Annotated in this window: 56 protein-coding genes, 2 tRNA genes and 2 riboswitches (1 of these 60 only partly in view); of the genes, 27 read left to right on the plus strand and 31 right to left on the minus strand. The window is 65.8% G+C overall.

Annotated features, from left to right (window positions below; translation table 11 throughout):
* Window positions 1-122 precede the first annotated feature (122 nt).
* Both leuD and leuC read right to left on the minus strand, forming a co-directional pair.
* Window positions 123-728 (minus strand): 3-isopropylmalate dehydratase small subunit, encoded by a 606-nt coding sequence (gene leuD, locus LV82_RS01730; protein WP_104068969.1) that lies wholly within the window; start codon window positions 726-728, stop codon window positions 123-125.
* Between the two features lie 64 nt (window positions 729-792).
* Entirely contained in the window at window positions 793-2208 is a 1416-nt protein-coding gene (leuC, locus tag LV82_RS01735; protein ID WP_104068970.1) for a 3-isopropylmalate dehydratase large subunit, read from the minus strand.
* 409 nt (window positions 2209-2617) lie between these two features.
* On the opposite strand from leuC, the gene LV82_RS01745 reads away from it, so the two are divergent.
* The 9 genes from LV82_RS01745 (at window position 2618) to LV82_RS01785 (ending at window position 10442) form a co-directional block, all read left to right on the plus strand.
* Complete coding sequence (locus LV82_RS01745) at window positions 2618-3997, plus strand: mechanosensitive ion channel family protein (RefSeq protein ID WP_104068972.1); 1380 nt, start codon at window positions 2618-2620, stop codon at window positions 3995-3997.
* A 153-nt stretch (window positions 3998-4150) separates the two neighbouring features.
* On the plus strand, window positions 4151-4531 hold the full coding sequence (gene rsfS, locus LV82_RS01750; RefSeq protein ID WP_245873031.1) for a ribosome silencing factor: 381 nt from the start codon (window positions 4151-4153) through the stop codon (window positions 4529-4531).
* Complete coding sequence (gene rlmH / locus LV82_RS01755) at window positions 4531-5001, plus strand: 23S rRNA (pseudouridine(1915)-N(3))-methyltransferase RlmH (protein WP_104068974.1); 471 nt, start codon at window positions 4531-4533, stop codon at window positions 4999-5001. Before rsfS ends, rlmH begins: the two co-directional genes overlap by 1 nt.
* 64 nt (window positions 5002-5065) lie before the next feature.
* A complete protein-coding gene (gene gpmI, locus LV82_RS01760; RefSeq protein WP_104068975.1) occupies window positions 5066-6589 on the plus strand; it encodes a 2,3-bisphosphoglycerate-independent phosphoglycerate mutase in 1524 nt (507 codons plus the stop codon).
* On the plus strand, window positions 6586-7716 hold the full coding sequence (locus LV82_RS01765) for a murein hydrolase activator EnvC family protein (protein ID WP_104068976.1): 1131 nt from the start codon (window positions 6586-6588) through the stop codon (window positions 7714-7716). The genes gpmI and LV82_RS01765 overlap by 4 nt, the downstream gene beginning before the upstream one ends.
* Before the next feature lie 3 nt (window positions 7717-7719).
* Window positions 7720-9060, plus strand: a complete 1341-nt coding sequence (locus LV82_RS01770; RefSeq protein WP_104068977.1) for a S41 family peptidase — start codon at window positions 7720-7722, stop codon at window positions 9058-9060.
* Window positions 9057-9560, plus strand: a complete 504-nt coding sequence (locus LV82_RS01775; RefSeq protein WP_104068978.1) for an RNA pyrophosphohydrolase — start codon at window positions 9057-9059, stop codon at window positions 9558-9560. The genes LV82_RS01770 and LV82_RS01775 overlap by 4 nt, the downstream gene beginning before the upstream one ends.
* Before the next feature lie 89 nt (window positions 9561-9649).
* Window positions 9650-9784: an aa3-type cytochrome c oxidase subunit IV gene (locus LV82_RS01780; protein ID WP_104069285.1), complete on the plus strand. Its 135-nt coding sequence runs from the start codon at window positions 9650-9652 to the stop codon at window positions 9782-9784.
* A gap of 22 nt (window positions 9785-9806) precedes the next feature.
* Window positions 9807-10442, plus strand: a complete 636-nt coding sequence (locus tag LV82_RS01785) for a hypothetical protein (RefSeq protein WP_104069286.1) — start codon at window positions 9807-9809, stop codon at window positions 10440-10442.
* Here the strand turns inward: LV82_RS01785 and LV82_RS01790 are convergent.
* Both LV82_RS01790 and greA read right to left on the minus strand, forming a co-directional pair.
* Complete coding sequence (locus LV82_RS01790; RefSeq protein WP_146065114.1) at window positions 10439-11449, minus strand: hypothetical protein; 1011 nt, start codon at window positions 11447-11449, stop codon at window positions 10439-10441. The genes LV82_RS01785 and LV82_RS01790 overlap by 4 nt on opposite strands.
* 22 nt (window positions 11450-11471) lie before the next feature.
* Window positions 11472-11942 (minus strand): transcription elongation factor GreA, encoded by a 471-nt coding sequence (gene greA, locus LV82_RS01795; RefSeq protein WP_104068980.1) that lies wholly within the window; start codon window positions 11940-11942, stop codon window positions 11472-11474.
* Between the two features lie 247 nt (window positions 11943-12189).
* Between greA and LV82_RS01800 the strand changes: the two genes are divergently transcribed.
* The 4 genes from LV82_RS01800 (at window position 12190) to LV82_RS01815 (ending at window position 17629) form a co-directional block, all read left to right on the plus strand.
* The gene (locus tag LV82_RS01800) at window positions 12190-13089 is read left to right on the plus strand and encodes a phosphatase PAP2 family protein (protein ID WP_170063329.1); all 900 of its coding nucleotides are present in this window, start codon (window positions 12190-12192) and stop codon (window positions 13087-13089) included.
* A gap of 209 nt (window positions 13090-13298) precedes the next feature.
* On the plus strand, window positions 13299-14948 hold the full coding sequence (locus LV82_RS01805) for an electron transfer flavoprotein-ubiquinone oxidoreductase (RefSeq protein ID WP_104068982.1): 1650 nt from the start codon (window positions 13299-13301) through the stop codon (window positions 14946-14948).
* A gap of 124 nt (window positions 14949-15072) precedes the next feature.
* The gene (locus LV82_RS01810; protein ID WP_104068983.1) at window positions 15073-16764 is read left to right on the plus strand and encodes a tetratricopeptide repeat protein; all 1692 of its coding nucleotides are present in this window, start codon (window positions 15073-15075) and stop codon (window positions 16762-16764) included.
* Window positions 16754-17629, plus strand: coding sequence for a 4-(cytidine 5'-diphospho)-2-C-methyl-D-erythritol kinase (locus LV82_RS01815; RefSeq protein ID WP_104069287.1), 876 nt, complete (start codon window positions 16754-16756; stop codon window positions 17627-17629). Before LV82_RS01810 ends, LV82_RS01815 begins: the two co-directional genes overlap by 11 nt.
* On the opposite strand, the gene LV82_RS01820 is transcribed toward LV82_RS01815, so the two are convergent.
* The 6 genes from LV82_RS01820 to LV82_RS01845 form a co-directional block, all read right to left on the minus strand.
* Complete coding sequence (locus LV82_RS01820) at window positions 17616-17888, minus strand: NfeD family protein (RefSeq protein WP_104068984.1); 273 nt, start codon at window positions 17886-17888, stop codon at window positions 17616-17618. The two genes, LV82_RS01815 and LV82_RS01820, sit on opposite strands and share 14 nt — an antisense overlap.
* Complete coding sequence (locus LV82_RS01825) at window positions 17888-18778, minus strand: SPFH domain-containing protein (RefSeq protein WP_104068985.1); 891 nt, start codon at window positions 18776-18778, stop codon at window positions 17888-17890. The genes LV82_RS01820 and LV82_RS01825 overlap by 1 nt, the downstream gene beginning before the upstream one ends.
* A gap of 117 nt (window positions 18779-18895) precedes the next feature.
* Window positions 18896-18971 (minus strand) — tRNA-Thr (locus LV82_RS01830).
* Between the two features lie 130 nt (window positions 18972-19101).
* On the minus strand, window positions 19102-20574 hold the full coding sequence (locus LV82_RS01835; RefSeq protein WP_104068986.1) for a heme biosynthesis protein HemY: 1473 nt from the start codon (window positions 20572-20574) through the stop codon (window positions 19102-19104).
* Between the two features lie 11 nt (window positions 20575-20585).
* Window positions 20586-21944 carry a COG4223 family protein gene (locus LV82_RS01840; protein WP_146065115.1) on the minus strand — a complete coding sequence of 453 codons (1359 nt, stop codon included), beginning with the start codon at window positions 21942-21944 and terminating at the stop codon, window positions 20586-20588.
* Between the two features lie 102 nt (window positions 21945-22046).
* Entirely contained in the window at window positions 22047-22769 is a 723-nt protein-coding gene (locus LV82_RS01845) for a uroporphyrinogen-III synthase (RefSeq protein WP_245873033.1), read from the minus strand.
* Between the two features lie 92 nt (window positions 22770-22861).
* On the opposite strand from LV82_RS01845, the gene tsaD reads away from it, so the two are divergent.
* From tsaD to LV82_RS01870, 5 genes are read left to right on the plus strand one after another with little or no spacing between them, the layout of a single operon-like run.
* Window positions 22862-23986 carry a tRNA (adenosine(37)-N6)-threonylcarbamoyltransferase complex transferase subunit TsaD gene (gene tsaD / locus LV82_RS01850; RefSeq protein WP_245873034.1) on the plus strand — a complete coding sequence of 375 codons (1125 nt, stop codon included), beginning with the start codon at window positions 22862-22864 and terminating at the stop codon, window positions 23984-23986.
* On the plus strand, window positions 23983-24948 hold the full coding sequence (locus LV82_RS01855) for an NAD(P)H-dependent glycerol-3-phosphate dehydrogenase (RefSeq protein WP_104068990.1): 966 nt from the start codon (window positions 23983-23985) through the stop codon (window positions 24946-24948). Before tsaD ends, LV82_RS01855 begins: the two co-directional genes overlap by 4 nt.
* Window position 24949: 1 nt before the next feature.
* A complete protein-coding gene (locus LV82_RS01860; protein WP_104068991.1) occupies window positions 24950-25222 on the plus strand; it encodes a YciI family protein in 273 nt (90 codons plus the stop codon).
* Window positions 25222-25674 (plus strand): EVE domain-containing protein, encoded by a 453-nt coding sequence (locus LV82_RS01865; RefSeq protein WP_104069288.1) that lies wholly within the window; start codon window positions 25222-25224, stop codon window positions 25672-25674. The genes LV82_RS01860 and LV82_RS01865 overlap by 1 nt, the downstream gene beginning before the upstream one ends.
* 32 nt (window positions 25675-25706) lie before the next feature.
* Window positions 25707-26126: a DUF1761 domain-containing protein gene (locus tag LV82_RS01870; RefSeq protein WP_342750168.1), complete on the plus strand. Its 420-nt coding sequence runs from the start codon at window positions 25707-25709 to the stop codon at window positions 26124-26126.
* Window positions 26127-26353: 227 nt separating this feature from the next.
* On the opposite strand, the gene LV82_RS01875 is transcribed toward LV82_RS01870, so the two are convergent.
* Window positions 26354-26695 (minus strand): DUF2853 family protein, encoded by a 342-nt coding sequence (locus LV82_RS01875; protein WP_104068992.1) that lies wholly within the window; start codon window positions 26693-26695, stop codon window positions 26354-26356.
* Between the two features lie 191 nt (window positions 26696-26886).
* Complete coding sequence (gene ahcY, locus LV82_RS01880) at window positions 26887-28281, minus strand: adenosylhomocysteinase (protein WP_104069290.1); 1395 nt, start codon at window positions 28279-28281, stop codon at window positions 26887-26889.
* Between the two features lie 131 nt (window positions 28282-28412).
* Here ahcY and LV82_RS01885 point away from each other — a divergent pair, with 131 nt between their 5' ends.
* Window positions 28413-29015, plus strand: coding sequence for an HD domain-containing protein (locus LV82_RS01885; protein ID WP_104068993.1), 603 nt, complete (start codon window positions 28413-28415; stop codon window positions 29013-29015).
* Here LV82_RS01885 and LV82_RS01890 read toward each other — a convergent pair.
* From LV82_RS01890 to LV82_RS01900, 3 genes are all read right to left on the minus strand, one after another.
* On the minus strand, window positions 29012-31060 hold the full coding sequence (locus tag LV82_RS01890) for a glycosyltransferase family 2 protein (RefSeq protein ID WP_245873035.1): 2049 nt from the start codon (window positions 31058-31060) through the stop codon (window positions 29012-29014). The genes LV82_RS01885 and LV82_RS01890 overlap by 4 nt on opposite strands.
* A gap of 354 nt (window positions 31061-31414) precedes the next feature.
* Window positions 31415-31726: an H-NS histone family protein gene (locus LV82_RS01895; protein WP_104068995.1), complete on the minus strand. Its 312-nt coding sequence runs from the start codon at window positions 31724-31726 to the stop codon at window positions 31415-31417.
* A gap of 151 nt (window positions 31727-31877) precedes the next feature.
* Window positions 31878-32429, minus strand: a complete 552-nt coding sequence (locus LV82_RS01900) for an ActR/PrrA/RegA family redox response regulator transcription factor (RefSeq protein WP_104068996.1) — start codon at window positions 32427-32429, stop codon at window positions 31878-31880.
* Window positions 32430-32581: 152 nt separating this feature from the next.
* Between LV82_RS01900 and LV82_RS01905 the strand changes: the two genes are divergently transcribed.
* The gene (locus tag LV82_RS01905; RefSeq protein ID WP_281259909.1) at window positions 32582-33616 is read left to right on the plus strand and encodes a LacI family DNA-binding transcriptional regulator; all 1035 of its coding nucleotides are present in this window, start codon (window positions 32582-32584) and stop codon (window positions 33614-33616) included.
* Window positions 33617-33625: 9 nt separating this feature from the next.
* Here LV82_RS01905 and cobF read toward each other — a convergent pair whose 3' ends face one another.
* The 8 genes from cobF to cbiE form a co-directional block, all read right to left on the minus strand.
* Window positions 33626-34378 carry a precorrin-6A synthase (deacetylating) gene (gene cobF / locus LV82_RS01910; RefSeq protein ID WP_104068997.1) on the minus strand — a complete coding sequence of 251 codons (753 nt, stop codon included), beginning with the start codon at window positions 34376-34378 and terminating at the stop codon, window positions 33626-33628.
* Between the two features lie 58 nt (window positions 34379-34436).
* Window positions 34437-35177 carry a CbtA family protein gene (locus LV82_RS01915; RefSeq protein ID WP_104068998.1) on the minus strand — a complete coding sequence of 247 codons (741 nt, stop codon included), beginning with the start codon at window positions 35175-35177 and terminating at the stop codon, window positions 34437-34439.
* Window positions 35178-35194: 17 nt separating this feature from the next.
* Window positions 35195-35365, minus strand: a complete 171-nt coding sequence (locus LV82_RS01920) for a CbtB domain-containing protein (protein ID WP_104068999.1) — start codon at window positions 35363-35365, stop codon at window positions 35195-35197.
* A gap of 34 nt (window positions 35366-35399) precedes the next feature.
* A riboswitch (cobalamin riboswitch) is annotated at window positions 35400-35627 on the minus strand.
* 78 nt (window positions 35628-35705) lie between these two features.
* Window positions 35706-36428: a uroporphyrinogen-III C-methyltransferase gene (cobA, locus tag LV82_RS01925; RefSeq protein ID WP_104069000.1), complete on the minus strand. Its 723-nt coding sequence runs from the start codon at window positions 36426-36428 to the stop codon at window positions 35706-35708.
* On the minus strand, window positions 36425-37735 hold the full coding sequence (locus tag LV82_RS01930) for a cobyrinic acid a,c-diamide synthase CobB (RefSeq protein ID WP_104069001.1): 1311 nt from the start codon (window positions 37733-37735) through the stop codon (window positions 36425-36427). Before LV82_RS01930 ends, cobA begins: the two co-directional genes overlap by 4 nt.
* Entirely contained in the window at window positions 37732-38535 is an 804-nt protein-coding gene (gene cobM / locus LV82_RS01935; protein WP_104069002.1) for a precorrin-4 C(11)-methyltransferase, read from the minus strand. Before cobM ends, LV82_RS01930 begins: the two co-directional genes overlap by 4 nt.
* Complete coding sequence (locus tag LV82_RS01940) at window positions 38532-38888, minus strand: cobalamin biosynthesis protein (RefSeq protein WP_342750169.1); 357 nt, start codon at window positions 38886-38888, stop codon at window positions 38532-38534. Before LV82_RS01940 ends, cobM begins: the two co-directional genes overlap by 4 nt.
* A 2-nt stretch (window positions 38889-38890) precedes the next feature.
* Window positions 38891-40090, minus strand: a complete 1200-nt coding sequence (gene cbiE, locus LV82_RS01945; RefSeq protein WP_104069004.1) for a precorrin-6y C5,15-methyltransferase (decarboxylating) subunit CbiE — start codon at window positions 40088-40090, stop codon at window positions 38891-38893.
* Here cbiE and LV82_RS01950 point away from each other — a divergent pair.
* A complete protein-coding gene (locus tag LV82_RS01950) occupies window positions 40089-40838 on the plus strand; it encodes a cobalt-precorrin-6A reductase (RefSeq protein ID WP_104069005.1) in 750 nt (249 codons plus the stop codon). The two genes, cbiE and LV82_RS01950, sit on opposite strands and share 2 nt — an antisense overlap.
* Here the strand turns inward: LV82_RS01950 and cobJ are convergent.
* Genes cobJ through LV82_RS01985 form a run of 7 tightly spaced genes read right to left on the minus strand, consistent with a single transcriptional unit; the run spans window position 40814 to window position 48745 of the window.
* The gene (cobJ, locus tag LV82_RS01955; RefSeq protein ID WP_104069006.1) at window positions 40814-41548 is read right to left on the minus strand and encodes a precorrin-3B C(17)-methyltransferase; all 735 of its coding nucleotides are present in this window, start codon (window positions 41546-41548) and stop codon (window positions 40814-40816) included. The two genes, LV82_RS01950 and cobJ, sit on opposite strands and share 25 nt — an antisense overlap.
* A complete protein-coding gene (locus LV82_RS01960; protein WP_104069007.1) occupies window positions 41545-42273 on the minus strand; it encodes a precorrin-2 C(20)-methyltransferase in 729 nt (242 codons plus the stop codon). The genes cobJ and LV82_RS01960 overlap by 4 nt, the downstream gene beginning before the upstream one ends.
* Window positions 42270-42899, minus strand: a complete 630-nt coding sequence (locus tag LV82_RS01965; protein ID WP_104069292.1) for a precorrin-8X methylmutase — start codon at window positions 42897-42899, stop codon at window positions 42270-42272. The genes LV82_RS01960 and LV82_RS01965 overlap by 4 nt, the downstream gene beginning before the upstream one ends.
* Window positions 42900-42901: 2 nt before the next feature.
* On the minus strand, window positions 42902-44086 hold the full coding sequence (cobG, locus tag LV82_RS01970; protein WP_104069008.1) for a precorrin-3B synthase: 1185 nt from the start codon (window positions 44084-44086) through the stop codon (window positions 42902-42904).
* A complete protein-coding gene (cobN, locus tag LV82_RS01975; protein WP_104069009.1) occupies window positions 44083-47325 on the minus strand; it encodes a cobaltochelatase subunit CobN in 3243 nt (1080 codons plus the stop codon). Before cobN ends, cobG begins: the two co-directional genes overlap by 4 nt.
* A gap of 6 nt (window positions 47326-47331) precedes the next feature.
* A complete protein-coding gene (gene cobW / locus LV82_RS01980; protein ID WP_104069010.1) occupies window positions 47332-48384 on the minus strand; it encodes a cobalamin biosynthesis protein CobW in 1053 nt (350 codons plus the stop codon).
* A 1-nt stretch (window position 48385) separates the two neighbouring features.
* A complete protein-coding gene (locus tag LV82_RS01985; protein ID WP_104069011.1) occupies window positions 48386-48745 on the minus strand; it encodes a DUF1636 family protein in 360 nt (119 codons plus the stop codon).
* 82 nt (window positions 48746-48827) lie between these two features.
* Window positions 48828-49042: riboswitch (cobalamin riboswitch) on the minus strand.
* 236 nt (window positions 49043-49278) lie between these two features.
* Here LV82_RS01985 and cobO point away from each other — a divergent pair.
* Together cobO and LV82_RS01995 are read left to right on the plus strand one after the other, a co-directional pair.
* Window positions 49279-49893: a cob(I)yrinic acid a,c-diamide adenosyltransferase gene (gene cobO / locus LV82_RS01990; RefSeq protein WP_104069012.1), complete on the plus strand. Its 615-nt coding sequence runs from the start codon at window positions 49279-49281 to the stop codon at window positions 49891-49893.
* A 17-nt stretch (window positions 49894-49910) separates the two neighbouring features.
* Window positions 49911-51353, plus strand: coding sequence for a cobyric acid synthase (locus LV82_RS01995; RefSeq protein WP_104069013.1), 1443 nt, complete (start codon window positions 49911-49913; stop codon window positions 51351-51353).
* A 107-nt stretch (window positions 51354-51460) separates the two neighbouring features.
* Here LV82_RS01995 and LV82_RS02000 read toward each other — a convergent pair.
* Window positions 51461-51545 (minus strand) — tRNA-Leu (locus LV82_RS02000).
* A gap of 147 nt (window positions 51546-51692) precedes the next feature.
* On the opposite strand from LV82_RS02000, the gene LV82_RS02005 reads away from it, so the two are divergent.
* The 4 genes from LV82_RS02005 to LV82_RS02020 form a co-directional block, all read left to right on the plus strand.
* Window positions 51693-52685 carry a complex I NDUFA9 subunit family protein gene (locus LV82_RS02005; RefSeq protein WP_104069014.1) on the plus strand — a complete coding sequence of 331 codons (993 nt, stop codon included), beginning with the start codon at window positions 51693-51695 and terminating at the stop codon, window positions 52683-52685.
* A gap of 81 nt (window positions 52686-52766) precedes the next feature.
* Window positions 52767-53738 (plus strand): hypothetical protein, encoded by a 972-nt coding sequence (locus tag LV82_RS02010; protein ID WP_104069015.1) that lies wholly within the window; start codon window positions 52767-52769, stop codon window positions 53736-53738.
* Window positions 53739-53813: 75 nt separating this feature from the next.
* Window positions 53814-54617: an undecaprenyl-diphosphate phosphatase gene (locus LV82_RS02015; protein ID WP_104069016.1), complete on the plus strand. Its 804-nt coding sequence runs from the start codon at window positions 53814-53816 to the stop codon at window positions 54615-54617.
* Window positions 54618-54777: 160 nt separating this feature from the next.
* A protein-coding gene (locus LV82_RS02020; RefSeq protein WP_104069017.1) for an NAD(P)-dependent oxidoreductase crosses the window boundary here: on the plus strand, window positions 54778-55520 show its 5' portion. It continues 694 nt past the right edge of the window; only the first 743 of its 1437 coding nucleotides appear in the window; the start codon lies at window positions 54778-54780; its stop codon lies beyond the right edge, outside the window.

Consider the following 55520-nt stretch of genomic DNA (forward strand, 5'->3'; position numbering starts at 1 on the left):
TGGTGCGTCTTTGCATCAATTCGACGCGCATCGCGCCGAAAAATGGGCGATTCGAACGTATCGGGGCCCGCAAATCCGCGGGCCCCGGTCATTTCATGGCAAAATTGTGGCGTGATCGTCAATCACACCCAGGGACGCGATCGCGCGATTTCCTGCTCATAGGCGTCAATACGCGCGACCTTGTTCAGCGTCAGCCCGATATCGTCCAGACCGTTCAGAAGACAGTGCTTGCGGAACGGATCGATCTCGAACTCGAAGACCTGTCCGTCCGAAGTGGTCACCGTCTGTGCCTCCAGATCGACGGTCATGCGCGCGTTTTCGCCCTTTTCGGCATCGGCCATCAGCGCGTCCACGACCTCTTGCGGCATCACGATTGGCAGGATGCCGTTCTTGAAGCAGTTGTTGTAGAAGATGTCGGCAAAGCTGGTCGAGACGATGCAGCGGATCCCGAAATCCAGCAGCGCCCAGGGCGCATGTTCACGCGAGGAGCCACAGCCGAAATTGTCGCCCGCGATCAGGATCTGGGCATTCCGGTAGGCCGGCTTGTTCAGAACGAAATCGGGGTTTTCGCTGCCATCGGGGTTATAGCGCATCTCGTCGAAGAGATGGACGCCCAGGCCCGTGCGCTTGATCGTCTTCAGGTACTGCTTGGGGATGATCATGTCGGTGTCGATATTGACCAGCGGCATCGGCGCCGCGATCCCCGTCAGCTTGGTGAACTTTTCCATTCGGTCATTCCCTTTCAAAGCCCGTTGGGCCAGAGGCCCGCCCTGCAAGGCGGGCCGCCATGCGTCAGACGGTTTGCGACATCAGCTCGCGCACATCGGTCAGACGGCCGGTCACGGCGGCGGCGGCGGCCATTGCCGGGCTCATCAGATGCGTGCGTCCACCACGGCCCATGCGGCCCTCGAAATTGCGGTTCGACGTGGCCGCACAGCGCTCGCCCGGGGCAAGCTGGTCGGGATTCATGCCCAGACACATCGAACATCCGGCCAGGCGCCATTCGAAACCGGCATCGATGAAGATCTGCGCGATCCCCTCTTCCTCGGCCTGCTTGCGCACCAGTCCCGAGCCGGGCACGACCATCGCGCGCACGCCCGGCGCCACCTTGCGCCCCTTCAGGATCTCGGCCGCGGCGCGCAGATCCTCGATACGGCCATTCGTGCATGAGCCGATGAACACGGCATCGATCTTGATGTCGGTCAGCTTGGTTCCGGGCTTCAGCCCCATGTATTCCAGCGAGCGCCGCGCCGCCGCGACCTTGCCGCCCGAGAAGCTTTCGGGGTCGGGCACCTCGCCGGTGATGGGCAGTACGTCTTCGGGACTGGTGCCCCAGGTCACGACGGGGGCGATATCCTCGGCGCGCAGCGTCACGATCTTGTCCCAATGGGCATCGGGATCGGATTTCAGCGTCCGCCACCATTCCAGCGCAGCTTCCCACTGCTCGCCCTTGGGCGCATGGGGACGACCCTTGATGTATTCAAAGGTCTTTTCGTCCGGCGCGATCAGACCGGCGCGCGCGCCGCCCTCGATGGCCATGTTGCACACCGTCATGCGGCCTTCCATCGACAGGCTCTCGATCGCCTCGCCGCAATATTCGATGACATGGCCGGTGCCGCCCGCCGTTCCGGTATGGCCGATGATGGACAGCGTGATGTCCTTGGCCGTGACGCCGGGCGCCAGCTTGCCCGTGATCTCGACCTTCATGTTCTTCGACTTTTTCTGGATCAGCGTCTGAGTGGCCAGGACATGCTCGACCTCGGACGTGCCGATGCCGTGCGCCAGCGCGCCAAAGGCCCCATGGGTCGCCGTGTGGCTGTCGCCGCAGACCACCGTCATGCCCGGCAGGGTCCAGCCCTGTTCGGGGCCGACGATGTGAACGATGCCCTGACGGATGTCGTTGACCGGATAGTAGTTGATGCCGAATTCGCGCGCGTTGCGATCCAGTTCCTCGACCTGGATCCGGCTTTCGGGATTCTCGATCCCGTTCACGCGGTCGGCCGTGGTCGGCACGTTGTGATCGGGAACCGCGATCGTTCTTTCCGGGCAGCGCACCTTGCGGCCCGCCATGCGCAGACCCTCGAATGCCTGAGGGCTGGTAACCTCGTGCACCAGATGGCGGTCGATATACAGCAGACAGGTGCCGTCTTCGGCCTCGTCCACGACATGGGCGTCCCAGATCTTGTCATACAGCGTCTTGGGGGACATCGGTCCTCTCCTGAATTCTTGGATTTCATGTTGGGCGTGCCGCCAATGGCCGCCTGAAGCGCAGCCTGGCGGACAGGCGGGCGACACGGGGTCGCCGGGCCGATGATCAAAGTCGGGCCAGCACCGTCAGCGTCGCGCCAAAGAACCGCCAAGGCAGGCGCGCGCGGTCATCCATGTCGAAGATCGGTTTCATGCGGGATCAGATACACCCTGCCCCCGAGTCGGGCAAGCCGCAATGCCGGGCACAAAGCCGATTGCCCTTCGCGCAAGATTGCCCTTCGCGCAAGATGCTTGCGCGCGCAAGGCGCGCAGGGCATCAAGATCAAAGGCACCGCGTTCGCCCGGGCAAGGCGGACCACATACGCAGTCCGGCCGGCATCTGCGCCACAGGCCGCATGTGGAGGATGGAATGAACGGTGATCTCGGCACGCTGGCCCGGTCGCTCGAAGGCCTGATCGCGTGGATCAGGATCAACGCGCGCGTCCTGGTCCAGCCGGCCCAGACGCTGCAGCTGGGCGTGATCGTTCTGTGCATCGTGCTGTCCTGGCTGTTTGCGGCATGGGCCCGGCCGCGCGTCGATGCCTGGATCCGCGGGCTTGAGAACCGCCCCAAGTGGCAGCTGCGCTGGCTGGTTGTCCTGCGGAACCGGATGGGGCTGGCGATATTTGCGATTCTGGCGTGGATTGCGGCGGGAACCTTTGCGCAGCTCTATACCTTTCCGTCACGGCGCTACCTGATCGTGCTGGCCGCAACGATCGCGACGGCATGGTTCTTCATCCGGATCGCCGCACAGGTCGTGCGCAACCGTTTCCTGCGCCAGATCGTGATCTGGGGCCTGACCGCCTATGCCACGCTGTATTACCTTGGGCTGCTGGATGAAACGGCCAAGGCGCTGGACGGCATCGCGATCGAGTTCGGCGATTTCCGCCTGACGCTTCTGGCCATCATCAAGGCGGTGATCGTCACGGGCCTGTTGTTCTACGGCGCGCGCCTGATCGCCCAGACGGCCAGCCAGAGAATATCGACGAACCAGGACATCAGCCCGTCGATGCGGGTGCTGACGGTCAAGTTCCTGCAGGTGTCGCTGTATTCCGCGGCGTTCTTCATCGGGTTGAAGGCGGTCGGCTTTGACCTGACCGGTCTTGCGGTTCTCTCGGGCGCCATCGGCGTGGGCCTTGGCTTTGGTCTGCAGAAGGTCGTGTCGAACCTCGTCTCGGGCATCATCATCCTGATGGACAAGTCGGTGAAGCCCGGCGATGTGATCTCGCTGGGCGACACGTTCGGCTGGATCGCCAGCCTTGGCGCGCGCTATGTCTCGGTCGTCACGCGCGACGGCAAGGAATACCTGATCCCGAACGAGGATCTGATCACCGGGCAGGTCGTCAACTGGTCGCATTCGAACGAATTCGTGCGCATCGACCTGCATTTCGGCACGTCCTATCACGACGACCCGCACGTGGTGCGCAAGCTGGCGGTCGAGGCCGCCCATAGCGTCGATCGCGTGCTGAAGTCGCGCCCGGCGGTTTGCCATATCACCGGCTTCGGCGATTCATCGGTCGATTACATCCTGCGCTTCTGGATCCGCGATCCGGTCGAGGGCCTGACCAACGTCAAGGGCAACGTCTATCTGGCGCTGTGGGACACGTTCAAGGAAAACGGCATTTCGATCCCGTTCCCGCAGCGCGAGGTCAAGATCCTCGGCGGGACCATGCCCAGCCCTGCTCGCGAACAGACAGGCCAGCCCGATCCTTCCAGCCGGGGCGGGGACAGTTCCGCCGGCGGCGCATGAAATCGGCCCGCCCGACATTGAGATTTGCGCACCGCGATGCTAGATTTGTCACAGGTCCAGCGCCGGGGCCCTTTGGCGGCGCATCATTCGGAGGGTCATGTCCTGTTGCATGGTGAGAATTTGGCCGGCTCGGCGGCCGGCGGGTCGGCTCGGATGAAATCCGACACCGACATCATCCCCAGCGATCAATTGCTCGCCCTGGTTCTTTCCTCTCTTGACGACGACAAGGCCGAAGACGTGGTGACGATCGATCTCCGCGGGCGTTCCTCGATTGCGGATTACATGGTCATCTGCTCGGGACGGTCGTCGCGCCAGGTCGCATCCATTTCGGAAAAGCTGATCGAACGGCTGAAGGCCGAGTTCCGGCTGTCCAGCCGGGTCGAGGGCAAGGAACAGGGCGACTGGGTTCTGATCGATGCGGGCGAAGTCGTCGTTCATGTCTTCCGGCCGGAAGTGCGCGACTTCTATCAGCTGGAAAAGATGTGGATGCCCGCGGGCGCCAGATCGGGCGAGCCGACTCCGCGCCGGAACTGATGCGCATCCATCTGTGCGTCGTCGGCCGCCTGAAGGGCGGGCCTGAAAAGGCTCTGATCGACGATTACATCAAGCGCTTCGAACGCACGGGGCGGGCCTTGGGGCTTGGCCCCGTTTCCATTCACGAAGTCGAGGATCGCAAGGGCGGCGGCATGCAGGCCGAGGTCGAGCTGCTGCGCCGCGCAATCCCGACGGGCGCCGTCGTCGCGGTGATGGACGAACGTGGGCAGATGCTGTCCTCCCCCGATCTGGCGGGCCAGCTGGCGCGTTGGCGCGATGGCGGGCGTCAGGATCTGGCGCTGCTGATCGGCGGCGCGGACGGCCTGTCTCCCGAATTGCGCGCACAGGCCGATATGGCGATCTCGTTCGGACCGATGGTCTGGCCGCACATGCTGGCGCGGGTCATGCTGTGCGAACAGCTTTACCGCGCGGCGACGATTCTTGCCGGCACGCCCTATCACCGCGCCTGAGGGCGGTTGTGCCATCGCCATGCCGGGCGTAGAACCACGACAGGCAAACACGAAGGCACTCACGATGACCAGCCGAAAACCCGTTGTCCTTTGCATCCTGGATGGTTGGGGGCTGAACCCCGACACGAATGGCAATGCCGTGGCCCTGGCCCGCACGCCGAATTTCGACCGGCTCATGCAGACCTGCCCGAACGCGCGCCTTGTCACGCATGGCCGCGATGTGGGCCTGCCGGCCGGGCAGATGGGCAATTCCGAGGTCGGCCACACCAATATCGGCGCGGGCCGCATCGTCGCGATGGATCTGGGGCAGATCGACCTGGCGATCGAGGATGGCAGCTTTTTTTCCAACGAACAGATTCTTGCCTTCATACAGACACTCAAGGCCGATGGCGGCACCGCGCACCTGATGGGCGTGATCTCGGATGGCGGGGTGCACGGACATATTGACCACGTCATCGCCGCGGCGCGGATGGTGGCCGAGGCCGGCGTACCGGTCGTCATCCATGCCGTGACCGATGGCCGCGACGTGCCACCCAAATCCGCCGATCGGTTCATCGAGGATCTCGTCAACCGCCTGCCCGAAGGCGCCCGCGTCGGCACCGTCTGCGGCCGTTACTATGCCATGGACCGCGACAACCGCTGGGATCGGATCGAAAAGGCCTATCGCGCCATGGTGCAGGCCGAGGGGCTGAAGGCCGAAACCGCTCAGAAGGCTGTCCAACAGGCCTATGAGCGTGGCGAGACCGACGAATTCATCCTGCCCACCGTGATCGGCGACTATGCCGGGGCAAGGGATGGCGACGGCTTTTTCTGCCTGAATTTCCGGGCCGATCGTGCGCGCGAGATCCTGCTTGCCGTGGGCGAGGACGATTTCGACGCCTTCGACCGCGGCAGGCGCCCGCACTGGGCCGTGCTTCTTGGCATGGTGGACTATTCGAAGACGCATGACGCCTTCATGGCGGCGGCCTACCCGAAAAAGCCGGTGGTGAACACGCTGGGCGCCTGGGTGGCACGCCACGGCCTGCGCCAGTTCCGACTGGCCGAGACCGAGAAATACCCCCATGTCACCTTCTTCCTGAATGGCGGCAAGGAAGTGCCCGAAGAGGGTGAGGATCGCCACATGGTACCCTCGCCCAAGGTTGCGACCTATGATCTGCAGCCCGAAATGTCGGCGCCCGAAGTCACCGAAAGGCTGGTCGAGGCGATCGGCAAGGAATATGACCTGATCGTGGTGAACTATGCCAATCCCGACATGGTGGGCCATTCCGGCGTGCTGGAGGCCGCGATCAAGGCGGTCGAGACGGTGGATGCCGGGCTTGGCCTGGCGTTGGAGGCGCTCGAGAAGGCTGGCGGAGCGATGATCGTCACGGCCGATCACGGCAATTGCGAGGTGATGATCGACCCCGAGACGGGCGGCCCGCACACGGCGCACACGACCAATCCGGTGCCGGTCATCCTGGTCGGGGGGCCTTCGGGCGCGCGCCTGCGAAACGGGCGCCTGGCCGATCTGGCGCCCACCGTTCTGGAGCTGATGGGGCTGGATCTGCCGCCCGAAATGACAGGTCGGTCGCTGATCGAACGGCAATGACGCGAATTGCGCGACTTGTCGCCCTGATCCTGGCGGCCGTCATGGCCGCCCCGGTGGCCGCCGCCCAGGACCCAGCTGCCCTGACAGCCGAACAGGCGGCCGAAGACCTGCGCGCGGCGATCGCTGCTCTGGACCAGGCTCAGGGCGCGCAGGACCGGATCCAGGCGTTGACGCGCACGATCCGCGCCTACGAGGCCGGCCTGTCCGGCCTGCGCGACGCGTTGCGCCGCACCCATGCGCGCGAACGGCAGATTCTGGCGGAATTCGATGGCAGCCGCGGGCGACTGGGACGCGTGGTTGCGGCCATGGCGTTGATGGAGCGCGACGACGAGCCCGTGATGCTGCTTCATCCCGATGGCGCACTTGCGACGGTACGCGCGGGTCTGATGATGGAGTCGGTCGCGCCAGTGCTTGCCGATCAGGCCCGCACGATCGCCGCGCGGCTGCACGAGCTGAAACGGCTGCGCATCTTGCAACAGGACACGGCCGACATCCTGCAGCGAGGATTGGAGGCGGTTCAAGCCGCCCGTGCGTCGCTGTCCCAGGCCGTGCAGGACCGGACCGATCTGCCCGAGCGTTTTCTGGAAGATCCCGAAGAACTGACCGCGTTGGTGAACAGCGCCGACAGCCTCGAGATGCTGGCCGATGGCATTGCCGAACTGGAAACGGATATCGGCGCGCCGATGGGGGATTTCGAAAGCGCCAGGGGAACCCTGCCGATGCCCGTGCGCGGCCGCATCCTGCGCCACGCGGGCGAGGCCGATGCCGCGGGCGTCGTCCGCCCCGGTATCGTCGTCGAAACCGATCCCGGCGCGCTGGTCACGCTGCCCTGGGATGCGGTGGTGCGCTATGCCGGCCCGCTGCTGGACTACGAAAACGTGATGATCGTCGAGCCCGCGCCGGGCTATCTTCTGATCCTGGCGGGTCTGGGGCAGGTCTTTGGCCGCGTGGGGGATGTTCTGGAGGCAGGGATGCCCGTCGGTTTCATGCCGGGACAGGACGCCGCGTCGCCTGCGGGTGCAAAAGCGGCTAGCGTCTGGACAACGGAAACGCTTTACATTGAGCTGCGGCAGGGCGACACCCCGATCGACCCCGCCGCGTGGTTCGCCGAGACAAGGGAAGAGTGAACGATGAGGAAATTCCTGATGGCCGCCTTTGGCGGCGCAATCGCCGGGCTGGTCCTGTCGACGCAGGTCGCCGGGCCGCTTGTGGCGCAGGAGGCCGAAAAGCCCTCGGTCTATGAGCAGCTCGACCTGTTCGGCGACATCTTCGAACGCATTCGCAAGAACTATGTCGAGGAAGTCGACGAAGGCAAGCTGATCGAATCCGCGATCAACGGCATGTTGACCTCGCTGGATCCCCATTCCAGCTATCTGCCGCCCGATGCGTTCGACGACATGCAGGTGCAGACGCGCGGGGAGTTCGGCGGCCTGGGGATCGAGGTCACGCAGGAGGATGGCTGGGTCAAGGTCGTCTCGCCGATCGACGGCACCCCGGCTGCCGAGGCCGGCATCCAGTCGGGCGATTACATCACCCATGTCGACGGCGAAAGCCTTCTGGGCCTGACGCTGGACGAGGCCGTGGACCGCATGCGCGGCCCGGTCGGTTCCGAAATCGTGATCACCATCGTCCGGGAAGGCATTGCCGAACCCTTTGACGTCAAGATCGTGCGCGACATCATCAAGCTGACCGCCGCGCGCGGCCGGCTGGTGGGCGGTGACACGGTCGTCCTGCGCGTGACCACCTTCAACGACAATACCTATGACAACATGGTCGATGCCCTGAACAAGGCGGTCGAGGAAGCCGGCGGCATGGACAAGGTCAAGGGCATCGTCCTTGACCTGCGCAACAATCCCGGCGGCCTGCTGACCCAGGCGATCAAGGTATCGGATGCCTTCCTCGAGAAGGGCGAGATCGTCTCGACCCGTGGCCGCAACCCGCAGGACAGCGAGCGTTTCAACGCCACGCCGGGCGACATCGCCGAAGGCAAGCCCATGGTCGTGCTGATCAACGGCGGCTCGGCCTCGGCCTCCGAGATCGTCACGGGCGCGCTGCAGGATCATCGCCGCGCGCTGGTCGTGGGTACCCGGTCCTTTGGCAAGGGTTCGGTCCAGACGGTGATCCCGCTGCGCGGAGCGGGCGCGATGCGCCTGACCACAGCGCGCTATTACACGCCTTCGGGCCGGTCGATCCAGGCCCTTGGCATCGCGCCCGACATCATCGTCGAACAGCCCCCGCGGGCGCCCGAGACCGAGGAGGACGATGCCACGAGCAATGCCCGCCGGGGTCGTTCGGAGGCTGATCTGCGCGGCGCGATCTCGAACGACACGCTGACCGAGGACGAACAGCGCATGCGCGAAGAAGAGCTGAAGAAGGCCGAGGAAGCCGCCCAGCTGCGCAAGGAGGATTACCAGCTGGCCTATGCGGTCGATGTCCTGCGCGGTCTGGCAGCAATCGCGGGTGCACAATGAGCGTAACGAAGACCGCGCCGGTCGATCCGGCGCGGCTGCCCTATCGCCCCTGCGTTGGCGTCGTGCTGATCAACGGGGATGGCCGGATCTTTGCCGGTCAACGGATCGACAGCGACACTCCCGCCTGGCAGATGCCTCAGGGCGGTATCGACGCAGATGAAAAGCCCCGCCGCGCCGCGCTGCGCGAGTTGCGCGAGGAAACCGGCATCACCGAAGATCTGGTGAAATATGTCGACCGGACGCGCGGCTGGCTGACATATGACCTGCCGCCGGATCTGGTTGGAAAGGTCTGGGGCGGGCGCTATCGCGGGCAGAAGCAACGCTGGTTCCTGTTCCGCTATCTGGGCCGGGACGACCAGATCAACATTGCGACAGAGCATCCGGAGTTTTCGCAATGGCGCTGGCTGACGGCGGGCGAGCTTCTGGATTCGATCGTCCCCTTCAAGCGTCACGTCTATGAACAGGTGATCGACGCCTTTCGTCCCCATCTTGCGCCTTGACCACGGTTCCGCCTGGGGGCTGTCCGGGGCGTGACAGAAGGGGCGGAATGCGATATGCGATCACGAAACTCTTTGAAGGAGCAGATCAGATGGCCGAGCACAGCCACGGAAACATGGACATCCGCGAACACGAAAAGACCTTCCACGGATTCATCCGCTTTCTGACCTGGGGGGCGGTGGCGGTGATCGTCGTGCTGGTTTTCCTTGCCCTGACCAACGCCTGATCGGCCGCCGGACGTGTCTGTTCTGAAGCGACTCTGGGTCGCCCTTGTCTTGCCTCTTGCGCTGGCGGCGTGCGGGGCCGAGCCGGTCTGGGCACCGGATGAAGCCGTCCAGCGCGCGCGCTATGTCTCGGGCGAGCCCCCTTCGATCACGCTTTACACCGTCGTGCGCAAGCGCGGCGGCGAAGGCGCGCATTCGGGCCTGATGATCGATGCCAGCCAACGGGTTCTGTTCGACCCGGCGGGCACCTGGCACCACCCATGGGTGCCTGAACGCAATGACCTGCATTATGGCATCACCGAACAGATGCGCAAATTCTATATCGATTACCACGCGCGCGAGACCTACGACGTGGTCGAACAGAAGGTCTATGTCAGCCCCGAAGTCGCCGAGGCTGCCCTGCGTCGCGCGGAAAGCTATGGCGCGGCGCCCAAGGCCTTCTGCGGCCGTTCGGTCAGCGACGTCCTGAGCGGGCTGCCGGGATTCGAATCGATCCCGCGAACGTTCTTCCCCAACACCTTGCGCAAGGCGTTCTCGGAACTGCCGGGCGTGCAGACCCGCACTTACGAGGATGGCGACCCGGACAACAACCACGGGGTACTGCTGGTCCAGAAGTCACAGGCAGCCGAACTGGCCGCGGCGGGCGCGGGCGGAAGCTAGTCGAAGGTTCCGATCGCGCGCGCGATCAGCATGAAGGCCCGGGCCGTGCGCGTTTGCGACAGGGTGATCAGGTCCCGGTCGCTGGCTCTGGGCTCAAGCTCGCCTAGCGCCTGATCGAACTGGCGCAGGAAATGATGCGCCACGTCGCGAAAGATCGCGTCCTTGCGCAGGCGCGCCGAAACCTTTTCCAGAAGCTCCTTGTCGCGAATCCCGCCAAGATCGGCGACCGACCGGCCCCGTTCTCCATTGGCGAAGCGGCGCCACAATTCCGGCCGCGCGGGATCAGCCCGCATGTCGTCCATATAGAGGCCATCCTGACTGAGAAGCGTCAGGACGTCGTGCGCGGCACGAATCAGGCGCGCCGCGCGCGGATCGTCCAAGGCCCGGCGCAGCGCGCGAAAGCCTTCGGCATCGTCCCCGCTTTCGGGAAAATTGAGCGCCACAATGAAGTCGTCCAGGGCAATCGGCGCGGCCGGGGCGTCTGGCCCCCTCAGCGCCAGGCTTTTCTGGTGACCCTCGGGGGCCGCCTGGCTGGCCGCCGGCGAAGCGGCGGATTTCGGGGGCATCGGTGCCTGCCCAGAGACTCTGGGCTTGGCGGGCGCTGACGGCGAACTGGGTGAACCCTGCATGCTTCGCCCCGGGACCGGGCGCAGCGAGTGCGTCTGCATCTGCTCCAGCCAGGCATGACGCATGGCATCCAGCGCCGCCTGAAGCCGCGCGGCTTCGTCGCGCATCTCACGCGCGGTCCGCAAGGTCAGCGCCGCGGTCCAGATCAGGACAATCGGCACGACGATCGTCACGATGACCATGACCAGCGTGCCGCTGGTGGGCCATTGCCCACCCGACACCCACAGGAAACCGCCCGACATCACAAGCCACAGCAGGCTGAGCGCCGCGGCGATGAGTTCCGCCGCGCCCCGCCTGCGCGCCGATGGCGGGCGCGCGTTCAGAGCCAAATCAACCCGATGGGCCGGGCCTGGTTGCGATGCCCTTGGTTTCTCGGCCATTTCGGCCTCCCGTGGCACGGGGTCAGAGATACTCGACCTTCACGATCTCGTAGCTTTTCTCGCCTCCCGGCGTACGGACTTCGACGCTGTCGCCTTCGTCCTTGCCGATCAGGGCCCGCGCAAGCGGAGAGCGGATGTTCAGAAGGCCGCGTTCGATATCGGCTTCGGCCTCGCCCACGATCTGGTAGGTGCGCTCTTCCTCGGTGTCTTCGTCGATCAGCGTCACGGTGGCGCCGAACTTGATCGACCCCGAAAGCTTGGCCGGATCAATCACATCGGCGCGCGAAAGGATCGATTCAAGCTCCTTGATTCGGCCCTCGATGAAACTCTGACGTTCGCGCGCGGCGTGGTATTCCGCATTCTCCGACAGATCGCCATGTTCGCGCGCCTCGGCAATTGCCTTGATGACGGCGGGGCGATCGACCGTCTTGAGGGTCCTGAGCTCTTCGTCAAGCGCGGCATAGCCCGCGCGGGTCATCGGTATCTTTTCCATCTTGTCCTGCCAGATTGGCCCCAAAATTGCCGTCTTTTTACGTTCAGTTCGTGTAAATCCGGGTTGGGCGCAGAGGTCAATAGCCGGTCGGGCAGTCCGAGCCGGAGGGTCAGTCATGTGAGGGATCGGTCTGCCGGTCAGATGGGAACAGAGCTCTAAAAAAATGTCATTCAGAAAGTTCTTCGTCTTTGTTGTTGCGTATTGTGTCGTTGCTTCCGCATTGATCATGTGGCTCCGCAGCCCTAGCATGGAAACGCTTGCACTTGCTGCGGCCAAAACCGAGCAGTACGGGTCCATCATGTTGGCAAGTAGTATCCGACTTGCGCCCCTCGGCCTCATGTTCCTGATTTTTTTGCGTCGTGGCGACCTATCCTATCGGCTAACGAATGCTGCCTTTGCAATTGCCGGCGCCATTCTGTTCCAGACAGCCTTCTCGATGACGAAAACGCTTATCCCGTCAATTGTTCCCTTCTACGCGGATCCAATCTTGGCAAGCGTGGATGAATGGCTGCATGGTGGCGAGTCGGCTTGGCAGTTGGCGCATCGGTGGGCTGCCGGGATCGACATGACCAGGTTCGTACCGGTGTACCTGCACGTTTGGACCATTCCGGCCGTAGCTCTTCCCCTGACAATTGCACTGACTGACACGGACGAGCGACGCATTGGTCGGTTCTTGTCATTGTATGTGCTGTGCTGGATCGGCCTTGGCAATTTGCTTGCGTTGGCGGGATCCTCCGTTGGTCCGGTCTTTTATGATTCCGCCTATGGAACCGATCGTTTCGGCCATCTTGCCGCGGCACTAGAGGACACCGGCATGACATCCTCGCTCATCGGCATGACGCAATACTATCTGTGGGACAGCTATGTGACGGGGAATCTGGCGTTCGGGTCGGGCATTTCGGCATTTCCCAGTGTCCATGTGGGCGTAGCCACCGTGACGGCGCTGTATCTGTTCGAGCGCAACAAGGTTCTGGTTCTGCCGGGAATTCTTTTCCTGGCGGCTATCATGTTCCTGTCGGTATATTCAGGTTACCACTATGCGATCGACGGATATGTCTCGATAATCATGATCGTCGGCGCTTGGGCATATCTGGTGCGGGCGAGAGAGAACCGCCCCGAACAGGTTCGCCTTGTTGTCTCTGCCTGAAGACTGATCAGCCCGCTCTTTGCACGGAACTGGCTTACGCAGCGCGTTGGATCGGAATGACGAGACACATTTCCGCCATTCCGTTTCTCTCGGCGCGCGGCGTCATTGTTGCGCCGGTGGCGGGGCTCGGCTAACGATCTTGCGCAGGAACAAAGCGTGCGCCCCCGGCATCGCCGGGGCGGGCCGCAACCAACCGGGAAGGAAACCGAATGGCCGAGATCGAACGCGAATCGATGGAATACGACGTCGTGATCGTCGGCGCCGGGCCCGCTGGGCTGTCGGCCGCGATCCGTCTGAAGCAGCTGGACCCCGACCTGAGCGTTGTCGTTCTGGAAAAGGGCTCCGAGGTCGGGGCGCATATCCTGTCGGGCGCGGTTCTGGACACGGCCGGACTGGATGCGTTGATCCCCGACTGGAAGGAAAAGGGGGCCCCGATCACGGTCGAGGTCAAGGAAGACAATTTCTATATCCTTGGCGAGGCCGGCGCATTGCGTATCCCGAACTGGCCAATGCCGCCCCTGATGTCGAATCACGGCAAGTACATCGTCTCGATGGCGAATGTCTGCCGCTGGATGGCGGCGCAGGCCGAGGAGCTGGGCGTCGAGGTCTTCCCGGGCATGGCCTGTTCGCAGATCGTCTGGGGCGAGAACGGCGAAGTTCGCGGTGTCGTCGCGGGCGAAATGGGCCTGCAATCCGATGGCACGCCGGGGCCGCATTATGAACCGGGGATGGAGCTTCTGGGCAAGTATGTCTTCCTCGCCGAAGGCGTACGCGGCTCGTTGACCAAGGAAGTCATGGCGCGCTTCGATCTGTCGAAGGGCCATTGCCCCCAGAAGTTCGGCCTTGGAATGAAGGAAATCTGGGAGATCGACCCCGAGAAGCACCGCCCCGGCACGGTCACGCACACGATGGGCTGGCCGCTGGGCAAGAATGCGGGCGGGGGGTCGTTCATCTATCACCTGGACAACAACCAGGTCTATGTGGGCTTCGTGGTGCACCTGAACTACGAGAACCCGCACCTTTATCCCTACATGGAATTCCAGCGCTTCAAGCACCACCCGATGGTGGCCGAGCTTCTGAAGGGCGGCAAACGCGTGGCCTATGGCGCGCGCGCGATCAGCGAAGGCGGCTGGCAGTCGATCCCGAAGGTCGTGGCGCCCGGCGTGGCGATCCTGGGCTGTTCGGCGGGACTGGTGAACGTGCCGCGCATCAAGGGCAACCACAATGCGATGTGGTCGGGCATCCACGCCGCCGAGGCCGCCCATGCCGCGATCAAGGCGGGCCGCGCCAGCGACGAACTCAGCGATTACGAAACCGCGCTGCGGACCGGTCCGGTGGGACGCGATCTGAAAAAGGTGCGGAACGTCAAGCCGATGTGGTCGCGTTGGGGCATGGTCCCCTCGCTGGTCCTTGGGGGCCTGGACATGTGGACGAACCAGCTGTTCGGCCTGTCGCTCTTTGGCACATTGCGCCACGGCAAGTCGGATGCCGAATCCACTGGCAAGGCCAGGGACTTCCCCAAGATCACCTATCCCAAGCCCGACGGCGTCATCAGCTTCGACCGGCTGACCAACGTGGCCTTCAGCTTCACCAACCACGAGGAAAGCCAGCCCTGCCACCTGAAGCTGAAGGACCCCGAAATCCCGATCAAGGTCAACCTGCCCGAATACGACGAACCGGCGCAGCGCTATTGCCCCGCGGGTGTCTATGAAGTGGTCGAGAAGGACGGAAAGCCCACCTTCGTGATCAATTTCCAGAACTGCGTGCATTGCAAGACCTGCGACATCAAGGACCCCAGCCAGAACATCAACTGGACGACGCCTCAGGGCGGCGACGGTCCGAATTACCCCAACATGTAAAATGGGCTTCCTTGGGGGGCGGCCGATCGCCGCCCCTCATTGCGTCCGGAACGGGCAGGCACTAGGTTCGCACCGGGCAGCCACGAAGGAGCCATCCGTGACCAATCTGCGATCCTTGACGCTCATGGCCGCACTTGGCCTTGGCGGGGCCTTGACCGGAATCGGCCTTGCCGGTCAGGGTGCAGCACAGGGTCTGGCCGGCCCCTATCTGGCCGGGCAGATCGCCAGCCACGATTACGATTACACCGCGGCAGCCAGCTATTTCTCACGCGCGCTGATCGCGGACCCGACGAATCCGCAACTTCTGGAAAGCGCCGTGATCGCCATGATCGGCGCGGGTGATGTCGAACGCGCGCTTGTGCCCGCGCGGACCCTTGCCGATCTGGGCGTTCGCAGCCAGTTCGCCGATCTGGTCATCCTGGCCGATCTGGCACGCAAGGGTGATTTCGATGCGGCGCTGAAGGCGTTGGATGCGGGACGCAGCGCGGGTCCTGTCGTGGATGGACTTTACCGCGCCTGGTCCCTGGTGGGCGCAGGCCGCATGTCCGAGGCATCCGAGGCCTTCGACGCGGTCATCAACAGCGACGGCACGCGGGATTTCGGTCTGTATCACAAGGCGCTGGCGCTGGCGCTGGTCGGCGATTTCGAAGGCGCCGACGCGATCATGTCTGGCGACGCCGCCGGGCCACTTCGCGCAACGCGCCGCGGCGTGATCGCCCATGCTCAGATCCTGAGCCAGCTCGAACGCAACGCGGATGCGATCGACTTGCTTGACGCCGTCTTCGGGGCCGAGCCGGATGCCGAAATCGCCGCCCTGCGCGGCGATCTGGAAAGCGGTCAGACGCTGGCCTTCACGGTGATCGAAAGCGCCTCGGACGGCATTGCCGAGGTCTTTCTGACATTCGCGGGCGCGCTGGCCGGGGAATCGACGAACCATGTGACGCTGTCTTATGCACGCATGGCCGAATTCATCGCGCCGGACTATGCGGATGCCACGCTGCTATGCGCCGAAATTCTCGAGCGTCAGGGCCGCCATGACCTGGCGATTGCAAGCTACAAGCGCATCCCGCCCGATTCGCCCGCCTATATTGCCGCGCAGCTGGGTCTTGCACAGGCGCTGATCGACAGCGGCCAGACGGATGAGGCGATCTCGCTTCTGGCCGATCTTGCCCAAGCCAATCCGGATCGGGCCGATATCTGGGTGTCCCTTGGCGACATTTACCGCCGCGAAGAACGCTATGGCGAAGCCGCCGAGGCCTATGACCGGGCCATTGCGACATTCAAGGCCGACGCACCGGGCCAGTGGGCCGTCTATTACGCACGCGGGATCGCGCATGAACGCCTGAAGCAATGGGAAAAGGCCGAGGCGGACTTTCGCAAGGCGCTCGAGCTGAACCCGGATCAACCCTCGGTTTTGAACTATCTGGGCTATTCGTATCTCGAACGGAAAGAGAATTACGAGGAAGCGCTGCAGATGATCCAGAAGGCCGTCGAGCAGCGGCCCGACAATGGCGCGATCGTCGATTCACTTGGCTGGGCCCTGTTCCGTCTTGGGCGCTATGACGAAGCCGTCGAGCAGATGGAACGCGCGGTCGAGCTGATGCCCGTCGATCCTGTCGTCAATGACCACCTTGGCGATGTGTACTGGGCGGTCGGGCGCAAGCGCGAGGCCGAGTTCCAGTGGAAGCGCGCCCTGTCCTTTGGCCCCGAGACCGAGGAAGAGGCCGCGCGCATCCGGCGGAAGCTGGAAGTGGGGCTGGACGCGGTCCTGGCCGAAGAGGGCAGCGAGCCCCTGCATTCGAATGATGCCGATTGAAACACTTGCCCCGGCCAAGGTGAATCTTGCGCTGCACGTGACGGGGCGACGCGCGGATGGCTACCACCTGCTGGACAGCGTCGTGGTGTTCGCGGGAATCGGGGATCGCGTGCGGGCAAGACCGGCGGATGGTCTGAGGCTGAGAATCGACGGCCCCGAAGGCGCCGCGCTTCAACCCGACGCATCCAACCTTGTGCTTCGCGCGGCGCGGCTCATGGATCCGGCAGGGCGCGCCGATCTGGAATTGCACAAGCGGCTTCCCGTTGCTTCGGGGATCGGCGGCGGTTCGGCGGATGCCGCCGCGACATTGCGCGTGCTCGGCGCGTTGTGGAATCGTCCGCTGCCGCCCGTCGATGTGATCCTGAAACTTGGCGCCGATATTCCCGTCTGCCTTGCGGGTCAGCCCGCCCGGATGCGCGGCATCGGCGAGGACATCCTGCCCCTGCCCCCGCTGCCCGAAAACGCCGCGCTGGTGCTGGTCAATCCGCGTGTACCGGTCGCGACCCCCGCCGTGTTCGGGGGCCTCGCGCGGCGGGACAACGCGCCGCTTGACCCCTTGCCAGGCAGGTTTCCCGATGTCCGAAGCCTGGCCATATGGCTGGGCGCACAGCGCAATGACCTGCAGGACGCCGCCTGCGCCCTGTGTCCGGCCATCACGCAGGTATTGGCCGCATTGCAAAGCACTGACTGCCTGCTGGCCAGAATGTCGGGTTCGGGCGCGACCTGCTTTGGCCTTTACGAAACGCAGGCGCATGCACAGGCCGCTGCCGTTTCGTTGCGGCGCTCTGCCCCCGAATGGTGGATCCAGGCCGCGCCCGTTCTACGCGAACAGCCACCGGTCGAGCGCGACCTCAACCATCGTTGATGTCGCGCTCCCAGATCTTGACCTGCCCGGGCCGCACGCCGACATAGCGGCGCAGCAGCCACCACGCGGCCAGAGAGGCAAGCGCAAATACCACAAGCAGGACCGACAGCGATCCGCCCAGGATATCCAGCCACAACAGCACACCCGTCAGTGCGGCGCCGATCGCGAATCCCAGCAGGATGAAGCCCGGGATCAGCACCTCGAGGATTGCCAGCACGACACCCGCGATCATCCAGATCCACCATTCCTGCCACAGCATCAGCCGCGCCCCTTGAACATGCGGAAGGCGTCGCCAAAGGCCTCGAGCGCATTGGCGGGCACAACGATGGTCTGCTTGCCCTCGCCCTGTCCGACGGCGGTCAAGGCCTCGACCTGCTTCAAGGCCACCTGGTACTGCGCGGCCTCGACACCGTGTTCACGAATCGCCTTGGCCACGATCTCGGTGGCATAGGCTTCCGCCTCGGCCTGGATGCGGCGTGCCTTGGCCTCCTGCTCGGCGGCATAAAGTTCGGCATCGGCCGCGAGCTCGACCGCGCGGCGCTTGCCCTCGGCCTCGGTCACAAGCGCGCGACGCGCCCGCTCGGCATTCAGCTGCTGCAACATGGCCGCGCGGGTGGCCTCATCCAGGTTGACGTCAAGAATCTCGGCCCGCGTCACCTCGATGCCCCAGTCATCGACCATGGCCGCGACCTGTTCACGCACCTTGGCGATCAGCTCGGCGCGATTCGATTGGACCTGATCCAGCTCCATCTTGCCGATCTCGCTGCGAACGATGCCCGCGACCGTGGTCGCGATGGCCCCATCGACATCGCGGATACGGTAGACCGTCTTTTCCGGTTCGATGATGCGGTAGAAAACGCTGGTTTCGACCTTGACCAGAACGTTGTCGGCCGTGATCGCATCCTGCATCGCATTGGGCAATTGCCGCTCGAGGATCGAGATCTTGTGCGCGACTCGATCAAGGAAGGGCACGATGAAATTGATGCCCGGCCCCAGGACGGCGCGCAGCCGGCCGAATCGTTCGACCACATGCTTTTCGGACTGGGGCACGATCCTGACGCCCAGAACGATACAGATGATGATGAAGACGGCGAGTCCGATCAGAACGCCGTTACCGCCGATGATTTCGCTGATGAGGTTGCCCTGCATATGCCCTGATCCCGATGTTTCCAAGGCGACTATGCAGACAAATCGGCCGATCGAAAAGCCATCAGGCGCATGTCAGCGCCGCGGCCACAACTTCCGTTTCGTCGATGTTCGAAGAAATGGTGCCGGTGAAGGGACTCGAACCCCCGACCCACGCATTACGAATGCGTTGCTCTACCAGCTGAGCTACACCGGCACTGTCCAGACCCGAGGTTTTCACCCCGCCCCGCGGCCCGAGATCGGACCTGGGGAAACCGCCCGCCACCGAAGTGGCCTTCGCAGCCTGGTGGCGGGCTATTAGCATCATCCGTCGGCGGTGTGTAGTCCTAATTTTCGGGTTTCTGGCCAAGATCTTCGCCAAGGACCAGAACATCCTCGGCCGGGTCGGTCCGGGTGCCGTCCTGCTTGTCCGATTCGCCGCCCGGATTGCCCACGATCAATGGCAGCATCGCCGTTTCGTTCGGGATGGTGACAGGCTCGCCCGGCGGTTCGCGCCGGCTCAGCGTATCGAACCCGCCGCAATTGCTGCAAACCGGTGCCCATTCCGCATGGACGGTATTGCACTTGTCGCAGACCCATTGCGGCCCGCGGCTGGCGGTCAGGGCGCGCGTCAGCCAGCCGCGCACCAATGCCTCGTCCTCGCCCAGTCCGCGCGCGATGGCGGCCATCAGGGTCAGGCTGCGCGCGGTGGGGTGGGTTTCGGCCAGATCGCCCAGCGCGCGACGGGCGGCGGGAAAGTCCTCGGCCGCGATCAGAAGCTCGGCACGCAAGAGGCGGGACTCCTCGTGATCGGGCGCGGCAGAGAGCAGCTTCTCGAACCGCTTCAGACGCGCGTCAGGCGTTTCGTCAGGGACGATTCGGGCATAGGCCGCGGCCAGGTCGGGATGCGGCTGGGCAGCCCATGCCTTGCGCAGGATGCGTTCGGCATATTTCGGCTTGCCCTGCTGCAGATAGGCCTCGGCGGCCATGACGGCTGCCGGCACCAGGTCGGGCGAGCGGCGATTCGCCTCGATCGCCGCTTCGCGCGCCTCGATCGGCGCATCTTCCGAAAAGACCTCTTTCGCCTCTTGCAGGGCAAGGACCGCGTCGCGCCGGTTATAGACATCACGCGGCAACTGGCCATGGCGCAGCTTTTCGCCCAGGACCTTTCGCGCCCCCTTCCAGTCGCCCTTCTGGGTCTGAAGGCGCAGCAGCGTGTCCTGCACCTCTTCCTGGCGCGGGTTCATCGAGAACGCCTTTTCCGCCAGCTTCAGCGCGGCATCGGTATCGCCCTCGGCCAGTTTCTGGCGCAAGAGCCCCCGCACGCCGACAAAGCGCGTGCGGTCATTGGACAACAGCCTCTTGTAGGCCTCGGCCGCCTGCCGGGGATCGTGGGCCACCTCGGCGGCCTGCGCGACGACCAGATCGGTCAGTTCCGGCTTTTGCAGATACTTTTCGGCCTTGCGGGCATGGGACAATGCCGCCCGCCCATCGCCCGAGGCAATGGCAACCAGCGCATCCGACAGGGCGCGGAACCCCTTGCGCTCGCGATTGCGGTCGAAATAGCGCGAGATCGCCGTTTCGTCGCCGTTCAGAAACCGGATGACCGCGCTGACCAGACCGGCCAGCTTGAGCAGCAGCCACATGGCCAGCAAGAGCACCAGAACCAGGATCACCGCCTGAACCGGACCAAGCACGAACTCGACCGTGCCAACCGAGATGCGCAGCCCCGCACCCGTATCGGCCAGCCACGTCGCACCCAACGTCACCCCGCTGACAAGGGCAATGAAGATCAGGATCTTGATAAAGGACCAGATCATGATGCCCTCCTTCAGTACTGGGCCGCGATTGCGGCAATGGCGGATTGGGCCTCAAGACGGCGCTGCGCAAGACCCACCCATTCGGACATGGCCTCTTGCCCAGCCTTCGGCAGGGTGGCGATCTCGTCCAGCGCGGTTTGCAGGTCGCCGGCGCGAAGCGCGGCTTCGGCGCGCGACAGGATTGCATCGGGGTCGTCCCCCTCGCGTGGGGCAAGCGAGCGTGCCCCGGTCTGGGCCCGCGCGAAAGCCTTCAGCCGCGCCCAGATGTCCCCATCGGCCGTTTCACGCAACGATGCGGCAAGCGCGGCCCGGGCCGCGGGGGCAAAGGATTCGCGCAGGGCTGTCAGCGTGGGCACGCCCTGGGCCTGATCGCTCAGCGCGGGCGGGATCTCGACACCCGCGCGCGCAAGGTCATCCAGCGCCGGCTGCAAGGGATGCCCGGCTTCAAGCGCGGCCTGCAGACGCGCCAGCCCGGCGCGGATCGTCGCGCGCCGCGCCTGTTCTTCGGCCTCGGCCCGCTGCCGCGCGGCCTCTTCCTCGACCGCGCGCATCCGTGCCTCGGCATCGGCGGCAATCGCCGAAAGACGCTCCTCGGCGGCGCGGATCTCGGCCTCTCTCGATTGCATCTCGGCGCGCAGCGCTTCGATCTCGCGCCCGAACGCCTCCAGCGCGGATTGCGATGCCGCTCCGCCAGAGGTCGGGCGTTTCTCGACCGCGCTCAGTCGCGTGTCGATCTCACCCAGTGTCTTCGCAAGCTCTTCGACCCGCGTCTCAAGACCGCCGACGCGGTCGGATATAGCCGCTACCTGCGCCGTCAGGTCCCGCGAAAGGGTATCGACCCGATCTGCCACCTGTTGGGCCGACGGGGCGGCGCGCAGGACTTCGACGGTGCCCCCAAGTTCCTCGATCCGGGCCGTGGCCTGGTCAAGCCGCGACTGAAGGGCCGTCACCGTGTCGCTGCTGCTCCATTCGGGCATCCAGCGGGGCAGGGCATAGACGGCCAGGCCGAAGCCCAGCCCGGCCGCAACCACACCGCCGAAGACCGGACCCCAGAACCCGCTGCGCCTTGGCGCGGGCTGTTCTTCGGGTGCGGGTGCGGGCGCGGCGGCCGGGGCGGTCTCGTCTTCGGAGGCCTGGTCCTGCGCATGCATGGGCCGCTCGCCGGTTTCGGGGCCAGTTCCGGGGAATGCCTCGGCGGCCGTTTCCGCGTCTGCATCCTGCTGCGGCCGGTCGTACGTGGCGTCCGGCTGGCCGGTATTCGGGTCCTGGGCCTCACCCAGCACCAAAGGGGTCTTGGGAGTCGCCTCGTCGGGCTTCCGGGTTGCCTCGTTACCGTCGGCGCCGGTCGTGGTGTCTTTCCTGTCCGCCACGCGGTCGGTCCTTTCACAATCCTTGCAATATCGAAGCGCGCCCAAGGGCACGCGCCCGGCTTGCACCGGTCGGCATGACTGTAGTCGTCTGGTCGGCCCGGCTCAAGCGGCGTTACCCGCGCCGATCAGTCGCGCCATTGCCCGCATCATTCCATCCGCGTCAGGCGAATCGGCCAGTGCCCATTGGCAGACGGGCAGATCCGCACCCGCCTGGCGGGCGGCCTCGCTGATGGCGACAGCATGGATCGGCGCGCGGGCCTGAGCGAATTCCCGCACCGCCAACCGGGCCGAGCGCGGCGAAAAGAGCGGCAGAAGAACCGGATCGGGTCCGCCGACAAGGTCCAGCGCTTCTTGCGTCGCGGGCAGCGGCCGCTGGTTATAGACGATTGCCGGAAGGACCGGGATCCCCAAGGGGGCAAGGGCCTGTTCCAGATCGCGCGCCACATGGCGCCCGCGCGGATAGAGCAGCGGCCCCCTCACCCCGACGTCCTGCAGAATACGCACAAGGCCCGCGGCATCCCCCGGCGCCCCGGCCTGAACGTCGAAGCCGCTGGCCCGCGCGGCCGCGGCGGTGCGCGGGCCAACGCACCATGCGGGCAATCCCGCCGGAAGCCTCGATCCGCTCAGGGCCGCGACGGCATGCTGGGACGTGAACAGGACCCCGCCGACATCGCCCGGAACGGTCGCCGGCAGATGGACGATCTCGATCAGCGGAGAGATGACCACCGGCCAGTCCCGCCCGAACGTCTCGCGGAAGTCGCGCGCGAAACGCACGGACTGGGGCCGCGGCCGGGTCAGAAGCAGCGTCGGTCGGAACGTGCCCACATGCCCCCCCGGGATTGTGCCATACGTCTTGCGGTGTTACCTGCCAAGGCAGAACCAGGCAACAGCACAGGCCACTTTCGTTCGGCCAACACATGACAAACCCGCGAACCATGCCCGATCCCGCCGCCGATACGATCACGGTCCTTGGCCTTGAAAGCAGCTGTGACGACACGGCGGCCGCTGTCGTGCGGCTCGGCCCCGACGGGCCACGAATCCTGTCCTCGGTCGTCCAGGGCCAGACCGCGCTGCATGCCGAATTCGGCGGGGTCGTGCCCGAGATCGCCGCACGCGCCCATGTCGAACGGATCGACCTGTGCGTCGAGCAGGCGCTCGCCAGCGCGGGAACGGATCTGTCCGGCATCGATGCGATTGCCGTGACCGCGGGTCCGGGACTGATCGGGGGCGTTCTGGCCGGCGTGATGTGCGCAAAGGGAATCGCCGCAGGAGCCGGCCTGCCATTGATCGGCGTCAATCACCTTGCGGGTCATGCCCTGACCCCGCGGCTGACCGACGGGCTGGAATTCCCCTATCTGATGCTGCTCGTCTCGGGCGGGCATTGCCAGTTCCTGATCGTCCATTCGCCCACCCGGTTCGAACGTCTGGGCGGGACGATCGACGACGCGCCCGGCGAGGCTTTCGACAAGACCGCCAAGCTTCTTGGCCTGCCCCAGCCCGGCGGCCCCTCGGTCGAAGCCGAAGCCCGAGGCGGCGATCCGGCGCGCTTTGCCTTTCCCCGGCCGCTTCTGGACCGGCCCGGCTGTGACATGTCCTTTTCGGGGCTGAAGACCGCCCTTCTGCGCGCGCGCGACCAGGCGGTCGCCGAACAGGGCGGCCTGACCCGGCATGACAGGGCCGATCTGTGCGCCAGCTTCCAGGCCGCCGTGGCGGACGTGCTGGTCGAAAAATCCCGCCGCGCGACCGAAACCTACCTGCAGGCCCGCCCCGACGATCCGGTTCTGGCCGTGGCGGGTGGCGTTGCCGCCAACGCGACCATCCGGAATGCGCTTGAGGACTTGTGCAAGGCGCGCGGGCTGCGTTTCGTCGCGCCCCCACTGAACCTGTGTACGGACAATGCCGCGATGATCGCCTGGGCAGGGATCGAACGCTACCGGCTTGGGCTGGTCGATGGGCTGGACCTGTCGGCCCGGCCGCGCTGGCCTCTGGATGAGCATGCGCCGGCGCTTCTGGGTTCGGGAAAGAAGGGGGCCAAGGCATGAAGCTGTCGGTTCTGGGCGCGGGCGCCTTCGGCACGGCCCTCGCCATCGCGTTGGCGGGCGACGGCCGCGGGGTCGTCCTGTGGACACGCGATGCCGCCCATGCCCGGGAAATGCGCTCCCTGCGCAGAAACGACCGGCGCCTGCCGGGGGCCGAGATACCCGTTAGCGTGGAAATCACCGCCGATATGGCGGTTGCCGCCATGTGCGAGGCCGTCCTGATCGCCGTCCCGATGCAGCAGATGGCGGGCCTTCTGGCCGCGCATGCCGCCCTTCTGGACGGTCGCGCCCTGATCGGCTGCGCCAAGGGGATCGACCTGCGAACGGGGCGCGGATCGACCGCGATCATTTCGGCGGCCTGCCCGGCGGCGACCGCCGCGGTCCTCACGGGCCCGAGCTTTGCCGCCGATATCGCGCGCGGACTTCCGACCGCGCTGACGCTGGCCTGTGCCGATGATGCGGGTGCCAGAACCCTGCAGGCCGCCCTGTCGACCCAAAGCCTGCGAATCTACCGGACGACCGACACGATCGGGGCCGAACTGGGCGGCGCGCTTAAGAACGTCGTCGCGATCGCGGCCGGGGTCGTGATCGGCGCGGGACTGGGGGAAAGCGCCCGCGCCGCGCTGATGACACGCGGCTTTGCCGAGATGAACCGTCTGGCACGGGCACTTGGCGCGCGTGCCGAAACGCTTGCCGGCCTGTCCGGTCTGGGTGATCTGGTCCTGACCTGCACATCGACCCAGTCGCGGAACTTCCGGTACGGAATCGCCCTGGGCTCGGGGACGGATTTCGACCGTTCCACGACGGTCGAGGGTTCCGCCACGGCGCGCGCGGTTCTGCCGCTTGCCCGATCCCATCGCATCGAGATGCCGGTCGCCGAGATGGTGGCCGCACTGGTCGAACGGCGCATCACCGTCCAACAGGCAGCCGATATGCTGCTCTCGCGCCCCCTGAAGGAGGAATGAAATGCCGCTTTTTGCCGTCATCTGCCGTGACAAGCCGGGCCACCTGCAGACCCGGCTGGATACCCGCGCCGACCACCTGGCCCATATCGAACGTTCCGGGATCGTCCGCATGGCCGGACCGCTGATCGAAGACGGCCAGATGTGCGGATCGCTGGTGATCCTCGATACCGACAGCCTCGCCTCGGCCCGCGCATGGGCCGAGGCCGATCCCTATGCCCATGCGGGATTGTTCGAAAGCGTTCAGGTCACGGAATGGAAGAAGGTGATGGGCTGATGGCATACTGGTTGTTCAAGTCCGAACCCGATGTCTGGAGCTGGGAACAGCAGGTCGCCCGCGGCGATGCGGGCGAGGAATGGAACGGCGTGCGCAACTACCAGGCGCGCAACAACATGCGCGCAATGAAGGTGGGCGATCTGGGCTTCTTCTATCATTCGAACAAGGGCAAGGAGATCGTCGGAATCGTCGAGGTCTGCGCGCCGGCCCATCCCGACAGCACGACCGACGATCCGCGCTGGGAATGCGTGGACATCCGCGCCGTCCGGCCCCTGCCCCGGCCGGTCAGCCTTGACGAGATCAAGGCCGACCCGCGTCTGTCCGAGATGGTTCTGGTCAAGAACTCGCGCCTTTCCGTGCAACCCGTGACCGCGGAGGAATGGAAGATCATCTGCGAACTGGGCGGGCTGACGTCGGCGCCCGAAGGCCGTGACGGGGCGATGGACGGCTGACGCCTGACACGTCATCATGACCGCAGGCCGTCATGACCGAAGGGGAGGATGCCATGGCCTTGCTGACCGTCATCATCGCCGCTGCGGCTTGCTGGTTTCTGGGGGCGATCTACTACATGGCACTGGCCAGACAATGGGTCAGGGCCTCGGGCATTCCGGTTGGTCCGGATGGGCGTCCGAAGGGCAGCATACGCCCCGCGCCCTTCATCCTGTCTGCATTGTGCCTGATCGTGGTCGCCGGAATGATGCGGCATGTCCTGGCCATGTCCGGCATCACGACCCTTGGTTCGGGATTTGTATCCGGCGCAGGCATCGGACTGTTCTTCATTGCGCCCTGGATCGCGATCAACAACGCCTATGCCTTGCGCCCGACGCTGTTGACGTTGATCGACGGCGGATATGCGGTCGCGGGCTGCGCGCTCATGGGTGCTGTGATCGGAGCGATGCTATGAACCGATCGTCCGACATTGGACCACGGCGTCCGAGCAACGAAAAGGGCTCCGGCCAGGCCGGCCGGAACCCCGTCATTCCCATGCGCACTCACCCGGCGCAGGCTGTTCGAACCCGTTTGGCAACAGCAGCCCCGTCAAGATCGTGATATCCGCCGCGCCAAGGGCGCCACGTCATATACACACGGGATCCTGTTCGGGTTCGAGACATACGGCACCTGCCGCCGATGTCACTTGTAAACGGATTCGCGCCCGAAATGCTTGGTCAGCATGTAATAAATCACGGCGCGGTACTTGTTGCGTTCGGACCGTCCGTATTTCTCGATCACGGCGTTGATCGCATCCATCAATTGCGGTCCGTCACTCAGGCCCAGCTTCTTGATCAGGAAGTTCTTCTTGACGCGCTCCAGCTCCTCGGGGTCAGACGACGCGACCGTTTCGGCATCGGCATTGTAGATCGACGGGCCACAGCCAATCGTCACCTTGGTCAGCAGATCCATATCCGGCTCGACGCCGCATTTGTTGCGCAGATCTTCGGCATATTTCTGGATCTTTTCCTGACGCTTGCTCATGGGCGATTCCTCCTCTGTCCCGTCAATCATTCACGACGCACCGCCTTAACCGCGGGCACGGCTGCAGCTTAGGCCAAGCCGGCGCATGGTCAAAAGGGAAATCTGAACCCGATTTCCCCTTTTGTGCAGACGAGCAAACAAAAGCCCCCGCCCGCACGGGCGGGGCCTGTCAAGCCACCCGGTTGATCCGGTCAGTAGCGATAATGTTCGGGCTTGAAGGGGCCTTCGGGGGAAACCCCGATATACTCGGCCTGGTCGGGGCGCAGCCTGGTCAGCTTGGCGCCGACCTTGGCCAGGTGCAGGCGCGCGACCTTTTCATCCAGATGCTTGGGCAGGATATAGACGCCCGGCGCGTATTGATCGCCCTTGGTCCACAGCTCGATCTGGGCCAGAACCTGGTTGGTGAAGCTGGCAGACATCACGAAGCTGGGATGCCCCGTCGCATTCCCGAGGTTCAGCAGGCGTCCTTCGGACAAGAGGATGATCCGGTTGCCCGAGGGCATCTCGATCATGTCCACCTGGTCCTTGATGCGCGTCCACTTGTGATTGCGCAGCGCCGAGACCTGAATTTCATTGTCGAAATGGCCGATATTGCCGACGATGGCCATGTCCTTCATCTCGCGCATGTGCTCGATCCGGATCACGTCCTTGTTGCCGGTCGCCGTGATGAAGATATCGGCATCGCGCACGACGTCCTCGAGCGTGACCACCTCGAACCCGTCCATCGCCGCCTGCAGCGCGCAGATCGGATCGACCTCGGTCACCTTGACGCGCGCGCCTGCGCCGGCCAGCGATGCGGCCGAGCCCTTGCCCACATCCCCATAGCCGCACACGACCGCGACCTTGCCCGCGATCATCGTGTCGGTCGCGCGGCGGATGCCGTCCACCAGGCTTTCCTTGCAGCCATAGCGGTTGTCGAATTTCGACTTGGTCACACTGTCGTTGACGTTGATCGCGGGGAACGGCAGCAATCCCTGCTTGTGCAGATCATACAGACGGTGCACGCCGGTCGTCGTTTCCTCGGACACACCGCGGATCGCGTCGCGCTGGGCGGTGAACCAGCCCGGGCTTTCGGCCAGACGCTTGCGGATCTGGTTGAACAGGGCGACCTCTTCCTCGCTGGTCGGCGTGGCGATCAGGTCGGTCTCGCCATTTTCGACCCGCGCGCCCAGCAGGATGTAGAGCGTCGCGTCCCCGCCATCGTCGAGGATCATGTTCGCGGTTCCCTCGGGGAACTGGAAGATCCGGTCGGTATAGGACCAGTATTCTTCCAGCGTTTCGCCCTTGATGGCGAAGACCGGGACCCCGGTCGCCGCGATCGCCGCCGCCGCATGGTCCTGGGTCGAGAAGATGTTGCACGACGCCCAGCGCACCTCGGCGCCCAGCGCCGTCAGGGTCTCGATCAGGACGGCAGTCTGAACCGTCATGTGCAGGCTGCCCGCGATCCGCGCCCCCTTCAGCGGCTTGGATTGGCCGAATTCCTCGCGCAGGGCCATCAGCCCCGGCATTTCGGTTTCCGCGATGGTCAATTCCTTGCGGCCGAAATCGGCCAGAGAGATGTCCTTGACGATGTAATCCTGCGGCATGTGGCCGGTCTCCTGCATATATCCCGTGTTGAAGGCGGGATAACACCTGTGCCCGTTCTGGGCAATCGGGCCGGGTTTCGCTGAAGCGGGGATCGGGGTAAAGGCTGATCCGGGCACAGAGAGGAAATGCAATGCCAGCAAAACCACCACGCGCTTGGCAAAGGATGCTGTCGGGACGCAGGCTGGACCTGCTGGACCCGACGCCGGTCGATATCGAGATCGAGGACATCGCCCATGGCCTTGCCTTTGTGGCGCGCTGGAACGGGCAGACGGTGGGCGACTGGCCGTATTCGGTGGCGGAACATTCCCTTCTGGTCGAGGACCTGTTCGGACGGATCATGCCGCGGGCCGATGCGCGCTGGCGCTTGGCGGCGCTGCTGCACGACGCGCCCGAATACGTGATCGGCGACATGATCAGCCCGGTGAAGGCTGCCGTCGGCCCCGATTACGGCGGGCTGGAGCGGCGGCTGGCCGCGGCCATCCACATTCGCTTTGGTCTGCCGACAGAACTGCCGGTCACGGTGAAACGCAAGATCAAGGCGGCGGACCGTATCTCGGCCTGGGCCGAGGCGACCCAGATCGCCGGATTTTCGCGGGCCGAGGCCGACCGCTTCTTTGGCGCGCCGGACCCCGCCATCGTTCAGGACCTGACGATCCGTCCACGCGCCCCCGCCGAAGTCCGCGAGGCGTTCCTTGCCCGTCATGCCGAGCTTCTGGCCGCCTGCGCGGGCTAGTGCTGTGCCTCGCCCGAATGCTTGACGGTAAAGAAGAAGTCGGGCGGCAGGTCCGGCGCCAGCGCGATCTCGTCGGGGATGACATGCGGCCCGGCATTGAACACGGCCGAACCGAAATGTCTTTGCCGACGGCACAGGTTCCGCATCCGTTGGCTGCATAGCTGGTCGTAGAAGGCGCGATAGTTTTCCTGTGCCAGCAGCTCGCTTATCTTTGCGCGATGGCAGGCGACGGAATATTCGTGCGCGGCGCGGATTTCGGGATCGGCCATCAGCCGGTCGTATTCGGCGCGCAGCCGGGGCAGCATCCGCAGGATCGAGCGATCCTCCTCGGCATTGTGGTTCATGCGGAACCAGTAATTCAGACCCTGGTCGCGATCGACATGGTTGACCCGCCCCCGGTCACGCTTGACCAGGAAGCTTTCGACCGAACGCACGGCATAGTGATTCAGCTGCACCCAGTCATAGCCGAACGTATCGATCGTCGATCGCCAGCCGTTCCGGAACATCTCGCGCGGCATCGGGCGGCCGGACCCGTTCAGCCAGCGCACCTGATCCCACAGGTCCGGGCGCAGTCCCTTGGGCCGGTGAACCCCCATCTTCTTGTAAATGTCGATGTTGCGAAACAGCGTCTTGAACCCCCACGCCTGGTGCGGTTTGCGCACGATTTCCGGCGCGCAGCGGGTGAATTGCTCGATCACGAAACGATCCTGATAGGCGACGATGTCGGCATTTCCGAACAGCCGCCATGTCATGCTGATCATGTTGGCATCGCCCATGGCCCGGTACAGCGCCGACAAGGTTCCATCGCCGAGCCGCACGTTGATGAACTCGTCCACGTCCATGCAGATGGCCCAGTCGCAATCGCGGATGACCGGTTCCGATTCGGCTGCCTGCAGCGCGGCGTGCTGAGGTTTCAGCGCGCCTCCGGGGCGCCACGGATTGATCCGATGCTGAACGATCCCCTTGCGCTGCAGCAGATCCAGCATCAGGTCCGTGCCGTCGCTGCAATCGTTGGTGTAGATCAGGAAATCGTCCACGCCGATGGCGCGATGGTAGGCGATCCATTCCAGGATGAAGGGGCCTTCGTTCTTCATGGTGGTGACGATCGCGGTGCGCTGCGCGGCCTGCGCCGCGCGCGGCGCGGGACGGGGGGCGTTCACCGGCGCGCGGACCGGCTTGTGGTCGAATATCTCGGTCGCCATGCGCACCAGGCCTTCGTCCTCGATCAGCGAGGTCTTCGGCACCAGCCGCGCCGTGGGCCAGCCGGGTACGCGCAATGCCATCGCGCGAAAGAATGGCAGGAAATCCCCCGGGGTCGGGCTGGCATGCGCGACCCGGACCAATCGCCAGATCCGCTCCAACCCGGCCTTCTGTGGCGCAACGCCCCAACGCGCAAATCCCCTTCGCTGGTCGAACTGGCGGCAGATATGATCGGCCATTCGCGCGTCCTGCCCTGCCCGCACACGCCAGGGATAGACACGCCGTCCAACCAGGCCGATCACGCCCTGGGGCGCATCAAGCGCCCTTTGAAAAGCCCCTGACGCGTCGGGCGCCAGATAATCGCTGACATCCAGGGCCAGGACGGCGCGCGCCTGCGAGAGGAACCGCCACTTCGCGATCTCGTAAACAAGAGGTTCGCCCAGCGGCGCGCGCCAGGGGTCGGGTTCGGGTGGCGTCATGCGGTCCTTGCCGGGCGCGTCGGGCGCCAGGAATGGATGCGACTCCGGCCCCATGCCCGGCTTGCCCAGTGGCAGGGGCGACTCCAGCACGATCACGCGCAGCGGCATATCCCCCAGCGCCCGGGACAGCGCCGCGGCAAGACCGTCATCCGGGGCGCGATTCAATATGACCGCGCCCTGGGCCCCGTGATGGTAATGATGATAGGACAGCCATTCCGCGATCTGAGCCGGAGTTTCGGCAATACGCTGGCCCAGCAGGCAATTCAGACCGGCAAGAAACGCGGGTTCGGCACGGCCCGGCTCCAGCGGGATTTCCTCGCCGGATGACAGGGGAAGCGCAAAGCCTGCCTCCAACACAGCCACCATTGCGCCCGCCACCGGATGAATCCCGACAATGCCGGGCCCGGCCGGATCAATCGCATCTGCAGCTGTACCCGCCCCCAGGAACACGCGGGTTCGACCATCAAGCGACGTCACACAGTCCAGAAGACGCGCGACGTCAAGGCGGCCAAGATCGCGGCCCGCCATTCGGCGTGCGATGACGCTTGAAGCCGGCTGGTCGTTTTCGGTTCGGGTCGTCAAGCGCTGCGCCCTGCCACATCGGTTCCCTGACATCAGGCGCTAGCACGGAAGCGTCACAGCGTCAAAGAAGCGCAGCCGGAACGGCATGAGCCATATTCCGAGCCCCGCACCCGAAACGGCACAGGGGCCGGGATGGCGTCAGATCTCCAGATCGTCCAACGTCTTGCCCTGCGCCAGAGCCTCTTCGACCCAGCGCGGCCGACGGCCACGCCCTGTCCAGGTGCGGCTGGGATCGTTCGGGTCGCGGTATTTCGGCTTCACCTTGCGCCGCTTTTTCCCGATGAGGTCCGCCACCTCTTCCAGCTTCATGCCCAGCTCACGCGCCTTTTCTTCAAGAATGGCCAAAGCCTCGCGCTTCTTGCGCTCCTCGAAAGTGCTGATGTGGTGTTCGACGTTCTTTTTCAGCTTGCGCAGCTCATCCAGCGAAAACTTGCTCAGATCGATTTCCATGGACCCATGACCTTTCGTATATTCATGGACGAAAAATAACACGTTTCAAAAGAATTGAAACAGGAATTGCAGCAACGTATTCGACAGGAAATATTTCACGCGACAATTGAATATATCGCGATCAATCAACCAGGTTATTCAGCCGCGGCAATCATCTGGGGCTGCGCTTTGCCAGAATGCGCTGCAATGTTCGCCGGTGCATGTTCAATCGGCGCGCGGTTTCCGAGATATTCCGATTGCACTGTTCGTATACCCTCTGGATATGCTCCCAGCGAACCCGGTCGGCGGACATGGGATTTTCCGGGGGCGGCGGCAGGATTTCGCCGCGCGACAGCAATGCCTTGGCAATCTCGTCCGCATCGGCGGGCTTGGCCAAGTAATCTACGGCGCCCAGCTTTACCGCCGCGACAGCCGTCGCAATTGCCCCATACCCCGTCAGAACGACGATCCGGCAATCGGCGCGCCTTTCGCGCAGGGCCTCGACCACGTCCAGACCGCTGCCATCGCCCAGACGCAAATCGACCACGGCAAATGCGGGGGGGGCCATTTCCGCCTTTGCCTTGCCCTCGGCGACACTCATCGCGGTCTGCGGCTCGAAGCCGCGCTTTTCCATCGCACGCGCAAGGCGGTTTACGAATGGCGCGTCGTCGTCAACCAGAAGCAGTGTCCGGTCCCTTTCGGCGCCCAGTTCGTCGTCTGTCATCTGGAATCCCCAATTTTTAACCGTTCTAAATTCTAGGGTCGCGAAGGTCAATTTCAAGCCTTGCAGCCTTGGGCGACACCATCCGCAGATGCTTGGACAAGCCCCTTCAAAGCGGATATTCAGAAGCCTGAAAGGGATTGCGGGGATTTGACGTGACCAGCGACAAGCCAAGAGAGACACGCCGGGCGCTGACCTTGCGCGACGTTTCCGAAGCCTCGGGCGTGTCCGAGATGACTGTCAGCCGCGTTCTGCGCAACAGTGGCGATGTCTCGGCCTCGACGCGCGAACGGGTTCTGGAGGCCGCACGTCGCCTGGGCTATGTGCCCAACAAGATCGCGGGCGCCCTTGCCTCGCAGCGCGTGAACCTGGTCGCGGTGATCGTGCCGTCCCTGTCCAACCTGGTCTTCCCGGACGTCCTGTCGGGCATCTCGGCCGAGCTCGAGGAAACCGGCCTGCAACCGGTCTTTGGCGTTTCGAATTACTCCGCCGAACGCGAGGAGGCGGTCCTTTACGAAATGCTGTCCTGGCGCCCAACGGGTGTGATCCTGGCCGGGCTGGAACATACCGACGCGGCACGGGCCATGCTGCGCAATGCGGGCATCCCGATCGTCGAGATCATGGATGTCGATGGCGAACCGGTCGACTCGGTGGTCGGGATTTCGCACAGGCGCGCGGGTCTGGCCATGGCACGGACGATCGTGAAGGCCGGATACCGGCGCATTGCCTTCCTGGGCACCAAGATGCCGCATGACCATCGCGCCCGAAAGCGCATGGAAGGCTTCGAGGCCGGCCTTGCCGAAGCAGGGCTGGAGCTGGTCGATCGCGAATTCTATTCGGGCGGGTCGGCGCTCAAGAAGGGGCGCGAAATGACCGAAGCCGTGCTCTCGCGCAACCCGGATCTGGATTTCCTGTATTACTCGAACGACATGATCGGTGCCGGCGGGCTGTTGTGGTGCCTCGAACAGGGTATCGACGTCCCGGGCCGCCTCGGCCTTGCAGGGTTCAACGGCGTCGATCTGCTGGAAGGTCTGCCCAAGCGCCTGGCGACCATGGATGCCTGCCGACACAAGATCGGGCGGATCGCTGCGCGCATCGTCTCGGGCCGCTCCGAAAGCGGGCAGATCGGCGGCGAACGGATCGAACTGACACCTCAGATCCAGCTGGGTGACACGATCCGGCAGGCCTGATGCGCCGTTTCAGGCGCGGCGCAGGATATAGATGTCCATGATCCAGCCATGCTGCGCGCGCGCCTCTTGGCGCGTGCGGACGATCTGGTCCGCGATCTCGGCCAACGGGCCAGAGAGGATGATCTCGTCCTCCATTCCCAGATATGCACCCCACCAGATGGTGACCCCGGTCGGATCGATCGTGCGAAAGGAACATTCGCCATCCAGCATGATCGCCAGGGTATCGACCCCGTCGGGCCAGCCTTCGTCGCGCAGGCGCCGCCCCGTCGTCACCAGGAAAGGCGCGCCGATCTGGTTGATGGGGATGGCATGGGCGGCGGTCAGCGCCTGAAGCGAGGTGATGCCCGGAATCACCCGCACCCGCAGCGCGCGCCCTCGCCCCACCCGCTCGGCGATGCGCAGCGTGCTGTCATAGAGCGACGGGTCCCCCCAGACCAGCAGGGCGACGCGCCCCGACCTGCCCAGCGCGGCGTCAATCTCCTGGCCCCAGATACGGGCAATCGCGTCATGCCAGGATTCGACCCGCGCACGGTAGTCTTCGATGGACGGATCGCGTTCGGGCAGGTCGAATTCGACGATGCGGGTGGCGGGATTTGTCACGACCTCGCGGCAAATGGCGCGGCGCAGCTCGGCCAGATCGGCCTTTGTCTCGCCCTTGCGGGGGACAAGGATCAGATCGGCCGCGTTCAGGGCCTTGATGGCCTGCAGGGTCAGATGGTCAGGATTGCCCGTCCCGATCCCGACAAGCACAAGCTCGATCATCCGTCCCCCATGGATTGGACGCGCCCCGGCGCTGAACCGGGGCGCGCGATGTTGATGTCTAGGCGGACTCGCGCTGCCAGAGGGATCCGGCAAGCCAGCCCAGCACCGTCCAGACGACGAGGCCGACGCCCAGAACGCGCGCCGCGAATTCCGCGGCCACTTCTGGCGGGGCAACACCGTAATATTCGTCCAGATGCGGCGCGCCGATCACATGCGGCGCGGCAAGCAGCGCCCCGGCAAGCACCCACCAGACGACACCGCGCCCATAGGCCAGCAGGGCGATACCGCCCGCGGTGGCGATCACCGTGCCAAGCCACCAGGCCTGCCGCGCCCCAAGATCCGCCGCGACGGACCCGGGCAATTCCGGCGCAAGCCCCATCGCGGGGGCAAGCTGGAACGACACGAATCCCGCAATCCCCCAAAGGATTGCCTCGGCGGTGCCGATCCGGCGGCCGAAATGTTCGGCCAGCGCGAATCCGGCGACAAGGATCAGCCCATAGCCTGCATAGATCAGGCCGGTAAACAGCACGGTCAGCCCGTTGCGGACGATGGTCGATGTCTCTTCCCCGTCGCCTCCGCCATGGTCATGCCCGCTATGGTCGTGCGCGCCATGGTCATGCCCAGCCTGCATCCCGGCGTCGTCCGGTTCGCCATGGGCCTGGAAATGCACGCGCGCGCCCGATTCATATTCCTCACCCAGAAGGATCAGCTCCTGGATGAACGCGAAATGCAGCAGGGCGCCAAGCAGCCCCGCCGCAAATCCGGCGACCACGCCGCCGGTCAGCAATTTTCGGATCATGTCCTGTGGCCAGACGCTCAGTGGCAGGGGAAGCCAGTGGCGTGGCGCATGTCATGCGCCGCATCGTGCAGCGTGGCCGACTGGGCGTGGCCCGCGACGAACAGCACGGTCGCGCCGATCAGCGCAACGAAAAGAATGGACATCAGGCCCGTGGCCGAGGCGGCATTCGTCGTGGAAATCGTCTTCATGTCTGTCTCCTGCTGCCGTCACACCCGACGGCGTTCAAGTTTCCTTCGCACGGCCGGTCTCCTGACTCGCGGGTCACTGCGCATCTTCCGCCTTCCCGGGATCGGACCATCCGACACCCAGTGGCATCCTGGAAGACCGCTCGCCGCACACAGTCGCGGGGGCGGTTGGGGCTTCGGGTGCCGCCTTTGGTCCACCCTTCCCCATTCCCGTTTCAGTCCGGACGCTTTGCGCCCTGTGGACACCGTACACGGCTAGATGGCAGCGGAACAGCCCTTCGGTCAAGCCACGATTGCGCCCGATCGCGATTGAATTGCGACGCGGGACATGGCGTCTGCCCGTTCAGTCGGTATCCGCCAGCGGGCCCAGCAGGATCAGGGCCGGCCCGTCGCCGCCTTCGCGCGCGATGATCTCCTCCATCGTGCCCAGCGTGCCGCGCACGATCTTTTGCGCCGGGGTCGAAACGCTTTCGGCCAGCAGGGCCGGTGTCTGCGGCGACATGCCGGCCCCGATCAGAAGCCGGGCGAGTTCGGCAAAGGTCCGCTTGCCCATGAAGACGACCGTCGTCGCCGTCGGGTCGGCCAAGGCGGCCAGATTCAGGTCCTGCGGCAGGGCGCCGGTCACGTCATGGCCGGTGACGAACTGCACCCGCCGCGCCGTCAGCCGCCGGGTCAGCGGGATGCGGGCTGCCGCGGCCGCGGCCATGGCCGAAGGCACGCCGGGCACGATCTCGAAATCGATCCCGGCCGCGCGCAGTGCCAGGATTTCCTCCTCCAGCCGGCCGAAAAGACCCGAATCGCCCGATTTCAGCCGCACGACGCGCGCGCCCGTTCCGGCGTAATCGATCAGCAGCCGGTTCACATGCTCCTGCCGCGCCGAGGGACGGCCCGCGCGCTTGCCCACGCTGACCAGCTCGGCGTCGGGCCGCGCATGCGACAGGATCGGCCCCGATGACAGGTCGTCGTACAGGACCACATCGGCCGCTCGCAGCCGGTCCACGGCCTTCAGCGTCAGCAGCTCCGGGTCGCCCGGCCCCGACGAGACGAAACTGACGAACCCGCTCATGTCGCCTCCGCGATCAGATGAAAGAACGTGCCCGTGACCAACCCCCGGCGCGAACCCGTCTCGGGCACCGGGTCGCCATTGGCGTCGGCCACCTCGGCCAGCGGCATATCGGGTTGCTCGACGATTGTCGAATAGTGGAATTCATGCCCGCGAAGGCGCGCACCCGCCGCAAGTCCGGGCACCGGCGCGTGAAGCCGGGCCAGCCGATAGCCAAGATGCATCTTGCGCTTCTGGTACGAGGTGACAAGCCCCAGAAGTCCCGCCATCCGATGCGCGCGGCCTTCGCGATCCACGATCGCCGCGCCCAGCGCCATGTATCCCCCGCATTCGCCGTGAACGGGCCGGGTCTGAGCAAAACGCCGCAGACCTTCGCGGAACCGATCGGCCGCTGCCAGTCGCGGCCCGTGCAGCTCGGGATAGCCTCCGGGCAGCCAGCAGCAATCTGCGCTGTCGTCGGGCGGCTCGTCGGCAAGCGGCGAAAAGGGCAGGATCTCGGCCCCTGCGCGGCGCCATCCCTCGATCAGATGGGGATAGACGAACGAAAACGCCTCGTCCCGCGCCAGCGCGATGCGCTGACCGGGCGGTGGGGCGGCCATCCTCCAGTCGCCCGAAATCCGCGCGGGTCGCGCAAGCGCGCGCAGGGCACCAAGATCGACATGGGCGGCGACAAAGGCGCCGGCCTCTGCCACGATGCGGTCCAGTTCGGGCGTCTCCTCGGCCTGCACCAGCCCCAGATGACGCTCGGGCATCTCGATTCCCGGATTGCGCGGCAGGGCGCCCAGCAGGCGAAGCCCCGCCTGCGCCATGCCGTGACGAACCAGCGCCTCGTGTCGCGGGCTGGCGACGCGGTTCAGGACGACCCCGGCAATCTGGACATCTTCGCGAAAACGGGCAAATCCGCTGGCGGTGGCCGCCGCAGACTGGGCCTGGCCCGACACGTCCAGAACCAGCACCACCGGCCACCCGGTCAGCGCGGCGATATCGGCGCTCGCCCCGGTGCCCGTTTCCCCCGAACGCGCCACGCCATCGAACAAGCCCATGGACCCTTCGGCCAGGACCAGGTCCGCCCCCTCGGCCTGCGCAACAAGACCCGCGATTGCGTCACGCCCCATCGCCCAGCTTTCAAGATTGTACGAGACCCGCCCCGATGCCGCACGGTGAAAGGCGGGGTCAATATAGTCCGGCCCGTTCTTGAACGGCTGCACCGTGACCCCGTGCGCCCGGAACGCCGCCAGAAGCCCCAGCATCAGCGTGGTCTTGCCCGTGCCCGAGGCCGGGGCCGAAATGATGAGGCCCGGAACCGTCACGCCTTGCCCTCGGGGTCGGTGGCGGTTTCCGGAAAACGTGGATCGGTGCCGCGCGGTCGATAGCGCCGGTCGTAATCCTGCGCATAGAGGCGGCTTTCGTCGAAATCCTCAGCCCCGATCGAGCGGCCCACAAGGATCAGCGCGGTGCGCTCCATCTCGGCCCCGACGGCGGTTTCCAGCGTGCCCAGCGTGGCACGGACGATCCGCTGGTCGGGCCAGCTGGCGCGCCAGACCACGGCCACGGGACAATCGGCCCCGTAATGCGGCACCAGTTCGGCCACCACGCGATCCAGAACGTGAACCGACAGGTGAATGGCCAGAACGGCGCCCGTGCGCGCGAAATTCTCCAAGGTCTCGCCCGCGGGCATCGCCGTCGCTCGGCCCGAGGTTCGGGTCAGGACGACCGACTGCACGACGCCGGGCAAGGTCAGCTCGGCGCCAAGCGCGGCGGCGGCGGCGGCAAAGCTCGGCACGCCCGGTGTCACGTCATAGGGGATGCCCAGCGCGCGCAGGCGTCGCAGCTGTTCGCCCATGGCCGACCAGACCGACAGATCGCCCGAATGCAGGCGGGCGACATCCTTGCCCTCGGCATGGGCGGCGGCGATCTCGTCGATGATCTGGTCCAGCGACATGGGCGCGGTATTCACGATCCGCGCATCCGGCGGACAATGGGCCAGAACGGCTTCGGGGATCAGCGATCCCGCATACAGGCAGACCGGGCAGGCCGCGATCAGGTCGCGCGCCCTCAGCGTCAGAAGATCCGGCGCGCCAGGGCCCGCGCCGATGAAATGTACCGTCATTCGTCCATCCTTTCCGCGATAGCGGCCGTAGCCAGGCCGTCATGCGATACAACGCGCGGGCCGACAAGGCGTGCGCCCGGGCCTGCGCCCACCAGGGCAAGCGCCTCGGCCACCGAGCCCGTTCCGAACCGTGCCTCGATCCGGGACGAGCGGCTGAGCGTCACGATGCCTGCCAGGCTCTCGCGCGGCACCAGCCGAACCTGCATTCCGGCGCGGGCGGAAAACGCCCGCAGGGCCGGATGGCCCGCCTTGTCGGCAAGAACCGCAAGACAGGCGACATCGCCGCCCGCCCGCGCCAGTGCATCGGCGATCGAATCGGCGCGCGCATTTGCGCGCAGTCCAATGCCGGCCACCCTCACTTGATGATGCTCCATTGCACGACCGGCCGCGCGGGAACCCAGCCCCGCATCCGGCCCAGGGGCGCGGCCTCTTCGATGCCGATGCGAACCAGCGTGCCGCCCATCCGGGCATGCAGCCCGGCAACCAGTGATTCGGTTTCCAGCGTCACGGTATTGACGACCAGGCGCGCGTGATCGGGCATGGCAGACCAAAGCCGGTCAAATGCCACCCCGTCCAGCCCGCCGCCCACAAAGACCGCGTCCGGTCGGGGCAGCGCGTCCAGACAATCCGGCCAGTCGCCCTGATGCACGGACATGCGATGGCCCAGGCCAAAGGCATCGGCATTGGCCCGGATATTTTCGGCACGATCCTGTCGGGACTCCACCGAATGCGCCGTCGCTGCCGGCGCGGCAAGGCACCATTCCACCGACACAGACCCCGAGCCTGCGCCCAGATCCCACAGGCATTCTCCGGGCCGCGGCGCAAGCGCCGCGATCGTCAGCGCCCGCACATGACGCTTGGTGATCTGGCCATCATGAACAAAGAGATCCTCGGGCAGGCCGGGCGACCGCGGCAAGCCCGGCGCACCCTCGGCTTCGATCGCCACTGCAACAGGGGCATGGATGTCGGACAGATCGAACCGCGCCGCGCGGGCCTGGCGGATGCGTTCGCGCGGGCCGCCCAGGGCCTCGAGCACCCACAGGCGCGAGTCGCCGAATCCCGCGCCAGTCAGCCAGTCGGCCAATTCGGCGACCGCCGCACCATCGCGCAACAGACAGATCAGCCGCAGCCCGCGGGCCAGAACCGGACGCAGGCGCGACAGCGGTGCCGCATGCAGACCCAGGCACAGCGTCTCTTCCAGCCGCCAACCCAGGCGCGCCGCGGCCCAGGAAAAGGTCGATGGCGCGGGATGGCAGACCCATTCGCCGGGGCGCAGATGCCGCACTAGCGATCCGCCCGCCCCGAACCAGAATGGGTCGCCGGACGCCAGAACGACCACCTTCCGACCTCGATGATCCAGAACCGGGGCAATGGAAAAGGGCACCGGCCAAGCATGGCCCTGCGCATCCGTGCCGATCAGCTTGCCGATCAGCTCCAGGTGCCGTGGCCCGCCAAAGATGACCTCGGCCCCGGCTATCGCATCACGGCTTGCCTGCGACAGGCCCGCTGGTCCATCTTCGCCCAGACCGACGATCGTCAGCCATGGATCAGACATGACGCGCATCCTTCTTCTGGGCGGCACAGGCGAGGCCAGCCAGATGGCCCGGGCGCTGGCAGAGCGCGGCGCTGATGCGATCTATTCCTATGCCGGCCGCACCGAAAAGCCAGTGGCACAGCCCTTGCCGACGCGCGTTGGCGGATTCGGCGGTCCCGCCGGGCTTGCGGAATGGATACGGGCCCATGGCATTACCCATGTCATCGACGCCACGCATCCCTTTGCCGCGCGGATCAGCCGCAATGCCATCGCTGCCTGCGCGGCGACGGGGGCAGAGCTCATCGCGCTGGAACGCGCGCCATGGGTCGCCCGTGCGGGGGACCGCTGGATCCACGTGCCCGATATCGACGGCGCGGTCGCGGCCCTGCCCGAGTCCCCGGCGCGCGTGTTCCTGGCCATCGGGCGCCAGAACCTCGCACCCTTTGCCGCGCGGCCACAGCATCACTACCTGCTGCGGCTCGTGGACGAACCATCGGCCCCGCTGCCGTTGCCCCGGGCCAAGGCCGTGATCGCGCGCGGCCCGTTCACGATCGAAGGGGACATGGCGCTGTTGCGGGACCATCGCATCGGCTGGATCGTGGCCAAGAATGCCGGCGGCGCGGGCGCGCGCGCCAAGTTGGATGCGGCGCGCGCGCTTGGCCTGCCGGTCGTGATGATCGACCGCCCAGCGCTTCCACCGCGTCCCGTTGCGCGCAGCATTGCCGAAGTGATGGATTGGCTCGCTCATTCCGCGCGCCTCGGCGTATAGACCCAGCGACCGACGCGCCGGGTGGCGGGGTTTCCGACGATCACCACCGTGCGCATGTCGGCCATCTCGGGCCGCGCCGCGCCCAGCGTGGTCGTCAGCAGTTCCTCTTCCGGCGTCGAGACGGCGCGGGCGAACGAAATCAGCCGGTCGGACCCGCATTCCTCGCGCAGGATCTCCAGCGCGCGCGAAAACTGGTGCGGCCGCGATTTCGAGCGCGGGTTGTAGAAGGCCATGGCAAACCCGGCCCGCGCGGCAAGGCGCAGGCGCTCTTCGATCAGGGCCCAGGGTTTCAGGTTGTCCGACAGGTTGATCGCGCAGAAATCATGCCCCAGCGGGGCGCCCAGCCGCGCCGATGCCGCCAGCATCGCGGTGATGCCGGGCAGGACCCGGATGTCGAACGCTGCTGGGTCCGGCCTGCGCTCCAGCGCCTCGAAAACGGCGGCCGCCATGGCAAAGACACCGGGATCGCCCGAGGACACCACGACCACGCGGCGCCCCGATCCGGCCAGGTCCAGCGCAAAATCCGCGCGGTCAAGCTCGACGCGGTTGTCGGACGGATGCAGCGTCAGCCCCTCGCGCGGCGGAATGCGGGCGACATAGGGGATGTAGCCCACGACATCAGTGGCCTGGTCAAGTGCGGCGCGGACCTCGGGCGTGACCAAGGCTTCGTCCCCCGGACCCAGCCCGGCTATCGCAAGCCAGCCGCTCATGGCCGTCGCCCCTGGCCATGCACGATCACGATCGAGAAATAGGGCGTGACGTCATCTGCCTCGGCCAGCCGCTGCACGCGCTGACCGGGCATGGTGCCGCGCTCGACGATCCAGGCCTGTTCGAGCCGTCCTGCCGCCTGCAGCGCACGGCGCAGCTTGGGCAGGTTGCGGCCGATCTTCATGACGACCAGGGCATCGGTCCCGCGCGCCCGCGCCGCAAGCTCTGCCTCGGGCAGGGTGGCCGTCAGCACGGTCAGCACATCGTCGCCCCAGGTGATCGGGATGCCCGTCGCGGTCCAGCAGCCCGACATGCCGGTAATGCCGGGCACGACCTCGACCGCCGCGCGGCCCTGCAGGCGCGCATGCAAATGCATGAACGAGCCATAGAAGAACGGATCGCCTTCGCACAGGACGACGACTTCCTGGGCCTTCGCAAGGTCCGCCAGCCGAGCCGCCCAGGTGTCATAGAACCCCGCCAGCAGGGACCGATATTCCGGTGAATCGAACGGGATCTCGGTCGTGACCGGGTATTCCATCGGGTATTCGATGGCCTGCGGGTCCAGCCGGCCCTCGACGATCTGGCGCGCCTGTCCGGGATGGCCGGCCTTGCGGAAATAGGCGACGTGGCGCGCGGTGCGTACCAGCCTGTCGGCGCGCACGCTCATCAGATCGGGATCACCGGGGCCAAGCCCCACGCAGATCACCTTGCCCGTCGCCATGATCATTCCTTCCGGCTGGCCAGCGCGTTGACCGCGGCGACCGTGACCGCCGAACCGCCCAGCCGCCCTTCGACGATCATGGCGGGCGCGGGCAGGTCGGCCATCAGCGCGGCCTTGGATTCGGCCGCGCCGACAAAGCCCACCGGACAGCCGATGATCGCGGCGGGGCGCGGGCAGGCCGGGTCTTCCAGCATGTTCAACAGATGGAAAAGCGCCGTCGGGGCATTACCAATGGCGACCACCGCGCCGTCGAGATGCGGCCGCCACAATTCCAGCGCCGCGGCCGAGCGCGTGGTGCCCATCTGCGCCGCCAGGTCCGGCACGCGCGGGTCATGCAGGGTGCAGATCACCGCATTGTCGGCCGGCAGACGCGGGCGGGTGATACCCTCTGACACCATGCGGGCATCGCACAGGATCGGCGCGCCGTCTTGCAGCGCTTGCCGCGCGATACGCGCCATTCCCGGCGAGAAACGCACAAACCTTTCCAGTCCGACCATGCCGGCGGCATGGATCATGCGTACCACGACCGGCTCTTCGTCGGGATCGAAGCGGTCCAGATCGGCCTCGGCCCGGATCGTTGCGAAGCTTTCGCGATAGATGGCCGCGCCATCGGTCTCATAGCTGTAGGGCATGGTCATTCCCCAGGGATCAGATCGGCGGGCGTGATTGCACCGCCATCAAGGTCTTGCCGGTATGGGGCGTCTCCCGCCCGGCCATTCAGGATCAGGTCATAGCGCCCGGGCGCGGTGGCCACCAGAACCGCACGCGCTGGCCCCGGATGGGCGCAGCCCTTGGCGCAGCCCGAAACATGCAGCCCGAATCCATCGGGAAGCCCCGCCGCCAGCCTGCGCGCGATGCCGCGGGTATCGCCCCGCGCCTGCGGGCATCCCGGCGCGCCGGTGCAAGCCGACACCGATTGCGGCAGCGCGCCCGCGCGGGTGATCAGGCCGGCCATGTCCGGCATGTCGCGCGCGCCCTCGACCAGCAGCATGCGCCACGGCGTCATTCGCATTGCCCCGTGCTGGGCAAGGGCATCCAGCGCGGCGGCCGTGATCTGGCCGAACTCGGCCCCCACCAGCCATCCGCCGGCAACCGGGCCGGTCCGGACTTCGGTTCGGCCCGTGGGCTCCGGAACGGCCTGATCGCGAAAGGCGGCGGGCAGGCGCGCGCGCCGCTCTTCGGCCGGCAGGTCGGCCCAGAGACACACCATGCGCCCGCGGCCGTCGCGGACACCGCCCGAGGCCACGAACCAGCGCGCCAGCGCCAGCGCCAGATCGGCCGCCTCCTCCGCGGTGGCTGCCGTGGCACCCATGGCAAAGCCATCGCCATGGACCAGCCAACCGCCCGAATGGGGGCGAATACGGATATCGGCCGAAACGGCGGCCAGTGCCTGCGGTGCCTCCGGGCTGTCGATGGCAAAGCCGAACTTGGCTGGCAGGTCCGGCGCATCGGACGCGACCAGCCGCGCGGTCAGCGCCCGAGCAAGATCCCGCGTGCCGCAATGCTCGGTCCAGAATGGAGAGATGACGACGTTCCGCCGCGTCTCGGCCGCGATCGACGGATCGACCAGCCCAAGCGCGCGCAACCCCTCGATCAGGGCCGGATGGCCATCCGCGCTGACGCCGCGGATCTGCAGGTTGGCCCGCAGCGACAGGTCTATCCGCCCGTTTCCGTGGCGCGCGGCCAGATCGGCCAACCCCGCCGCCTGGTCCGTCGTCAACCGTCCAAGAGGCGGCCGGACCCGCACAACCAGACCGTCGCCGGACGGCATCGGCCGCAATGCACCCGGGCACCAGCCCTGGATGAGGGGCGTGCTCATAGCTCGGCCTCCATCGCGGTCGAGTTGCGCCGGCTGCGCCAGAGCCCGGCTTCGCGCAGGGCGGCAAAGCGGTCGCGCATGGCCTGCAGGGCCTGCGGGTTTTCCTGCTTCATGAAGTCCACAACCTCGTCCCGCCCAAGGGTTGCGGCGAAATACAGATCGAACAGGTGATCGGGCACCGCGCGGGTCAGATGCGCGAAGGCCGCCAGGTGGTCGAGCGTCGCGGCAATCTCGGCGGCGCCGCGGAAACCGTGACGCATCATGCCCTCGGCCCAGCCGGGATTGGCCGCGCGGGCGCGCACCGTGCGGGCGATTTCCTCGGCCAGGGTGCGGGCGCGCGGATTGTCGGGCCGGGTCGCATCCAGATGATAGAGTGCGGGCGCATTGCCCCCAAGCCGCGCCACGGCCGCGGCAAAACCGCCCTCATGCGCGGCATAGTCCGAAGCCAGAAGCAGGTCCGTCTCGGGCATGTCCTGCACATGCACGAACCCGTCGGCCGCGCGGATGCGCTGCTCCAGCTCGGCGCGGGCACGGGTCGTGCCGCCCTGCGCATCGATCGCCCATTCCGATCCGGCCAGCCAGGCCTCGCCGGCGGCCTGCCGGCCCGCATCCGAGAGATCCTCGATCGCTTCTCCCATGGCCAGACCGTACCGGCCGGGCCGGGGGCCAAAGACGCGCGGGATACGTAGCCGATAGGGGTTGTCCGCGCTGTCCTCGTCGCGCTGCGCCAGCGCCTCGGCGGCGGATTCGAACATCTGCGCCAGACCGGGAAAGACGTCGCGGAACAGGCCCGAGACGCGCAGGGTCACATCAACCCGCGGACGGCGCAACAACGCCAGCGGAATGATCTCGAAGCCGGATACCCGTTCGGAACCCTCGTCCCATTTCGGGGCGAGGCCAGCAAGATGCAGCGCCATCGCAAATTCCTCGCCCGCCGTGCGCATCGTGGCCGAGCCCCACAGATCGACGACCAAAGCGCGCGGCCAGTCGCCATGATCCTGCAGGTGACGCCGCACCAGCTCTTCGGCCAGCTTCACGCCTTGGGCATGGGCGGCCCGGGTGGGAAGCGCACGCGGATCGGTCGTGAACAGGTTGCGGCCCGTGGGCAGCACGTCGCGCCGCCCCCGATGCGGCGAACCCGACGCGCCCGCCGCGACGCGCCGCCCCGACAGCGCGTCGATCAGGCCGCGCGCCTCGGCCTCGGCGCATTCGCCGGTGGCAAAGACATGCAGCCCGTCGCCGTACTGGCTTTCCTTGAGGTCGCAGACGAAACGGTCGATGCGCGTGATCGCCTCGGCCGGCGAGGCGTCGGGCGCAAGGCCCAGATCGGCCTCGATCCCCCGGCCGCGCGCCTCGTCGCGGATCGCGTCGATCAGCCGGTCGCGCCGGGCGGGGTCCAGCCCGTCGGCGGTGGAATATTCGTCCAGCAGGCGCTCGAGATGCAACAGCTCTTCCGGCATGCCGCCCTGCGCCAGCGGGGGCGGCATGTGGCCGATCGTCACGGCGCCGATCCGCCGCTTGGCCTGCGCGGCCTCGCCCGGATCGTTGACGATGAAGGGATAGATCACCGGCAGCGGCCCGGTCAGGACCTCGGGCCAGCAGGCGCCGGACAGCGCGACCGCCTTGCCCGGCAGCCATTCCAGCGTGCCATGCGCGCCCACATGGATCAGCGCATGCAGACCCTGCGCGCGCAGCCACAGGTAGAAGGCCACGTAGCCATGCCGCGGCGTCCGCGACAGGTCGTGATATTCGTCCGCGCGGGTCCTGACCTCGCCGCGTTCGGGTTGCAACGCGATCAGGGCGGCACCGCGGCGCAGCGCCGCGAAACGGAAGGCCCCGTCCCGCACGGCGGGATCGTGCTCGGGCGCGCCCCAGGCCGCGAAGAGGTCCTCGCGCAGCTTTCCGGGCAGGTCATCCAGGGCGGCAAGGTAATCCGCGACCGGCCAGTCGATCATGGCCCCGGTCAGGGCAGGCCCGAGGCCGGCGCCCGGTGTCACGTCGTGCCCGACATCACGCAGGACGTCCAGGATGCGCTCGGACGAGGCCAGCGCGTCCAGCCCGACCGCATGGGCCAGTTGCCACTCCTTGCCGGGATAGGTGGACAGGACGACGGCCAGCCTGCGATCGGCGGGCCGCGTCGTGGCAAGGCGATGCCATGCGGCGACACGGTCCACCACCGCGCGCACGCGCTCGGGATCGGCCCGGTGGGCGAAACGCGAGAATTGCAGGTCGGGATCGCGCCTGCCCGGACTCTTGAAACTGACGACTCCTGCGAAGATGCGCCCGTCCACCTCGGGCAGGACGACATGCATCGCCAGATCGGCAGGCGACAGGCCGCGTTCGGCTTCGGCCCAGTCCCGGCGTCGGGCGGTGGACAGCGCCACCTGGAAGACCGGACAGCCCGGCGCATCCAGCGGCGAATCCGATCCGTCGCCGCCGCGCGCCGAAAACGCGGTCGCATTGACGATCGCCGCGGGCCGCAGGCGGGTCAGCTCGCCGCGCAGCCAGTCAGCCGCGGCGGGCTGCTTCAGGCTGGGCGCAAAGGCGCCGATGGCCGCGAAACCGCGCGCCTCCAGCTCGGCGATCAACGCATCCACCGGGTCGGTATCGGCAGCCACCAGGTAGGAGCGATAGAACGTCACCACGACCAGGGGCCGACCATCGGCCTGGGGCGCAGGCACGACGCCCTGGCCGGGCCGGTACCAGCCATGCGGCGGCACGGATTTCTGCCCCGGCACCGGCGGCGCATAAAGACCGGCCGCCAGCGCCAGTTGTTGCAGGGCGGCCTGGGCCGCGACGGCGCCGCCTTCGTCGCACAGGGCCTGAAGCCGCCGCAATGTCGAAACCGGCAATGTCGAGAGCGCGTCGAGCCGCGGATCCTCGCGCCCGTCGGCGGGCAGGACGGCCAGCGCGATTCCCTGCCTGCGGGCCAGGTCCTGCACCTGCGCCAGACCATAGGGCCAGTAGCTTTCGCCACCGATCAGCCGGATCAGGATGCCCTTGGCGCCCGAAAGCGTGCGCTCGACATAGGTATCGACCGAAAGCGGATGGCGCAGCGCCACCAGATTGGCCAATCTCAGCGACGGCAAGGCGTCGCGGCCACGATTCCAGCCCGCCGCGAACGCGCCCAGATCGCTGTCCGAAAACGACAGCACCACCAGATCGGCCGGGTCCTGGCCCAGATCGATGGGCGTGTCGGTCTCTTCCAGACCGTGGCTTTCGCGGAAGACGACATGCATCGCGGATCAGGCCCTTTCGGCAATTGCCTGCATCAGGGCCGCGCGGATCGGCTCGGGTTCGATCCGGTCGTGTTCGGCGATCACGACCAGCCGCGTGGCGCGTGGCTGGTCGCCCCAGGGGCGGTCATACTGGTGGCGCACACGTTCGCCCACCGCCTGCAACAGCATCCGCATCGGCTTGCCGCGCACCGCGACATGTCCCTTGACGCGCAGGATGTCGCGTTCACGCGCCAGCCGCGCCACCGCATCGGCAAGCGCCTGCGGATCGTCGATTTCCGGCAGATCCACGACGATCGAATCGAAATCGTCATGTTCGTGATCATCGGCCCCGTCGTGATGCGACGGACGCTGGTCCAGATCGTCCTCGGCCGCGGCGTTCAGACCCAGAATCACGCGCGGATCTATGCGCCCCTCCTCGACCGGGATGATGGGCAGCTTGCGGGGCGCTTCGGCCTCGATGACGGCGCGGGCGCGGGCCAGTCCCGCCTCGCCGGCAAGATCGGCCTTGGTCAGTAGCACGATGTCGGCGCAGGCGATCTGGTCCTCGAAGACCTCGGACAGGGGCGTCTCGTGATCCAGGCTGTCATCGGCGGCGCGCTGCGCCTCGACCGCATCGACATCGGGCGCGAAGCGACCGGCCGCCACGGCCTCGGCATCGGCCAGCGCGATCACCCCGTCGACCGTGATGCGCGACCGGATCGCCGGCCAGTCGAAGGCCTTGAGCAACGGCTTGGGCAGCGCCAGCCCCGAGGTTTCGATCAGGATATGGTCGGGCCGCTGCGGCAGCGCCATCAGCGCCTCGATCGTGGGAATGAAATCGTCGGCCACGGTGCAGCAGATACAGCCATTGGCCAGCTCGACGATGTTTTCCGCGGGGCAATTCTCGTCGGCGCAGGATTTCAGGATCTCGCCATCGACCCCGACCGTGCCGAATTCGTTGACCAGCACGGCCAGCCGCCTGCCCTGCGGGTTCTGCATCAGGTGGCGGATCAGCGTCGTCTTGCCCGAGCCGAGGAAGCCGGTAATCACGGTGACGGGGATCTTGTTCAGGTCGGTCATGTCAGCTCTCCATGGGCGGGATACGGGCAAGCGACTGCTTGCGAAAGATGACGGGGCGTTCGCGCCAGGGCACCAGTCCGTCGGGCGTTGCGGCATAGGCCGCCACACCGGACAGGATGTCGGCCACGTGATGATCGGGGTCCAGCCCGCGATAGACATAGGACCAACGGCCAGGTCCGGTCAGCGCGATATTGCAACCGTGGTCGCAGGCGGACAGGCATTCGGCCGGCACGATGCGGACGCCGTCGGGGGCGCCGGCCTGCCGCAAGGCGTGATACAGCCGCTGGCCCGGCGTGGCCTGGCCTTCCGGGACGGGGCGGCCCGCCTTGCAGGTGGTGCAGACATGCAGCGTCACGGTCATTTGGCGCACCTTTCGTGTTCCGCGGAAAGGGGCCAGCCGAGGGCGGCGCGAACCACCTTCGGATCGCGGAACCCCCCGTCCGCCTCCTCGTTTCGCGCTGGCAGGTCTCCCGGCTTGCGGATCCCGGGGCCTTGGGCCCCTTCGGCCCTCCCGCCTTCCCGGCTGACGCCAGTGGCCTTTGGGGGACCTCTCCGGTCACGGTCGCGGGGGCGGCTGCGCCTGGGCCGGGGGTTCCCCGGCCTGTCGCATTCCCTCTTCGCCCATCCTTCGATGGGAACCAGCGCCGCTTCACCTGTGGCATGGCGACGGCACTTGTCAAGCGCAGCTCTTCGGGACCGCCCGGCCGTGACGAAAACGCGCGCCGGAACGTCGTGTCCCGTTCCGCCCGACCGTGAATCGCGGCTGGACAGAAGCGCCGGGGCGGTTGACGCGACGGATCGCGGCGGGCTGATTCGCGTTGCCCGCGGAACGGCCGCTGGAACCATTGCCGGGGATCGCCTACAACCGGCGCAACGACACAATGGAGCCGATCGATGACCACGCGCGACGATGTCACCCGACATGCCCAGAAGATGGCCAAGAAGAAGGCCGCCCGCGACAAGATCATGGCGACCAAATCGGGCGAGAAGGGCCTGATCATCGTCCATACCGGCGCGGGCAAGGGCAAGAGCTCGGCCGGGTTCGGCATGATCCTGCGCTGCATCGCGCATGAAATGCCCAGCGCCGTCGTGCAATTCATCAAGGGGGCCTGGGACACGGGCGAGCGCCGGCTGATCGAGACGCATTTCGGTCATCTGTGCCAGTTCCACGCGATGGGCGAAGGCTTCACCTGGGAGACACAGGACAAGGAACGCGACATCGCGGCGGCCCGCCGCGGCTGGGAAAAGGCCAAGGAGCTGATCCGCGATCCGGAAATCCGCATGGTTCTTCTGGACGAGATCAACATCGCCCTGCGCTATGACTATCTGCCGATCGACGAGGTCATCGCCTTCCTGCAAGAGGAAAAGCCGCCGATGACGCATGTCGTCCTGACCGGCCGCAACGCCAGGCCCGAATTGATCGAGATTGCCGATCTCGTCACCGAAATGACGCTGGTGAAACACCCGTTCCGCGCCGGCATCAAGGCCCAGAAGGGCGTCGAATTCTAGGCTTGCAGGGGCGCGCGATGACGGCCGTGATGATCCAGGGCTGCGGCTCGAACGTGGGCAAGTCGCTGCTGGTGGCGGGTCTGTGCCGCGCCGCGCGTCGCCGGGGCCTTTCGGTCGCGCCCTTCAAGCCGCAGAACATGTCGAACAATGCCGCAGTGACCCTGGACGGCGGAGAGATCGGGCGCGCTCAGGCGCTTCAGGCGCTGGCCTGTGGGCTGCAGCCGCATACCGACATGAACCCGGTCCTGTTGAAGCCGGAAACCGATACGGGGGCGCAGGTCGTCGTCCAGGGCAGGCGCGTGGCGACCGTGCGTGCGCGGGACTATGCCCGGCTGAAGCCGCAGCTGCTGCAGCCGGTTCTGGACAGCTTTCAGCGCCTGCGCGATGCCCATGATCTGGTGATCGTCGAAGGCGCGGGTAGTCCGGCCGAGGTCAATCTGCGCGCGGACGACATTGCCAACATGGGGTTTGCCCGCGCCGCGAATGTCCCGGTGATCCTGGTCGGCGACATCGATCGGGGCGGCGTGATCGCGCAGATCGTGGGCACTCAGGCCGTTCTGGATGACGGGGATGCCGCGATGGTGCGTGGCTTCATCATCAACAAGTTTCGCGGCGATCCCCGGCTGTTCGACGATGGCTATCGCCTGATCGAAGACCGTACCGGCTGGCGCGGGCTGGGGGTTGTGCCGTTTTTTCCCGAAGCTTCCAGGCTTCCGGCCGAGGATGCGCTGGACCTGACACGGGGCGGCGGAGGTGGGCCGGTGCGCATCGCCTGTCTCGCCCTTTCGCGCATCGCGAATTTCGACGATCTCGACCCGCTGCGGATCGAACCCTGCGTCGATCTGGTGATGGTGCGGCAGGGAGAGGCGATTCCCGGCGACCGTGATCTGGTCATCATCCCCGGCAGCAAGTCCACCCGTGGCGACCTGGACTTCCTGCGCGCCCAAGGCTGGGACATCGACCTGCGCGCCCATATCCGCCGGGGAGGACAGGTCCTGGGGATCTGCGGCGGCTACCAGATGCTGGGGCGGACCATCGCCGACCCCGAGGGGATCGAGGGCCCGGCCGGCGAAAGCCCGGGGCTGGGCCTGCTGGATGTCCGGACGGTCATGACGGCGGACAAGCGCCTGACCCGCACCGACGCGGTCCACGCTCCGACCGGACAGAAGATGCAGGGCTACGAAATCCATATCGGCCGGACCGAAGGCCCGGATTGCGCCCGACCCTTTGCGCTGGTCGACGGCCGCCCCGAAGGCGCCATCTCGCCCGACGGGCGCGTCATGGGCAGCTATCTGCACGGGATCTTCGGCTCGGACGGCTTCCGCGCGGCCTTCCTGTCGCGTTTCGGGGGCTCGGCCGGTATCGATTACGGGTTCGAGGTGAGGCGCGTCCTGGACTTGCTGGCCGATCATGTCGAGGCAAATCTGGACGTGGATCGCCTGCTGGGCATCGCCAACTGACAAGGGCGCGACGCCACGAAAGTCCCCGTCGGCACAGGACGTGACACCCGCCCTGGTACGAAAACGCCAAGGCCCGAAACCGTCGGGTTTCGGGCCTTGGCGTTGTATGGTGCCCAGGAGAGGACTCGAACCTCCACGCCTTGCGGCACTGGTACCTGAAACCAGCGCGTCTACCAATTCCGCCACCTGGGCTGGTGTCGTGGGGGGCGATTTACAGACGGCGCGCAGGCGTGTCAACGGGTCTTTTGACGAAAAATCCGGATACGCCGATCGCGCCTTGTTTGACAGGGAACAAGGCGCTAATCAGGGCCCAGGCTTCAGATTGACGGAGATGCCTCCATGTCCAAGCTCGTCACGATCTATGGCGGTTCGGGATTCGTCGGGCGCTATGTCGCACGGCGCCTGGCCAAGGAAGGCTGGCGCATCCGCGTCGCCGTCCGGCATCCGAACCAGGCGCTGTTCGTCAAGCCCTATGGCGCGGTCGGCCAGGTCGAGCCCGTCTTCTGTAACATCCGCGACGATGAATCGGTGCGCGCGGTCATGGCGGGCGCGGATGCCGTGGTCAATTGCGTCGGCACGTTCGATGCGCGCGGGCGCAACAACTTCCAGTCCGTCCATGTCGAAGGCGCGGGCCGCATTGCCCGGATCGCGGCCGAGTCGGGCGTGAAGACCCTGGTTCATCTTTCCGCACTGGGCGCAGATCCGAATTCCGAAAGCGCCTATGGACGTTCCAAGGCCGAAGGCGAGGCGGCGATCCTTGCCAGCTTCCCGGACGCCATGATCCTGCGGCCTTCGGTGGTCTTCGGGCCCGAAGACCAGTTCTTCAATCGCTTTGCATCGATGGCCCGATTCGGACCGATCCTGCCGCTTGTCGGCGCCCAGACGCGCTTTCAGCCCGTCTATGTGGATGACGTCGCCCGCGCGGCGGTGGAGGGCGTCAACGGCCGCGCGACCGGCATCTATGAACTGGGCGGTCCCGACGTCGGCACCCTGCGGCACTTCATCGAGGAGATGCTGCAGATCATCCGTCGCCGCCGACTGATCGTGAACCTGCCCTTCTGGATGGCCAATATCATGGCAACCACGCTGGATGTCGGATCGATCCTGACCGGCGGTCTGTTTAGGAACCGCATCCTGACGCGCGACCAGCTGCGAATGCTGCGCCACGACAACGTGGTGTCCGAAGGCGCGCGCGGCCTTGCCGATCTGGGGATCGACCCGACACCGACCGAGGCCATCCTGCCAGACTATCTGTGGCGATTCCGCCCCTCGGGCCAGTACGACGCCATCAAGGCATCGGCCCGCAACCTGCGGCGCGAGCGCAAGGCCTGATCGCCGTTTGACCTGATGCCGCTTACGTGAAACCCTCCGCCCCGGTGGTATGTCCGGTTCTGACCGGGGAAAGGGTGTTTCATGAGTGCGCGGCTCTTGCTGCATATTGGCTATCACAAGACGGCCACATCATGGATGCAGCAGCGATTGTTCGTGCCCGAGCACGGATATGTTCAGATCGCGCGCCATCGGGAAGTCTGGGACCTTGTCGTCGCGCCGCATGGGCTGGTCTTCGACCCCGGGCCGATGCGCCGCAAGATCGCCGAAGGCATGGCCAGCCTGCCGGCGGGCAAGGTGCCCGTGATCTCGTCCGAGATATTGTCGGGGCATCCCTTCTATGGCGGGATCGGCAGCGACATTCTGGCGCAACGGCTGAAACAGATCGCGCCGGACGCCCGAATCCTCATCTCGATCCGTTCGCAGATGAGCATCTTGAAATCCGTCTACATGCAGTATCTTTCGCGCGGCGGCACCTGCAGCCCCGAGACATTCTTTTCAGGCGACCCGGAGCTGGGATTCCACGGCTTCCGCCCGGAACATTTCGAGTATCACCGCCTGGTCGGCCTGTATCAGGACCTTTTCGGCCGCGAGAACGTCCACGTTCTGACGCAAGAGGGTCTGGCCCGGGACATGGACGCAACCGCGGCGCGGCTTGCCGAATTCGCGGGCAACAAGGAATTCCCGGGCATCCTGCCAACCCATCGCGCGGTCTATGCGCCAAGCTATCCCGAATATGCCGTGCCCCTGTTGCGCAGGTTGAACAAGCTTCAGCGCAGCGTTCTGAACCCTGCCCCACTGATCCGGATCGGGACGACGCCGAACGGCCCTTATCGGCTGGTCGGCTTCGCGATGCGGCACTGGCCGTTTTCCTCACTGCTGCGCAACTACCGGCCCGTCTCGGATCACGTCTGGCGCATGTTCGTCGGGCGTTTCGATGACAGCAACCGGCAGCTTGACCGGCTGTTGCAGCACAGGGTGGACCTGAGCGACTTCGGCATACCGTTTCAGGAGAACCGAGACGTGGCAGAACCTCTTCCTTCTACCAGAGGGTGAAGGATCACCTTGCCGTGGCGACCGGCCTTCTCTAGGCTGCGCGCCGATGCCAGACAGCCATGGTGGATTCCCGACATGACCGATTCGCTCTTCAGTGCCCTGTTCCTGGGCCTGCTCGAAGGCCTGACCGAATTCATTCCCGTGTCCTCGACCGGGCATCTCTTGCTGGCCGGGCATTTCATGGGGTTCGAAAGCGCCGGAAAGACCTTCGAGGTCGTCATCCAGCTGGGGGCTGTCCTTGCGGTTCTGGGCGTCTATGCGGCGCGGATCGGTCGCACCCTGCGCGACCTGCCGCACGATCCACAGGCACGGCGGTTCGCGGGTTCGGTCCTGCTGGCCTTTCTGCCCGCCGTGGTTGTGGGTGTGCTGGCACATGACGTCATAAAGGCGGTCCTGTTCGAAAGCCCGCGCCTGATTGCAACCATGCTGATTCTCGGGGGGATCGTCCTGGTCGTCGTGGATCGCCTGCCGCTGGTTGCACGCCATCACGATGCCGAGCGCTTTCCGCTTCCCATGGCCTTTGGCATCGGCGTCATTCAGTGCCTCGCCATGATCCCCGGGGTATCGCGATCGGGCGCGACGATCGTTGGCGCCCTCTTTCTGGGCGCGGACAAACGCGCAGCGGCCGAGTTTTCCTTTTTTCTTTCGATGCCCACCATGGCGGGCGCTTTTGCCTATGACCTGTACGCAAATCGCGACGTCCTGGACTGGTCGGCCATGAACCAGATCGCCGTCGGCTTCGTTGCGGCCTTTGTCGCGGCCATTTTGGTCGTCCGCTGGCTGCTCGGCTATGTCAGCCGGCACGGCTATGCGCTTTTCGGATGGTGGCGAATCATCGTCGGCATTGCGGCCCTTGTGGCCCTTTCCGTGGCGGGTTGAGACCTTAGGTAACCCATACTGACCTATAATTTCGCAAAACAGGCTTGCCCTGGCCATTCAAAGCGAAGAAAAATGCAATATAGGTCAATACTGCTGACTTTTAATTTGCGCAGACAAGCGGTAGCAAGACGGCAACCCATTCCCAGCCAAGAGGTTCGCCGTGGCCAAGGACCGCATGCTGAAATTCGTGACGGTGGCAAAGCAGATGCCCACCAAGCGCGATGCCGCCGAGCGCAAGCACGACTTTCACGAGATCTATCGCGAATTCGCCGCGGACAAGGCCGCCGAACAGGCCGGCCGCTGCAGCCAGTGCGGCGTGCCCTATTGCCAGTCGCATTGTCCGCTGCACAACAACATCCCCGACTGGCTGCGCATGACCGCCGAGGGGCGCCTGCAAGAAGCCTATCAGCTTAGCCAATCGACCAACACCTTCCCCGAGATCTGCGGCCGGATCTGCCCGCAGGACCGTCTGTGCGAAGGCAATTGCGTGATCGAGCAATCTGGCCACGGGACCGTCACGATCGGCGCGATCGAAAAATACATCACCGACACCGCCTGGCAGGAAGGCTGGGTCGAGCCGATCCGCCCCGCGCAGGAACGCGGCGAAAGCGTCGCCATCATCGGCGCAGGCCCGGCGGGCCTTGCCGCGGCGGACGCGTTGCGCCGGGCCGGCGTCCAGGTGACGGTTTATGATCGCCATGACCGCGCCGGCGGCCTGCTGACCTACGGCATCCCCGGCTTCAAGCTGGAAAAGGAGGTCGTCATGCGCCGGATCCGCCAGCTGGAGGAGGGCGGTGTGCAGTTCGAACTGAACTGCAATGTCGGCCAAGACATCTCGTTCGACGCGATCCGCGGCAAACATGACGCCGTCATCATCGCGACCGGCGTCTACAAGAGCCGCGA

The organism is Albidovulum inexpectatum (assembly GCF_002927635.1).
Lineage (GTDB): Bacteria > Pseudomonadota > Alphaproteobacteria > Rhodobacterales > Rhodobacteraceae > Albidovulum > Albidovulum inexpectatum.

What these genes read in the sequence shown, in the direction of transcription:
- LV82_RS02015 (WP_104069016.1), top strand. Translation starts at nt 53,814, where the DNA reads ATGACCGATTCGCTCTTCAGTGCCCTGTTCCTGGGCCTGCTCGAAGGC.
- LV82_RS01810 (WP_104068983.1), top strand. Translation starts at nt 15,073, where the DNA reads ATGGCCGCACTTGGCCTTGGCGGGGCCTTGACCGGAATCGGCCTTGCC.
- gpmI (WP_104068975.1), top strand. Translation starts at nt 5,066, where the DNA reads ATGACCAGCCGAAAACCCGTTGTCCTTTGCATCCTGGATGGTTGGGGG.
- ahcY (WP_104069290.1), bottom strand. Translation starts at nt 28,281, where the DNA reads ATGCCGCAGGATTACATCGTCAAGGACATCTCTCTGGCCGATTTCGGC.
- cobG (WP_104069008.1), bottom strand. Translation starts at nt 44,086, where the DNA reads ATGAGCACGCCCCTCATCCAGGGCTGGTGCCCGGGTGCATTGCGGCCG.
- LV82_RS02005 (WP_104069014.1), top strand. Translation starts at nt 51,693, where the DNA reads ATGTCCAAGCTCGTCACGATCTATGGCGGTTCGGGATTCGTCGGGCGC.
- tsaD (WP_245873034.1), top strand. Translation starts at nt 22,862, where the DNA reads ATGACAAACCCGCGAACCATGCCCGATCCCGCCGCCGATACGATCACG.
- LV82_RS02010 (WP_104069015.1), top strand. Translation starts at nt 52,767, where the DNA reads ATGAGTGCGCGGCTCTTGCTGCATATTGGCTATCACAAGACGGCCACA.
- LV82_RS01855 (WP_104068990.1), top strand. Translation starts at nt 23,983, where the DNA reads ATGAAGCTGTCGGTTCTGGGCGCGGGCGCCTTCGGCACGGCCCTCGCC.
- cbiE (WP_104069004.1), bottom strand. Translation starts at nt 40,090, where the DNA reads ATGTCTGATCCATGGCTGACGATCGTCGGTCTGGGCGAAGATGGACCA.
- LV82_RS01835 (WP_104068986.1), bottom strand. Translation starts at nt 20,574, where the DNA reads ATGATCTGGTCCTTTATCAAGATCCTGATCTTCATTGCCCTTGTCAGC.
- LV82_RS01790 (WP_146065114.1), bottom strand. Translation starts at nt 11,449, where the DNA reads ATGGCCGAGAAACCAAGGGCATCGCAACCAGGCCCGGCCCATCGGGTT.
- cobN (WP_104069009.1), bottom strand. Translation starts at nt 47,325, where the DNA reads ATGCATGTCGTCTTCCGCGAAAGCCACGGTCTGGAAGAGACCGACACG.
- LV82_RS01985 (WP_104069011.1), bottom strand. Translation starts at nt 48,745, where the DNA reads ATGACCGTGACGCTGCATGTCTGCACCACCTGCAAGGCGGGCCGCCCC.
- LV82_RS01875 (WP_104068992.1), bottom strand. Translation starts at nt 26,695, where the DNA reads ATGAGCAAGCGTCAGGAAAAGATCCAGAAATATGCCGAAGATCTGCGC.
- LV82_RS01965 (WP_104069292.1), bottom strand. Translation starts at nt 42,899, where the DNA reads ATGCCCTACAGCTATGAGACCGATGGCGCGGCCATCTATCGCGAAAGC.
- LV82_RS01800 (WP_170063329.1), top strand. Translation starts at nt 12,190, where the DNA reads ATGGAAACGCTTGCACTTGCTGCGGCCAAAACCGAGCAGTACGGGTCC.
- LV82_RS01805 (WP_104068982.1), top strand. Translation starts at nt 13,299, where the DNA reads ATGGCCGAGATCGAACGCGAATCGATGGAATACGACGTCGTGATCGTC.
- LV82_RS01745 (WP_104068972.1), top strand. Translation starts at nt 2,618, where the DNA reads ATGAACGGTGATCTCGGCACGCTGGCCCGGTCGCTCGAAGGCCTGATC.
- LV82_RS01820 (WP_104068984.1), bottom strand. Translation starts at nt 17,888, where the DNA reads ATGCTGTGGCAGGAATGGTGGATCTGGATGATCGCGGGTGTCGTGCTG.
- greA (WP_104068980.1), bottom strand. Translation starts at nt 11,942, where the DNA reads ATGGAAAAGATACCGATGACCCGCGCGGGCTATGCCGCGCTTGACGAA.
- LV82_RS01770 (WP_104068977.1), top strand. Translation starts at nt 7,720, where the DNA reads ATGAGGAAATTCCTGATGGCCGCCTTTGGCGGCGCAATCGCCGGGCTG.
- LV82_RS01950 (WP_104069005.1), top strand. Translation starts at nt 40,089, where the DNA reads ATGACGCGCATCCTTCTTCTGGGCGGCACAGGCGAGGCCAGCCAGATG.
- LV82_RS01915 (WP_104068998.1), bottom strand. Translation starts at nt 35,177, where the DNA reads ATGATCCGAAAATTGCTGACCGGCGGCGTGGTCGCCGGATTTGCGGCG.
- LV82_RS01860 (WP_104068991.1), top strand. Translation starts at nt 24,950, where the DNA reads ATGCCGCTTTTTGCCGTCATCTGCCGTGACAAGCCGGGCCACCTGCAG.
- cobO (WP_104069012.1), top strand. Translation starts at nt 49,279, where the DNA reads ATGACCACGCGCGACGATGTCACCCGACATGCCCAGAAGATGGCCAAG.
- rlmH (WP_104068974.1), top strand. Translation starts at nt 4,531, where the DNA reads ATGCGCATCCATCTGTGCGTCGTCGGCCGCCTGAAGGGCGGGCCTGAA.
- cobF (WP_104068997.1), bottom strand. Translation starts at nt 34,378, where the DNA reads ATGATCGAGCTTGTGCTTGTCGGGATCGGGACGGGCAATCCTGACCAT.
- cobA (WP_104069000.1), bottom strand. Translation starts at nt 36,428, where the DNA reads ATGAGCGGGTTCGTCAGTTTCGTCTCGTCGGGGCCGGGCGACCCGGAG.
- LV82_RS01895 (WP_104068995.1), bottom strand. Translation starts at nt 31,726, where the DNA reads ATGGAAATCGATCTGAGCAAGTTTTCGCTGGATGAGCTGCGCAAGCTG.
- LV82_RS01825 (WP_104068985.1), bottom strand. Translation starts at nt 18,778, where the DNA reads ATGCAGGGCAACCTCATCAGCGAAATCATCGGCGGTAACGGCGTTCTG.
- leuC (WP_104068970.1), bottom strand. Translation starts at nt 2,208, where the DNA reads ATGTCCCCCAAGACGCTGTATGACAAGATCTGGGACGCCCATGTCGTG.
- LV82_RS01920 (WP_104068999.1), bottom strand. Translation starts at nt 35,365, where the DNA reads ATGAAGACGATTTCCACGACGAATGCCGCCTCGGCCACGGGCCTGATG.
- LV82_RS01960 (WP_104069007.1), bottom strand. Translation starts at nt 42,273, where the DNA reads ATGATCATGGCGACGGGCAAGGTGATCTGCGTGGGGCTTGGCCCCGGT.
- LV82_RS01865 (WP_104069288.1), top strand. Translation starts at nt 25,222, where the DNA reads ATGGCATACTGGTTGTTCAAGTCCGAACCCGATGTCTGGAGCTGGGAA.
- leuD (WP_104068969.1), bottom strand. Translation starts at nt 728, where the DNA reads ATGGAAAAGTTCACCAAGCTGACGGGGATCGCGGCGCCGATGCCGCTG.
- LV82_RS01765 (WP_104068976.1), top strand. Translation starts at nt 6,586, where the DNA reads ATGACGCGAATTGCGCGACTTGTCGCCCTGATCCTGGCGGCCGTCATG.
- rsfS (WP_245873031.1), top strand. Translation starts at nt 4,151, where the DNA reads ATGAAATCCGACACCGACATCATCCCCAGCGATCAATTGCTCGCCCTG.
- LV82_RS01995 (WP_104069013.1), top strand. Translation starts at nt 49,911, where the DNA reads ATGACGGCCGTGATGATCCAGGGCTGCGGCTCGAACGTGGGCAAGTCG.
- LV82_RS01870 (WP_342750168.1), top strand. Translation starts at nt 25,707, where the DNA reads ATGACCGAAGGGGAGGATGCCATGGCCTTGCTGACCGTCATCATCGCC.
- LV82_RS01775 (WP_104068978.1), top strand. Translation starts at nt 9,057, where the DNA reads ATGAGCGTAACGAAGACCGCGCCGGTCGATCCGGCGCGGCTGCCCTAT.
- LV82_RS01900 (WP_104068996.1), bottom strand. Translation starts at nt 32,429, where the DNA reads ATGACAGACGACGAACTGGGCGCCGAAAGGGACCGGACACTGCTTCTG.
- LV82_RS01780 (WP_104069285.1), top strand. Translation starts at nt 9,650, where the DNA reads ATGGCCGAGCACAGCCACGGAAACATGGACATCCGCGAACACGAAAAG.
- LV82_RS01890 (WP_245873035.1), bottom strand. Translation starts at nt 31,060, where the DNA reads ATGGTGGCTGTGTTGGAGGCAGGCTTTGCGCTTCCCCTGTCATCCGGC.
- cobM (WP_104069002.1), bottom strand. Translation starts at nt 38,535, where the DNA reads ATGACGGTACATTTCATCGGCGCGGGCCCTGGCGCGCCGGATCTTCTG.
- LV82_RS01815 (WP_104069287.1), top strand. Translation starts at nt 16,754, where the DNA reads ATGCCGATTGAAACACTTGCCCCGGCCAAGGTGAATCTTGCGCTGCAC.
- LV82_RS01885 (WP_104068993.1), top strand. Translation starts at nt 28,413, where the DNA reads ATGCCAGCAAAACCACCACGCGCTTGGCAAAGGATGCTGTCGGGACGC.
- cobJ (WP_104069006.1), bottom strand. Translation starts at nt 41,548, where the DNA reads ATGAGCGGCTGGCTTGCGATAGCCGGGCTGGGTCCGGGGGACGAAGCC.
- cobW (WP_104069010.1), bottom strand. Translation starts at nt 48,384, where the DNA reads ATGACCGACCTGAACAAGATCCCCGTCACCGTGATTACCGGCTTCCTC.